Here is a 57,671-nt window from a genome sequence, read left to right as displayed (position 1 = left end):
GATCGCCGATGTTTTTTGCACCCGCGCGGGTAGCCTCCGGCCGGTGCTGCTGTCGGCCCGTGCTGTGTCATTTGGCGACGAGCCGAGCCTGTGGATTACGGCGATCGCCCAACCCACTGAACCTGTCGAATCTTCTCAGCCCGCACCTCCGCACCTTGCCAGCCAGATTCTCGATCATGCTGCGGCATCAATCGGGCAGATTCGCCTGTATCCCGATCGCCATTGGCAGTATGACTATTGCTCCGCAGGCTGCGAGCAGGTGTTTGGCTTCACAAATGCAGAATTGATTGGCGGTGCATGGTTGGAGCGATTGCTGCCGGAGGATCGGGAGACGGTGCTTTCCACAGAAGTGGAGGCGGTTTTGGCAGGGCGATCGCACCGCACAGAGTACCGATTTCTGCATAAAAACGGCAGCCTGCGATGGATCGCCAGCTACCTGTCGCCCCGCTGGGATGCCACAGAAAACTGCTGGCGAGTGGTGTTTGTGGATACCGACATCACCGAGCAAAAGCGGCTAGAAGCCGAGCTGCAGACCACGAGCGTTGCCCTGCGCCAGAGCGAAGAACGGTTTCGCCAAATTGCCCAAAGCATCAAGCAATTTATCTTCATCCGGGATGCCCAGACGCAGCAGTGCCTCTACGCCAGCCCAGGCTACGAGACGATCTGGGGACTCAGTTGCAACAGCCTGTATCAAGATCCTATGTCTTGGCTGGAGTCGGTGCATCCAGCGGATCGTCCAAATGTGGAAGAGGTTGTAAAGCGCCAGTTTCAGGGCGATCGCATCTGGCATGAATATCGGATTTTTCGCCCCGACGGCACGCTCCGCTGGGTGCAGGCCGAGGTTTTTCCTGTCTTGGACGAAACAGGTGCATTTACCCGCTGCGCGGGCATTATCGAAGACATCACCGAGCGCAAACAGCTAGAAGCGGAGCGGCGGGCTGCTGAGGAGTCTTTGCGACAGAGCGAAGAGAGATTCCAGCAAATCGCCAGCCATGTCAACCAGCTTTTTCTGGTGTGCGATGCCAAAACGGGTGAATACCTCTACGTTAGCCCGGCCTACGAGCGAATCTGGGGCCGCAGTTGCGAAAGCTTGTATCGCGATCCCCAGTCCTGGCTGGAGGCGGTGCATCCGGGCGATCGCCCTGCGGTGCTTGCTTCTATGGCCCACCAGCGCCAGGGCGAAGCCACGCATCGCGAATATCGCATTGTTCGCCCTGACGGAGCCATTCGCTGGGTGCGAGCAGATATCTTCCCTGTGCTGGACGAGGCAGGCACGGTAACTCGCTTTGTAGGCTTTGCCGAAGACTTTACCGAACGCAAACACGCAGAGCTAGCCCGCGACCTGGCCGAAGCCGCCCTGCGAGACTCAGAACAACGATATGCCTCTTTCTTTCGCTGTAGCCCAGCGGCGATCGCCGTCTCATGTCCCTCTACGGGGCAATATATCGAGGTCAATCCCGCATTTGAGCAATGCACAGGCTACACCCGTGATGAAGTCATCGGACGCACCGCCGCCGAACTTGACCTGTGGGTGGATCTGACCCAGCGAGAACATCTGCTGCAACAGGTACAAGCCCAGGGCGGCACAACAGATATTGAGTTTCAACTCCGCCGCAAGGATGGCGAGATTCGCACGGTCTTGATGACAGCCGAGTGCTACGAAATCGACGGCTACGACTATTTAATGACCGTCGGTGTAGATATTACCGACCGCAAGCAAGCCGAAGCCGCCCTGCAAGCCAGCGAAGCCCGCTATCGAAAGCTGGTAGACCACGTGCCCAATACCGCTGTAAGCACGATAGACCGCAACCTGAGGGTCACCTTCGCCAGCGGGCAGGCGCTTCAGGACATTGGGTTTATATCAGGCTTTTTGGTGGATAAGTCTGTGTTCGAGGTTGCACCTCGCGAAGCGTATCCGCAGCTAGACCAGATGCTCCAGCGAGCGTTGGCAGGCGAGTCTGGCCGAGTCGAGATGACCTATGCGGAGAAGGATTGGCTGGTAAGCGTTACGCCACTGTCTGGCGCGACAGATCAGGTAGAAGAGTTGCTAATCGTCAGCCATAACATTTCTGACCTCAAGGCGCTGGAGAGTGAACTCAAACGCCAGCGCGATTTTCGGGAGCTACTGTTTAACGAGTCTAGCGATGCGCTGTTTTTGGTGGATCTGGAAACACTGCACACGGTCGATTGCAACCAGCGGGCAGTTGAACTGTTTGAAGCCGACCATAAGGCTGACCTGATTGGCTTTGAAGGTCACCTGCTGCAAAAGCAGCCCTTTACGCCAGAAGAACTGGAGGCAATCACCCAACAAATTGCCCAACAGGGCTGCTGGAGCATGGAGTTGGAGTATGTGACGTGCAAGGGGCGAGTGTTTTGGGGAGATCTGTCAGCCAGGCAGATTACCTTTGGCGACCAGCGGTTTAACCTGGCACGGGTAACTGATATTAGCGATCGCAAAGCCGCAGAATTTGCCCTCCGTCACCGAATGCAGCGAGAACAGGCGCTGAACCAGGTTATTCGAGCCATTCGACAGTCTCTAGATCTGGATGCCATTTTTAGCACTGCAACCCAGGAAATTGCCCAACTGCTGGGGGCAGACCAGGCAAACGTGGTGCAATTTTTCCCGGATCGCGGCCATTGGCAGGTTGTAGCCAGCCACCACACCCGTCGCGACTTGCCAGCCGTGAGGGGGATGCAAATTCCGGATGCTGACAACCCCCTTGCGGCTCAGCTTCGGCGCATGGAAATCGTCAAAATCGACGATGCGAGCCTGCTCGAAGATGACATCAATCGACAGATTGCGGCCCTAGTTCCTGGCTCTTGGCTGATGGCGCCGATGGAGATAGACGGGAGCGTTTGGGGCTGTTTTGCGGTCATCAAAAACCCAAAAATTGCATGGACTGATGAGCAGGTGAGCCTGATTCAGGCGCTTGTCGATCAACTAGCGATCGCCATTCAGCAGGCTGCCCTCTACAAACGGCTGCAAGAGTCTGAGTCAAGCCTGAGGGACGTGCTAAACAATGCGATCGCCGCTGTGTGTAGCTTCCGCGTCTTTGGCAATCACGACTGGATGTACGACTACTATTCCACAGGCAGCCGAGCCGTCTATGGCTATGAACCCGAAGAACTGATGGCCGACAAGCATCTGTGGATGTCGCGAGTGCATCCCGAAGACATAGAGCCGGTTATTATGCCGCTCTACGACGTGATTTTTCAAGAAGGCACCTGCACCTACGAATATCGGTTCTATTGCAAAGGCGGGGCGCTGCGCTGGCACCTGGCCACGCTCACGGCCCGTCGAGATGCGATCGCCGACTGCTGGATTGCCACCGTCATCACCGTCGATATCACCGAGCGCAAACAAGCCGAAGAAAAACTGGCCGCAAGTCAGGCATTGTATAAGTCTTTGACCGACGTGCTGCCGCTGTCTCTCTATCGCAAGGATCGGGGCGATCGCATCACCTTTGCCAATCGCACCTACCTGGATATTCTGGGCATCACCCTGGAGGAGTGCCTGGGCAAGACGACCTGCGACATCGTGCCGCCCGATTTGGCTCCCCATTGCCTTGCGGCAGATGAACAGATTTGGCGAACTGGGGAACCCGTCAGTCGTGTCGAAATGTCGGAAGCCAGGGGCGATCGCCAATACTTCCAAACCATGAAAAGCCCGGTGTACGACGCTGATGGACAAATCGTAGAAATTCAGGGCATCTGTTGGGAGATCACCGACCGCATCAAGACTGAGAAATCTCTGGAACTGCACAGCCTGATCGTGCAAAACATGGCCGAGGGCGTGTGCCTGGTGCGGGCGAGCGATGGCATCATCGTCTACGCCAACCCCAAGTTCGAGGCCATGTTTGGCTATGAGAGCGGCGGACTCAACGGCAAACACGCCTCCGCCGTGAACTATGAAGACGACACGCTCGACGCGCAGGAAGTGCATCGCAACATCGCTCACCATCTCGACACCTACGGTGAATACACTTACACGATTTGCAACCGCAAAAAAGACGGCACGCCCTTTTGGTGTCGAGCCACCACTGTTCGGTTCGACCATCCCGACTACGGCATCGTCTATGTCGCTGTCCACGAAGACATCACCGAGCGGCGGCAGGCAGAATTGGCGCTTCAGGAAATGAGCGCCGCCATGAGCAACGCTATCGAGGGCATTGCGCGGCTTGACCCACAGGGACGATATCTGTCTGTCAACCGAGCCTACGCTCGGATCATGGGCTATGAGCCAGCAGAAATGATCGGGATGAACTGGCAGCAAACCGTTCACCCTGAAGAACTTGCGACGGCGATCGCAGGCTATGAGTCCATGCTGCAACACGGCAAGGCTGAGCTAGAACTGCGGGGCCTCCGCAAGGATGGCTCCGTCTTTTACAAACAGGTCATCATAGTGGCGGCCTACAACCCAAAACAGCAGTTCACTGGCCATCACTGTTTCATGCGAGATATTAGCGATCGCAAACAGGCAGAAGCCGCCCTTGCCAGGGAATTGGCCCGCAGTAAAGCCCTATTCGAGGCATCTATAGACGGCATCGTGGTGATGTCTGAGGGTAAGGTGATCGAAGCCAATCCCAGCTTTGCCCAAATGCTGGGTTATTCACTAGAAGAAGTCCAGTCCTTGACGGTTGCCGATTGGGAGGCGCAGTGGACGCAAGAGGAATTGGTACAGGTCAAAGCTGAGTTCAAAGGCCGAAGCCACCGGTTTGAAACGCGCCACCGCCGCAAAGATGGCTCAATTTATGAAGTGGAAATTAGCGCCAATCCGGTCAATTGGGATGGGCAAACGGTGCAGCTTTGTATTTGTCGGGATGTGAGCGATCGCAAGCGCACCGAGCTAGAGCTAAAACAGGCCAAAGAAACCGCCGAAGCCGCCAATTCTGCCAAGAGTACATTCCTGGCCAACATGAGCCACGAACTGAGAACTCCGCTCAACGCCATCCTTGGATTTAGCCAGCTTCTGGCCTACGATCCCCTGCTCAACGACAGCCAGCGAGAGCAATTAGAAATTATTAACCACAGCGGCGAACATTTGCTGAGTTTGATCAACGACATTTTGGAAGTCTCGAAGATCGAAGCGGGTCGAATTAAGCTCAACACCAGTAGCTTTGACTTGTATCAACTGCTGGATGGACTGATACAACTGCTGCGCTTCAAGGCATCCGAGAAAAGTATTTCACTGGTGCTAGATCGCGCCCCAAACCTACCGCAGTATGTAGTCACCGATGAAGGTAAGCTTCGACAAATCTTACTCAACTTACTCAGCAACGCCATCAAGTTTACCGAAGCGGGTAGCGTTACCCTGCGGGCCAGGGCTGCCGAAACGCCTGATTGCTTGCCCGACGATTCTTCGCAGTCGGACACGCCTCAAACCCAGCGACTCCAATTTGAAGTCATCGACACGGGCTGTGGCATTGCAGCGGAGGAAATCGAGGATTTGTTCGATGCCTTTGTGCAAACAAAGCACAGTCACCGAGCTAATGAAGGAACGGGCTTGGGGCTGACGATTAGCCGCCACTTTGTGAATTTAATGGGTGGCGACATCCGCGTTCAAAGCGCCTTGGGGGAGGGCAGCACCTTTGCCTTCGAGATTCAGGTAGAGGGACAAACTGAGGCAGTGGTGCTGTCGCCTGTTGAGACTCGCCGTGTGTTGACGCTGGCCCAAGACCAGTCCCCTTGCCGGATTTTGATTGTGGAAGACCAGTGGCAGAATCGCCAGTTCTTGGTGGAGTTGTTGTCGTCTATTGGGTTTGAGCTTGAAGAAGCCATCAATGGTTATGAGGCGATCGCCCGTTGGTCTACCTGGCATCCCGATTTGATTCTGATGGATTTGCGAATGCCGGGAATGAACGGGTTCGACGCGGTTCAACAAATCCGCCAGGATGAACAGGCGCTCAGGTCTCAAAGTCAAACGCAAAGCAACATAGATTATTCCCCATTTAAGGCAACTAAGATTATTGCGCTGACGGCAGATGCGTTTGAAGAAACCAGAGCAACAGCGCTAGAAGCGGGCTGCGACGACTTTATTCGCAAGCCCGTTCAAGAGAGCTTGTTGCTCACCAAAATTGCAGAACATTTGGGCGTTCAATACATCTATGAAATGACTGAGAAGCGATCGCCGGAAGCTAATGTTGCGGCAGAAAATTTAGACTGCGATCTGTCGCTTATGCCTGTTGAATGGATTGCCGAACTGCATCAGGCCGCCACGGAAGGATTTGACGATCGCATCCTGCAACTGGTGCGGCAAATTCCCCGGGACTATTCCTGCCTGTCAAGTTCTTTGACCCATTGGGCAACAAACTATCAGTTTGAGGCGATTACTCAACTGACGCAGCCGCTCATCGAATACGAGACAGACTCAGCACCCTAGAGCCAGAGATTTAGCCCCGGAAAGGCTATGACGTGGCGTGCAGTGAATTGAGAACTGCGCCGATGCAGAATTTTTCGCAGGCTGTGCTTGCAAGAAATCGTTCGATCGGGGCTGGATCGTGGCGTGACCCGGCAGCCTCCAGATTTGCCCATCGGAAAACTCTGATTAGAATCTTGAGTGTAGGGATCGGGGGCGATCGCCCCAAAAACTCCCAAACACTTATTAGGCACGGATTAAATTTTGCGGAACATTCCCCATGAATAGGACAGAATCATGGAAACGAAACATGATATTCAGGCACCTTGCAGGGGGACAGAGTGCGGTTGTTTAAGACCATTGCAGGACTTCGCTCCTATCTTGCGTCGTGCCTTCAGGAGACAGACAGTGCAGTGACGGCGCAGACCAGGCGATCGCTTGGTCTGGTGCCCACGATGGGCGCACTGCACGAGGGACACCTCAGCCTGATTCGCCGCGCCCGCCAGGAAAACGCCGTGGTCACTGTCAGCATTTTCGTCAACCCGCTGCAATTTGGCCCGCAAGAGGATTTTCACAAGTATCCCAAAACCCTGGCGCAAGACAGCGAGCTTTGTGAAGCCGCGGGCGTGGACGTAATTTTTGCCCCCAGCGCCGAGGAACTGTATGGCGGACGCAGCGGCTCCAGAAAGGATATACTGACGCAGGTGATTCCGCCGCGGGCAATGATGGCGGTGCTGTGCGGGCCGCATCGGCCGGGGCACTTTGAAGGCGTGGCAACGGTGGTGGCAAAGCTGCTCAACATCGTGCAGCCCGATCGCGCCTATTTTGGGCAAAAAGACGCTCAGCAGCTGGCCATTTTGCGGCGGGTTGTGGCGGATTTGAATCTGCCTGTTGAGCTGATTGCTTGCCCTACAGTGCGCGAAGCCAGTGGGCTGGCCCTGAGTTCGCGCAACCAATACCTTTCGCCAGAGGAGCGCTCGCACGCTGCTGCCCTTTATCGCAGCCTGCATCGGGCTGAGCAAGCGTTTCACCAGGGTATTCGCAAGAGTCAGGAGCTAATTTCAATTGTGAAGGAAGAGTTATCAACCGTCGCGGCGATGCGGCCGCAGTATGTGGAACTGGTGCATCCAGAAACGATGGTGCCGCTGGCCGAAGTGGAGGAGCGCGGGCTGGTGGCGATCGCCGCTCATTTGGGCAACACGCGCCTGATCGACAACATCGTGCTGAGCGCCCGCAAGCCGATTATCGCCATCGACGGCCCCGCCGGAGCCGGAAAATCTACCGTTGCCCGTCGCGTCGCGGCCGAACTGGGTCTGCTGTATCTCGACACGGGAGCCATGTATCGCGCGGTGACCTGGCTGGTGCAGCAGTCAGGCATAGAGATTTCGGATGAAGCGGCGATCGCCGAACTGGTGAGCCAGAGCAAAATTGAGCTAGTCCAGCACTTAGAGATGCAGGAGCCAGAGGCAGGTGATGCTTCACTGAGTTTGGCAAATCCGCTGACAGTTTTGATCAACGGGCAGGACGTGACCCGCGAGATTCGCACGCCAGCCGTGACAGCCCAGGTATCGGCGATCGCCGCCCAGGGCGAAGTCCGCAGGGCGCTGGTGAAGCAGCAGAAGGAATACGGTCGGCGCGGCGGCGTGGTGATGGACGGGCGAGACATTGGCACGCAGGTCTTTCCCGATGCTGAACTCAAGATTTTTCTGATGGCTTCGGTGCAGGAGCGGGCCCGCCGTCGCCAGCTTGACCTTAGGGAGCAAGGTCAGCCAGAGGTGTCTCTGGAAACCCTGGAACGAGCCATCTTTGAACGCGACCAAAAGGACAGCAGCCGCAAGATTTCGCCGCTCCGCAAAGCCGACGATGCCATCGAACTGGTGACGGATGACCTGACGATCGAGGCGGTCGTGGAAAAAATTGTTTGCCTGTACCGCGATCGCCTATTGTCCGGCGCGTGAGCCTGAGTTGGGTGTTTGCGTGGAACCTCGGCAGAGCAACGGTAGACTAGGAGCATGACGCAACCCACCGTCATCACAAAAGCCATCACCAACCTGAATGAAGCTCAGGAGCGCTTTAATCTGCAACTGGCTGAGCGTGCGGATTTCTTCAGCGAGTGGTTAACAGAATTGCCAGGGCTGACCCATGCCGAAACAGCAACTCTAGACCGTTTGAAGCAGCGCTACCAGTACTACGCAGCAGATGGCTCGATCACCGAAGGAACAATCGACATCATTCTAGTGTCACCGCTGCTGGAATTGCTAGGTCTGTGCGATCCGCCCTACAAAATTCGGGCAGAAAAATATGTGCAGATTGAAATTGAAGAGGGCGATCGGCGGCTTCAGGGGCTAATTGATGTGTTAGTGGTTCAAGACCAGCTTTGGCTAGTGCTGATTGAAAGCAAGCGGTTTGGGTTTAGCGTCCTGCAGGCGCTCCCGCAGACCCTTGCTTGCCTATCAGCGGCTCCTCAACGCGATCGCCCCGTCTATGGGCTAATCACCACAGGCGAGGACTATCTGTTTGTCAAGCTGGATGGGCGATCGCGCCAGTATGACTTGTCAGACAAGTTCACTCTGACGACTCGACGAAACAATCAGCTTTACACCGTTGCTCAGGTGATCAAACGCCTGATGCAAGCAAGCAGAGCATCCGACACCAAATCTAACGGCTACTCCAAAGGCTAATTAAAGGCTGATCATCATCAAAGGCTAATCAATCGAGATGGACTGCGGCCCGCTGCCATTGCTGCTGCTGGGCGGCGCATCGCTAGCGGAAACACCGCTGCCTGCTTGCTGATCTAGCCAGCTTTTCACGGGGTCGTCGTTGAGATTTAGCCGGAATAATCCTGAGAAAAAGCCCCCCAAAAAGGCGACCGGGTGGCTGGTGATTTCTCGAACAACAGGCGTTAGCTCATCCAAAAACATGGGTTTCTCCACTGCGGATTCTAGTCTAGGCAGAATTTTAGCCTGAGTCAGCAATCTGATGGCGATCGCCCTCGGCAAATCCGGGGCAGATCCCCGCTTGCCCCCCGATCCTAGCGCGAATTTCTGGGCTTCTCAGCGGACAGACAGGCTCCCAGTAGCGCCTTTCTGCCACTCATCAGGCTATCCCGGTTCTACAGCGAGAAATCCTCGGCAATATCTGCCCGCGAGGTGGGCTGGTTGACCAGAATTCCCTCGCCGCCCAGTACCTCTAGCGGCTTACCTTCGATGGTGATCCACACCTTTGCGTTGGGGTCTAGGGTGGTTGCAGTGTAAACCACCTGCGCCAGCCGTCCAGTCATGGAGGTGCTGCCGCCGCCCTGGGTAAAGCTGTTGGACAAATCGACATGCACGCCATCGTCTTCCACCTTGACGCTGCGGAGGGTCGTGTCGCGGGGAATCGTAGATCCCACCGTGTTGTCGCTGGGGCCGAGCAGCAGCGCCTCGAAGGTGGCTTTGAGGATTTCTTCAGGGCGATCGCCCGACTCCACAGACACCGAAGCCGGGGCTAGCGTCGTCTTTTGTCCATCATCCTTCAGCCAGTAGACCTGCACCGTCCGCTGCTGCACGACGGCGATCGGCTCACCCGTTGGCTCTGCGTTGGAGGGCGCGTCCACTGCGGGTTCCTGCGCGATGGGCGGATTTTCGATGGGGGCTGCGAGGGGCGAGGGCGACACGGCGACAGTTGGCTCCGGCTGAGGCGCTCTGGAGGTGACCGTTTGCCAAGTGAACCAGGCCGTAGCACTGCCCGCCGCCAGCACGACCCCTGCCAATGCCGCAACCACGCCTACCGGCAGCCGGGAGGAGGAAGGAGCAGATTCCGGGAGTCCGGGCTGTTCGGTAGTGTCGGACGGTAGGGGCTGGTCTTGAAACGAGTGATTATCCATAGAAGCGTCCCCACGCTACAGGGGTAAGGGGTTGGGTTTGAAAAAAGTTTGGAAAACCAGTGGAGGGGAATGTCAATCTTCCTCAGAAGGGCTGCGAATAGAGTTGCTGAAGGCCCCGCAAAGGCTGATTGGGCAACCCAAAATCGCAAATCCAAAATCGAGAATCGACATCAGTCCAAGGGCGGGGCGATCGCCTCATCTGCTGCGATCGCGACCTTGATGCAAATACCCAGTCTAATAACGCAACGCAATTCTGGCCTAAATTTTCAGACGGACAGACTGGATTTTTGTTCCGCTGCTGGCAGCCTAGAGCAGCCTGGAATAGTTCCAGCACAACACCCGATCTCTTCTATTCTAGAAATCTTGCTCTGATCCGGGATGATTCGCTGAAAACTGCGCCGTGCTGCGATTCCGTCGGCGTGCTTCTGCGCGAATCAGGCTTCGCGAGGGCGCTGAAACTGGGCCATCAGCTGCGCCACCACCTGGCTATTTTCTACCTGCTTGGACTGCTCCAGCGCGGCTTGCAGCACCGACAGTTCCAGCCCTGGCAAAACCTGGGAAACCAGGATGCGGCGGCTGCCCTGGTTGGCAATTTGAAAGGCAATGATCTGGCTCTGGGACACATCCACGACCCAATATTCCGCTACCTCCAGTTCTTCATACAGCAGTCGCTTGGTGCCCAGGTCGTCTGCCAGCGAGGAGTCGGCAATTTCGATCGCCAAATCCGGGGGAGTAACCTCGTCCAGGTTGGCGATCGCTCGCCCCTGAGGCGCTAGCGCAGCGCGGCTGCCCACGTAATAAGAAATATCCGGCTGAGCCTCGCGCACACCTACCTTTCGATAGCTGCAATTGACCAAGCCAACCATTGCGACTTCCTTGGCACAGCACCAAAGCGCCAGAGTAAGTATCAGGATGGAATAGGCAGAAGCATGAGCGGCACTGCCTTCCATCGCTTCCAGTCGCATTTGGCTATTGAAGTAATAGCCTTTGGTTTTGGCACAAGACGGATGGCTGCTCAGACGTAAAAAATCATCCCAAGCAGCCGGAACCCATTGACTTGCTGGCTCTGTAGCCGTCACCGAAGCCGAAGTTCCATTCATCCCTCATCCTTCATCCCTAACTACCCGATCGCCTCCTGCACCCACTGCTTGAGCGTGGGCACGACCTGATCCAGCGCGATTTCCTGCGATTCCTTGGTGGCGCGTTTCACGACTTCAACCTTGCCCTGCTGGAGCGATCGCCCGGTCACTACGCGAAAGGGAATGCCGACGAGTTCAGAGTCTTTGAACTTGACACCAGCCCGCTCGTCGCGGTCGTCTAGCAGCGTTTCCACGCCAGCAGCGTTGAGGTCGGCGTAGAGCTTCTCGGCGGCCTCGACCTGAGCCGCATCGGTGATGTTGGGGATGACGACGATGGCGTGATAAGGGGCGATCGCCACGGGCCAGATAATGCCGTCTTTGTCGTGGTTTTGCTCCACTGCCGCCTGCGCCAGCCGAGACACGCCCACGCCATAGCAGCCCATCACCAGCGGCAGTTCTTCGCCCGTTTCGCTGGTGTAGGTCGCGCCCATTGCTTTGGAATATTTCGTACCCAATTGGAAAATGTGCCCCACCTCGATGCCGCGGGCGGTTTGCAGGATTTGGCTGGGGTCATGCATTGCGCGATCGCCCGGCCGGGCCTTGCGAATGTCCACCACGTCCGCAGGCAGCGGATACTGCTTGCCCCAGTTTGCGCCGACGACGTGATAGCCAGACTCATTCGACCCGGTGACGAAGTTCTGCAAGTCCACGGCCGTTTTGTCCACCAGCCGCAGGAATTTGGGATGCAGCTTTTCCTGCTTGCCGATGTAGCTGTCTTCTAGCCCAGGGGAAATGTAGCCCAGGGGCAGGGGCTTGGCAGCCCACTTCGCCTGTGCCTCGGCATCGGGCACGGTCAGCGCCAGCAGCGTCTTGCCCCCAAAGCGATCGCCCAGCTTCACTAGCTCATTCGTCAGCTTTACCTCGTTCACGTCCTGGTCGCCGCGAATGCTGGCCAGCACCAGCACCGTCACGCCGTTGTCGTAAACGGCCTGATACAGCACGTTTTTGACGATTTGCGTGGGGGAGCATTTGAGAAACTGGGCGAGTGTTTCGATGGTGGGTGTGTTGGGCGTGTCCAGCTTTTCAAATTTCGTAAAGGTGGAGGGTACGGCATCGGGCGGCAGCGACACGGCTTTCTCAGTATTGGCAGAATATTTGCCGTCTTCGGTGTAGAGGATTTCGTCCTCCCCAGCGTCTGCCAGCACCATGAATTCCTGCGATCCCGACCCGCCGATCGCCCCGGAGTCTGCCTCCACCGGGCGGAACTTCAGCCCCGTGCGGGTGAACATATTGCGGTAGGCGCGATCCATGTCGGCGTAGGTCTGCTTCAGGCTTTCTTCACTCGTATGGAAGGAATAGCCGTCCTTCATGATGAACTCGCGCCCGCGCATCAGCCCAAAGCGGGGACGAATCTCGTCGCGAAATTTCGTCTGAATTTGATACAGGTGCAGCGGGAGTTGGCGGTAGGAGCGGATCATGTCGCGAGCGATCGCCGTAATCACTTCTTCATGGGTCGGGCCCAGCGCCACCTCGCGGTTTTGCCGATCCGTCAGGGTAAACATGATGCCTTCCGCCTGGGTGTAGGTGTCCCAGCGACCCGACTCTTTCCACAGTTCCGACGGCTGCATCGCGGGCAGCAGCACTTCCTGCGCCCCGGTCGCATTCATCTCCTCGCGCACAATCTGCGACACCTTTTGCAGCACCCGCCACATCAGCGGTAGATACGCATAGACCCCGCTGCCGATGCGCCGAATATAGCCCGCCCGCAGCAGCAGCTTGTGGCTGGGAATCTCTGCCTCTGCCGGGTCTTCGCGCAGGGTGACAAATAGCATCTGAGACAGGCGCATCGCTGGGTCGTCCTTCCTACTAACGTTTGCGTTGGTTCTCTCAGTCTACCGAACCCACTGCCCCCTGACTGCCGCAATTTCGTTCCCACTTCCACCAGTGGCTATAATCTTGCATAGTTGAGACTTGGCTAAGATTTTGCAGGGCGATCGCCCAACCCTAAAATCCTGATGCACCAGCAGCCTAGTCATCCCTATCGGTCATCCCTATGTGGTGCAGGATTGGTTTACAGATCTGTTTTTGTCTAGTTTTGTCTAGCCCTATTCACCTGTAGTTATGTCAATTACTCAAAACCGTTTTCGCCAGGACGGGCTGTATTTTCTGCAAGGCATTGCAGGAACCTGTGTGGTCATGGGAGGGCTGGCGATCGCCCTCACTTCGTTCACGCTGCTGTTGTCTGCGTTTGCGCCGGGGCGCTTTCGGGAGATGATTCGCGACAATTTGCCCCCCGATTTGCCCCTGGTGCTGGTGGCGCTGCTGGTGGGGTTGGCGGCATTTTTGACCTTGCTGGTGTGGGCGCGGTTTACCTCGCGGCGGCTGGCGCTGTGGACAGGGGGCGTTTTGGGGGCGATCGCGCTGCTGTCGATGGTGGCGGCGGCGATCGCCAGTCCCTAGCGAAAAACCAGTGAGGTCGGCACTCAAGGGCGATCGCATCGCAGGCGACGTGAGAGGGCGATCGCCCAAAAACTGAGCAATACTCCTGTCAGGTTGCTTTTAGAATTGTGCTAACCTAGTAAAGCTTGAGAATTTCCCAATGCCTTTGCCTCACACCTTTGACGAGGGCCGTTACGGGAATGCTCGCGGGCATAGTTTAGTGGTAAAACTACAGTCTTCCAAACTGTTGATGCGGGTTCGATTCCCGCTGCCCGCTTCGGAAGGATCTAAACAATCTGGCAGGCTGTTTATCAAAACGGTTTGCTAAACGGCTTGCTAGATGGCTTTCCAAGCAGTTTACAAGTCTTGGTCTTCGTCCTGTTCCTTCACTTCGGGCGAAGGAGAAACCAGCGTAAAAGGTGCGAAAGAGGGCGTGGTGGCTGTGCGGCTCATGGCGGGCGGGCGCACGGGGGCCGTGTTGCTGGGGTTGGCGCTATGGAGCGGACTGGTGGCCGAGTGGCAGAGCAGCGTTAGCGCACAGGAGCAAACCGCCAGCGATAGGAAATCCAGACCCTTCGTGGTCAGCACTTCTGGCTGGGGCGCAACAGCAGCAGCCACCCTGACCCGCGACCCGGTGTAGGCATGGGGCGATCGGGCGGCGCGGCGCAGCATTGCTCTCTGGTTCCATTCACTGGACTTTTCAATCATGATAACGGTTTGGTAAGAGGGAAGAACAAGGAAGGAAGAACGAAGAGGGAAGAACGAAAAGGGAAACCCTAGCGTAGACTACCCAGATTGGGCCTATTTCCAACGTGGGTAGACACAAGCATAAACTTGCAGACGATGGAATTGGGCAAATTGTTCGCGGGTAAGCGAGAGCCGGGTTAGACCATTGCGGGGGCAAATAGGGCTATCGCGCTCGCCTGGTGTTTGAGCAGGGTCGCTTTGGGCAGTGGCCCATGCAGGTGCTCCCAGGGCAGCAGGTCATCCGCCTGCCAGGGGTCGAAAACGTAAGCCTCTAGCGGTGGCAGGGTTCCCCGCAGTTCCTTGAAGGCGCGGCGGTAGCTGCCCAGCGTGTCGCCATAGTGACGGACCCTTTCCAGTAAATGGGACAAACGGCGATCGCCCCGTGAAATTAACGCCTGGATTACCGACCAATTATAGCTTTCAGGACGAAACTCGACTCCCAACGCCCCCAGTCGCTTTTGCAAAAACTTTAATCGCTTTTCCGCTTCCGGGTTCACGCCAAACCACTGAAACGGCGTATGCGCTTTGGGCACAAAGGTGCTGCACCCCAGCGTCAGGCGCAGACCGGGCGCGGCTTTTTTCAAGGTTTTCAGCATTTCAACAGTTGCTTCTAGGTCGTCGGGCTGTTCGCCCGGAATGCCAACCATGCCGTAGAGCTTGAGGCTGCTGAGGCCGCCCGCTTTGGCGTGGATGGCAGCCTGAACAATTTCTTCAGTGTCCAGCTTTTTGTTGATGATTTGCCGCAGGCGATCGCTCCCACTTTCAACCGCAATGGTAATGGAGCGGGTGTCGTGCCGCACGAGCGATCGCGCCAGCTTCTCGGTCACGGTGCCCGTCCGCACTGAGGCCAGGCTGAGCCGCACATCGTCGAACCGCGGCTGGTTCAGATAATCCAGCAACTCGTCAAACTCTGGATGCTGCGTCACCGATGCGCCCAATAGCCCCAGCCGATTGGTCACCGCCAGCCCCCGCTCGATAGCAGGCATCAGCGATTGCTCCAAACTTGCCGGGCGAAAGGGCAGCGTCAGGTAGCTGGCCAGGCAAAAGCGGCACATTTCAGGACAACTCCGCACCACCTCCACCATGTAAATGTTTTCCCAGGCGGCCCGCTCGGTAACGACGGTCGAAGCCGACAGCACATTGCCGCGATAGGTCTGCTTTTCAATGACCGCAGGTGCGCCTTCCAGCGGGGCGATCGCCCGGATTTTTCCATCTGGTGCAGTGTAGGTCACGTCATATAGCGACGGAACATAGACTCCCGGAACCTGCGCCAGCTGTCGAAGCTGCTGCGATCGCCCCTCCTGCCGCACTGCTTTGTAAGCCGTGATGAACGCATCCAGAAGCAGTTCACCGTCGCCCAGTAGCACCACGTCAAAAAAGTCGGCAAAGGGTTCGGGATTGGCCGTCAGCACAGGGCCGCCCCCGAAAATGAGCGGGTGGGCATCGGTGCGGTCGGGCGATCGCAGGGGAACCTCCAGTGACTCCAGCAGCCCCAAAATATTCACATAGTCCAGTTCCCAGGATACGGAGAACCCCAGCAATTCGGGGCAGGCTGGCAGCGGTTCATGCAGATCGGTAAACAGGCGGCTGACCTGCACATCGGCCCGCGTCGCCAGCGTCGCCCAGACCACCTGATAGCCCAGGCTAGTGATGCCAACGGTATAGTCATTGGGAAACGCAAAAATTACCGGAACCGCGTCGGCATCCGGCGTTGCAGGCGTAAACAGCAGCCGCTCATCGGCGAAAACAGCAGTCACAAAGGCAGAAGCAAGAGAGGAGACATTCTCCTTCAGCCTATAGCAAAAGCCTAGAAGATGTGGGCAATGTGGCGATCGCCGCCAGCAATGGACTCCAGGCATGTATATTTAGCTACCAAAAAATATGGGGATGTACGCAGATGCGGCGGGAGCAATTGAGGAATTGGAACGCTATAGGCGGCATTTTTCAGGGCATCTACCGTAGGAGTTTGCACAATCTTCATGGCAAGCTGAAGATAACGAAAAGCTCAGCCCTCATACATTGACAATTTTGTGACGAATTTTGCTGCCCTCAAGAGCAGCTATTAAACCCTGGTTGAACCCTAGTTGAACCCTAGTTAAACCCCAGTTGAACCCTAGTTAAACCCCAGTTAAATCCTTAGTTAAACGCTAATCAAACTCTAGTTAAAGTCCGATGGGTTGAAGGCCGAGTTACACACAAACTTGTTGAACGCTGATTGATTTCCAAGCTCAATTGAGAGAGTGGAACGGGTAGATAAGCTGGTTAAAAAGCCAGAGATAATTCATTAGGTCTGCGGCTAGATTTTGATCTACGAGGTGATCGAGTCACTAGTAATTTGCAGCTAGGACTACAGATATGTTTCATTGAAGAAGATTCCATCTGGATGGACGTTTGCATCTGCAATGATCCGACGGATTGGAAGATGGACTGAATCGGGAGGCGATCGCAGTCATGGCTGATTTTTTTGATTCCTATCGGGGAACCTTTGTCCCAGAAACCGAGCGAACCACGGACGTTCGCAATTCAAAAGCAGCGAGCTTCGGCACTCGAAAAGCTGAGCTAGATCAACTGCTGGAAAAAGCGATTGAGCAATATCAAATTCGGGACTATCCATCAGCCCTGAAGACGTTTCGACATGTCCTCTTTGGCTATCGAGAAGTGCATGATTTGCAGGGTGAAGGCATGACCCTCAGCGGCATGGGTCTGGCCTTTTATGCGCTGGGTCAATACCAAGAGGCGATCGCCCATTCCTATCAAGCGTTGGCGATGGCTCGTCAGACAATGGATCGGCGCACCGAGCGTCAGGCCTTGGGAAATTTGGGCAATGCCTATCGCCATTTGAACAACTTTGAAAAGGCCATTGAATATAAAGGGCAAACGCTGGTTGTAGCCCGTGAAATTCAGGATCGACGGGGCGAAATGGCGGCGCTCAACAACCTCGGCATGGTGTATAAGGCAATGGGGGATTGTGAACAGGCGATCGCCTATTACGAACAAAGCCTGCGTCTGGCGAAAGAACTGCATGATTTGCAGGTAGAAGGGCAGGTTTTGCGAAACTTGGGCAATGCCTACCACGCACTAGAAAACGGTCAGAAAACGGTGGAGTGCTACGAGCAACTTTTGGAAATTGCTCGACAGCAGGCTGACCTGTCTACCGAAGGGCAAATCCTCAAAAACTTGGCGAGCGCCTGCTATTCTCTGGGGGATTACAACAAAGCCATTACCTATCATCAACTGCGGCTGGCGATCGCCCGCACCCTGCGCGACAGACGAAATGAAGACCAAGCGCTCGAAAGCCTCAGCGTGATTTACGACGCGATGGGAGACTATGCCAAAGCCATCGAGTGCTATGAACAACGACTGGCGATCGCCCAATCTACTCAAGACAAACACCTAGAGCAACAGCTATTAAAGAGCCTGCGAAATGTTTGCTACGCTGTAGGTGATTACGCCAGAGCCAATTCGTATATGTGAGTCCTTTTCTGTCCTTTTCTAAGGAGTCACTTGATCTAGAAATTGAATAACAAATCAAAATTTGAAAGCCCCTGAGTCTAGTAAACTCAGGGGACATTTCAGCGAAGGTACACTGTAAACTTAGGTAGCCAGGTTGCGTTAACGGTTTTGTGTTACCTTTTCCAGGGCACGCTCAGCTTTTTCTTGAATCGTTACCGCCTGACGGGAGTTAGACGGACGACTCATCTTGTCTACGTCAGCATTTTCCTGAACTTCATTGATTCCCTTACGGGCCCGATCCTGCACTTCTTCCATGCTTTGCAGACCCGAATTCAGCGCTTCCTCTGCTTTTTCGTAGATTCCATCCAGCTTTTCTACGCCTTCGTTGGGTGCGCTAGACCGATTGCCAAAGCCAAACGCAAGAGCAGGCGAGGCGGTAAACAGCATTAGCACGACAAACGAAAAGGCGATCGCCACTTTATAGATCGACTGCTTTAGTTGGTTCCAAGTTTTCATGGGAGTTCCTCCAAGAATTACAATTCGTCAAGCCTGACTCAATCGAACTGCGCTAATTGAATTAGATAGTTGGACTCAGAAATCCGCTCAATTCATAAGCACCGCTTGACTCATTTGAATCATTTTTGAATCATTGAGTGACTCATTTATCCTGCACTTAGTTATACGCTGAATACCCCCTGCTTCAAATCAATCTCTAGAGCGAAAGCGGTTAGGTTTTCACAGTTTTTTCTCAGCAGAGCGGAGGATTAAATCTTGCCAAATAAGATTTGAAATTCTCCCTAAAGGAGGAGACAATAGAAGCGACTAAAAAGCGACTGATTCCTGAAACCTAGAGGCATTCATGCTTTCTCGCCTTCTCTCAACGGTTAGACCGAAAATAAAAGTGAGTGTGCTTTGCCAGACAACAATGCTGGGAACAGCCGCCTGCTTCAGCCTAGGAGTTTTGCAATCTTCTGCTGAGGCAGCACCGATTCGCTTTGCCTCGTTCAACGCCTATCTCAACCGCGAAGCAGAGGGACAACTGCTGGCGGATCTGGCAACACCCAACAATCCGCAGGTGCAGGCCGTCGCCGAAATCATCCAGCGGGTGAACCCTGATGTGCTGCTGCTGTTGGAGTTTGACTATGACACGACGGGCGAAGCAGTGCGCCGCTTTCAGGAAAACTATCTCGCCGTGGGGCACAACGGCGCTGCGCCCATCCGCTTTCCCTACGTCTATCTCGCACCCAGCAATACAGGCATTCCGTCCGGCTTTGACCTAGATAACGACGGGCAGGTCAGCACTACACCGGGGACTCGCGCCTACGGAGGCGATGCGTTTGGATTTGGGCTGTTTCCAGGGCAATACGGCATGGTGCTGCTGTCGAAATATCCCATCGTGCTAGATCAGGTGCGGACGTTCCAAATGTTTTTGTGGAAAGATATGCCCGGTGCGCTGCTGCCCAGCGATCCGGCGACCCCCGACGCGGGCAACTGGTATTCTCCAGAAGAATTGGCGGTGTTTCGGCTGTCATCCAAAAATCACTGGGATGTGCCCATTCGTGTGGGAAATCGCACGATTCATGTCCTTGCCAGCCATCCCACGCCGCCCGTATTCGACGGGCCCGAAGACCGCAACGGCCGCCGCAACCATGACGAATTGCGCCTGTGGGCAGATTACATCACGCCCGGCCGCGCCGACTATCTCTATGACGACCGGAGACAGCGGGGCGGTCTGAGCGACACAGCTTCGTTTGTGATTATGGGCGACCTGAACGCCGACCCCATCGATGGCGACGGAATGCCGGGGGCGATCGCCCAACTGCTCGACCATCCCCGCGTCAATGCCGACCTCGCGCCCAGTAGCGCAGGGGGACAGGCGATCGCCGCCGCCAGCACCGCCACTGGCCCCACCCGCTTCCACACCGCCAGCTTCGGTCGTCAGAGCCTCCGCCTCGACTATGTGCTGCCCTCGACGGATCTCCGGGTCGTCGGCGCGGGTGTTTTCTGGCCCGCTCCGGGTGATCCACTGTTCCGATTGGTGGGCGATGGCGATCCGATTATCAGTTCCGACCATCGCCTGGTATGGGTGGATGTGGAGGTTGAGTAGCGCGTTAGCAGTGGATGGGTCGGGCCGCTTGACCGCTCGCTAGTCCGTCGGCGGGTGCGTGGAAAACACATAAATTCGCTGGGTTGCCAGACTAGTGCAGACTTCCGAGGGGCGCACCTGATTAGCGCTGTCGTCCCGCTTCAGTCGAAAGATTTGGCGATCCAGTTGCACCTGTAAATTGGTCATCGGGTCGCCCCCCGAAGACACCAGAAACTCTAGCTGCTGCACGGTTGGCCAGGCGGCAACTTGGTCGAGAATTTGGGCGATCGCCCGTTTCGCGGGATGCTCTGGCTGCTGAAACCAGTCGGGGCTAGCGGTCTGCGATTGTCCAAAGCCCAGATGCACGATCAGCGACGACTGGTTAAAGAGGGCGATCGCCACCGGCCGCGCCTCTTCCTGCACCAGCAGATCGTGGACCTTGGCCAGATAACGCAGCTTCTCCAGTCGGTCGTAGCGCTCCGTCACCGAGGGGTCGTCTTCCCAGCGAATCGCCAGCGTCAGCAGGTAGGTTTGCAGCAGCAGATGTCCCAGTTTTTCTGCTTTCGTTGCCAGATAATCAGCATTAAACGGAGTCGCCTCGATTAGCAGCGGCACCCGGCTCACCATCTCCAGCCCATACCCCTTGAGTCCGGCAATCTTGCGCGGATTGTTGGTAATCAGGCAAAACTGGCGCACACCAATGTCGTTGAGAATCTGTGCGCCCATGCCATAGTTTCGCTGGTCAGCCGGGAAACCCAACCGCTGGTTTGCCTCCACCGTGTCCAACCCCAAATCTTGCAGCGAGTAAGCCTTTAGCTTGTTAATCAGCCCAATGCCGCGCCCCTCCTGCCGCAGATAGACCACCACGCCCGCACCTGCGTTCTCAATCATCTTCAGTGCCGCCTGAAGCTGCATTCGGCAATCGCACCGCAGCGACCCCAGGGCATCTCCTGTAAGGCACTCAGAATGCACACGCACCAACACAGAGCGATCCTCAAACGTCTCCGGATCGCCCTTCACAATAGCCACATGCTCGGAGTTATCCAGCAAATTTCGATAGGCATAGATTTTGAAGTGCCCAAACTGGGTCGGCAGATCCGCCACTGCCTCGCGATGCACGAACCGCTCATGCTGGAGCCGATAGCTGATCAGGTCGGCAATGCTGATTAGCTTCAGCCCATGCCGCTGAGCATATTCCACCAGCTCTGGCAGCCGCGCCATTGAGCCATCGGGATTTTGAATCTCGCAGATTACGCCTGCTGGGTATAGACCTGCCAGTCGCGCTAGGTCTACGCCGGCCTCGGTGTGGCCGGCCCGCTTTAGCACGCCACCTTCTTTTGCCCGCAGGGGAAAGATATGGCCGGGTCGGCGCAGGTCGCTGGGTTTGGTCAGCGGGTTCAGGGCAATTTGAATCGTGCGGGCGCGGTCTTCGGCCGAGATGCCTGTGGTCACGCCGAGGTGGGTTGCGCCGTCGATGCTGACGGTGAAGGCGGTCTGCTCGCTTTCGTCAGTGTAGCTGCTGACCATCAGCGGCAGGTCAAGCTGGTCGAGCCGTTCGCCGGTCATGGCCAGACAGATCAGCCCCCGCGCTTCCACGGCCATAAAGTTGATCATGTCGGGCGTGGCGAACTGGGCAGCGCAGACGAGATCGCCTTCGTTTTCGCGGTTTTCATCATCGACCACGACGATCATTCGACCCGCCTTGAGATCGGCCAGGGCAGACTCGATCGAGTCGAATTGGAATGCAGGAGCGGGTTGAGCGGGTGTAGCGGCAGGCGTAAGCGGTTCCACGAGAAAATTCCTGATTGAAGAGAGAAAAATAGAGTTTGGTAAATAGGGCCGTCTCAGCAGTGGAGTCGGGCTGAAATTAGGCTCAAATGTAAAGTTCTCTGAAGCGATCGGCTAAATCGATTGTATCTCTTTCGGCTAAACCATTGACAAGCACGGCGCTATGATGGGGACGGTTCGCATTGCAGACGGGTTTATTCGCACAATTTGGTAGCTAGGCGCTTTGGTAGCTAGGCGCTAGCAGCACGAATTCAGCACGGTTGAGGCTGGCTCTGCGGGGCGGCTCGATTTCCCAAAAATCTTTTGATTTCCTGGATAGCGCAAAATAGCAGGGTGTTTTATTGTTAACCTACTGATTTATGAACTTTTGAACTGATTAAACGATTCTCGTTTTTTTAGGTTAGGGCTGGGCATCACCTGATCAGGCGATGCAGGGTATCGAGGCTGATCTCTTCAGATGCATCCGTTCAGATGCATCCGTTCAGATGCATCCGTAATGTGCACCCGTCGATGAATGATGGAATGCTAAACCTGATTTTTGAAGCCGTTGAGGCTGAACCTGTTGGAGTGAAAATTGCTGAGGCTAGCGTTGTATAAGGGCAATCATCATGGGTGATTTAGAACGTATTCCCGTCGGCATTGTGGGCGCGTCGGGCTATGGGGGCATTCAACTGGTCCGGCTGTTGCTAGAGCATCCCAAGCTGGAGTTGGCGTATCTGGGTGGTGAAAGCACGGCGGGTAAGCCGTTTGCAGAACTCTACCCCCACTTGGGGCACCGGGTGAATCTATCGGTGGAGTCGGTGGATGTGGAAGCCATTGGCGATCGCTGTCAGGTTGTTTTCCTTTCTCTACCGAATGGTCTCGCCTACAAGATGGCTCCGCGCCTGCTGGAAAAGGGCTGCAAGGTGCTGGACTTGTCCGCCGACTATCGGTTCAGCGATTTGCAGACCTATAAGACCTGGTATGGGGGCGATCGCGACGATTTTGCGGTTGCGACCAGGGCGGTGTACGGGCTACCGGAGCTATACCGCGATCGCATTGCCGAAGCCCAACTGATCGGCTGTCCTGGCTGCTATCCCACCGCTAGCCTGCTGGGTCTTGCGCCGCTGCTCAAGCAAGGGCTGATCATTCCCGAAACTGCCATCATCGATGCAAAGTCGGGCACCTCCGGCGGCGGTCGCCAGCCCCCTAAGGTGGATATGCTGCTGGCCGAAGCTGATAGTTCCTTCCGCGCCTACAACGTCGGCGGTCGCCATCGCCACACGCCCGAAATCGAGCAGGTCTGTAGTGACCTGGCTGGGCATGAGGTACTGGTGCAGTTTACGCCGCATTTAGTGCCGATGGTGCGCGGTATTTTGGCAACAATTTACGCCACCATGCGCGATCCGGGGCTGGTGCGCGACGATTTGCACACCATCTATTCTGCGTTCTACCGCAATGCGCCGTGGGTGCGCGTGTTGCCCAGCGGCACCTATCCCCAAACCAAGTGGGCCTGCGGCACGAACCTGTGCTACATCGGCATCGAGCTAGATTCGCGCACAGGCCGCGTGATCGTCATGTCTGCCATCGACAACTTGCTGAAAGGACAGGCGGGTCAGGCGCTCCAGTGCCTCAACCTGATGATGGGCTGGGAAGAAACGCTGGGGCTGCCGCAGTTGACGTTTTATCCATAGTCGCTATCTTTAACTTGTCGAGTCTTGTGGTCAATAAGCTGTTGGGCGATCGCCAGCGCATGCCGGCCAATTTCTGCTGGAGTGCGCGAAAAAAATGACTTTTTTCTTTACAATGACTCATTTAAGATGAGGGCACCTCGAAAAATTCAATCCTTATTGAAAATAGCAACGAGATTTCAACGGTTTAAGTCCTAAAAATCCGCAATCAGGCAATTAATCGAGGTGCCTATGAGGGATTTTGTGGTGTCGTAATCAGGGTTAGGCGATCGCCCCAATTTCATCAATCGTATCTGCCATTACGCCGAACTGGAAGTGCAAAATTCTGAGTTTACAAACTCAGCCTCCTCATCCGTTAACCAGGAACCGCTAGAAAATACAAGCCCAAATTTGGGGAGGGCGGATAGAAATTTGAACACCCTACAAAATTGGGCTTTGCAACAAAATAGTTATCAAAGTAGTCATTTCTGAGCAACATAACTTGATTCAACACTTAATTCAAAGACGGGTCAACGATTCCAGCCGACGACTCTGTGGGAATTTTGGACTGAATCTTCTGAGTTTTCTCAAGGTTGTGTTAGGGTAATTCAAACTCACGGCACAGAAACCATTTTCTAAGCGCCTTAACTGTCTTAACTGTCCTATCTGCTGGATGGATATTTGGACAGATACGTGGTGTTGTGAAAAATATTGTGAAATCTGTCAGGGCGATCGCCCCGTAAGATCACCCCGTAAATTTTTAAGTCTTTAAATTCGCTCCTATTTCTGACTTGATAGCAAACGCTCCCCCCTGATGACTATCCTGCACCAAAACGAAACGTCCCAACAGCAAACAAACTCCTCCGTTTCAATTGCGCCCCACAGCACCAAACTGCTCAGCTTCAACACATCACGGCAATCGGCTGATGCCCTCCTGCGAGGCCCAAAACCGACAGTCAACGCTTTTGAAGTCACTCTAGAGCGGCTCAGTTCAGCCGTAAAGATGGGGCTGTATGAACCCGGCGACCAACTGCCGAGCGAACGGGAAATTGCCGATATTATGGGCGTGAGTCGGGCTACCGTCCGAGAGGCAATTCGCCTGATGACCGAGCAGGGCATTTTGGTAGCGCGTCGGGGGCGCACGGGAGGCACCTTTGTCTCCAAGCACCCGGTGCCCGAAACATTACAAAATCTGCGAACCCGCCTCAGTGCTAGAGGAACCTCCATTGCGGGCATTTTGGATCATCGACTGGTGGTGGAGTCGGGCGTGGTAGAGCTAGCCGCTCAACGGGCGACCGACGAGCAAAAGTGGGAACTGCAAGCGCTGGTTAACGCAATGGAGCAAGCAGACAATCATGCAGAATATCGCAAGCTAGATACGCGATTTCATCTGCTGATTGCCGCAGCAACCCAGACCAATCGGCTGTCGTCGGTTGTTGCAGATATTCATGCTGAACTGTCGGATTTGCTGACGGCCGCGCCCTACAGTAAGTCCCAATGTCTCCATGCCAATGATCAGCACCAGCTGATCGTAGATGCCATATGCCTGGGACGACCCGACCTCGCCCGTCTCAAGATTCAGGAGCATATTTTGGCTACTAACAGTTACTTAAATGCCCTGCTATGAAAGTTGGTTTGAGATAATTTTTAGAGTAGCTTTTGCGCCTGGAAGCTTTTGCTTTTGATGTCTTGAGCAAACTAGGATAAATCTTAAACACGAGCCATCGGTATAGCAGTGGGGTTCGTTGCTCACTGGGTCGTTTCAATACTTTTGGCGATCGTCACAAATCGCTCTCACTTTTAAGTTGTATCACCGGAATCCAGACTTTGTAACACTAGCTACGGAAGCATACTCAATAACCGCATACCTTTAGCTCTGAGGTTGAATGGAATAGATTCATACCTTTGGGTGAATGTTGCATCTTTTGCTTTTGCATCCACATTCAATTCACTCAGAGCATTCAATCTATATAAATCGTTCAATCTATACATCATAAATCGTTCAATCTATATATCTTTCATTGTTCACGTTGGCATGGTTTGCATTATTGGTTCACACCATTGATTTGCGCCGTTGCAATCTTCTTGAACAATGGCTTGAAAGTGACTCGACAATAGACTTGATGTGGACTTGATCTTGATATAAATGGTGATAGTGTGACGCAAGGTTTTGGGACGCAAGATTTATTGATTGGGGGCGATCGCCTCCCCGCCGAGTCAGGGCAATACACCGAACTCATTGATCCCGCCACGGGGGATGCCTGGATTAAAGTCGCCGCAGCCACAGCCGATGATGTCGATCGGGCTGTGCAGGTCGCCGATCAAGTGCGATCGCCCTGGCGTAAGGTTAATAGTCGCGATCGCACCCAACTGTTGCTGAAGTTGGCGACCCTCATCCGCGAAAATTTGGAACCGCTGGCCCAACTGGAAAGCCGCAACGTCGGCAAACCCATCCGCGATGCCCGCGACGAGGTGAACCTGGCCGCAGACTGCTTCGAGTATTACGCTGGAGCCGTGAATAAGATCAGCGGACAGACGACCCCCGTGGCAGCAGCAGGCACCCATCTGACGTTTCGGGAACCCATCGGCGTGTGTGGGCTGATTGCGCCGTGGAATTTTCCCATTGCCATCACTGCCTGGAAGGTTGCGCCTGCCCTGGCAATGGGCAATCCAGTGGTGCTAAAGCCTGCCACCCAAACGCCGCTCACAGCGCTGCGGCTAGGTGAACTGGCCCTAGAAGCAGGCATTCCGCCCGGTGTGTTTAACGTGGTTCCGGGCGCAGGATCGGTGGCGGGCGAGGCACTGCTGCGGCATCCGCTGGTGCGAAAGATCTCCTTCACTGGCTCGACTGAAATCGGGATGCACGTTATGCGGACGGCGGCAGACGACCTCAAGCGCGTGACGCTGGAACTGGGCGGCAAGTCGGCGAATTTGGTGTTTGCCGATGCAGATCTGGATCTGGCGGTTCCCAAGGCGATGTGGAGCGTGCTGGGCAACGCTGGGCAGGACTGCTGTGCGCGATCGCGCCTGTTGATTCAGCGCCCGATTTATGACGAGTTTTTGCATCGCCTGGCGCAGCAATTCCAGGCGCTCCGAATTGGCCCACCGCTCGACGAATCGACGGAAATTGGTACGCTGATTTCCACCCAGCAGCGCGATCGCGTGTTGGACTATATCATGCTGGGGCAGCAGGAAGGCGCAACCCTGCTCTGCGGCGGCACAGTGCCCACCGAATCCCCGCTCGACCAGGGCGCGTACCTCACGCCTGCCCTCTTCGCCCACGCCACGCCCAATATGCGAATTGCCCAGGACGAAATCTTTGGCCCGGTTCTCTGTGCTATGCCATTTGACACAGAAGAAGAAGCGGTGGCGATCGCCAACACCAGTCTCTACGGACTCTCTGGCTCTATCTGGACCCGCGACATCGGCCGCGCCCTCCGTGTTGCCCGCGCCATTGAAACGGGCGTTCTCTCTATCAACACAGGTCACAGTGTCCATCTGGAAGCCCCCTTCGGTGGCGTGAAGCACAGCGGCATCGGTCGCGAACTGGGACTCGCCGTGTTAGATCATTACAGTGAGTGGAAGAGTGTCTTCATTGCAGAGTAGCGGAGCGTCCGTCTCTTTGTTACTTCTCTAGCCAATACTCCCCATTCTTTAATCCTTCTATTTCGTATTCCTTTATGCATTCTTCTTCTCGTGGCCGATTGACTGTCGAAACGCTGACGCAGCTTGTTCAGGATGAACAGATTGAAACCATCCTTACCGTGTTCCCAGACCTCTACGGACGGCTGATCGGCAAGCGGATTACGGGCGATTTTTTTGTGAACGACGTACTGCAAGATGGCGTTCACGCCTGCGATTATTTGCTGGCCTGCGACATGGAAATGGACCCGGTTCCGGGATACCACTTCACCAGTTGGGCCAGTGGCTATGGCGACTTTCGCATGATTCCTGACCTGAGTACGCTACGAGTTGCGTCTTGGCTAGAGAAAACGGCGATCGTGCTGTGCGATATCTACAACGAAGAAGAGGATGTGCGGGTTGAGATTGCGCCGCGCAGCCTGCTGAAGACGCAGGTAGAACGGGCTAAGTCGCTGGGCTATGTTGCCAAAGGGGCATCGGAACTGGAGCTATACGTCTTTGCCGATTCCTACGAAACCGCGCGGCAGAAGAACTATCATGACCTCCAGCCCATCGGCAGCTACATTGAGGATTATCATATCTTCCAGGGCACCAAGGAAGAGTTTCTCATTGGCGCAATCCGTAAGCATTTGGAGCGATCGGGAATTCCTGTCGAGTTCTCCAAGGGCGAATGGGGGCCGGGGCAGCAGGAGATTAACTTGCGCTATGCAGATTTTCTAGAAATGTGCGATCGCCACATTCTCTACAAGCACGCTGCCAAGGAAATCGCCTGGCAAAACAACGTCGCCGTCACGTTCATGTCCAAGTGGGACGAGCGCTACGCTGGGTCGAGTATGCACCTGCACGCTAGCCTGTGGGATCAGGAAGGTAAGATCGCGCTGTTCCCCGGTGAGGAAGCCTTTGGCCCGGTGCATAGTTCGCCGCTGTTTCGCTGGTTCCTCGGCGGCTGGATGGCGCATGTCCGCGAAATCTTCCCGTTCTACGCGCCCTATCCCACATCCTACAAGCGCTACGTAGCAGGTTCCTTTGCGCCAACGGGCATTGCCTGGTCCTATGACAACCGCACAGCGGGCTTTCGCATTTTGGGACACGGCCCCTCGCTGCGGCTAGAGTGTCGCGCACCGGGAGCCGATGCCAATCCTTATCTTGCCTTTGCTGCCACCCTCGCGGCTGGACTCGACGGCATCAAAAACCAAATCGAGCCACCGCCCATGTTTGAGGGCGATGTGTATGAGGCGCGGGATTTGCCGCAGGTGCCCCACAGCCTGAATGAGGCGATCTATGAGCTAGAGAAGAGCCAGTGGGCGCGGGACACCTTTGGCGAAGCCACGATTGACCACTATTTGCATTTCTTCAAGACCGAGCAGCGCAAATTCGATGAAGTGGTGACGAGTTGGGAACGGGCCCGCTATTTTGAACGGGCCTGATCCCCTTCTAATCCCCCGTCGATCAGCGAACGCCTAGCACCTGCTTTGCCCGGTTCAGGTATTTTTGGCGATCGGCCAGACCGTTGCGGCCGCCATTCACCACGCGGGTTACAGCAATCAGGTCGTCGCGGTCAGCGTGTTGGTTGATGTTGCGGGTTTGCCAGAACCACCCGGCGGCCGTAACGGCATACTGCGGCGACGCAACCAAATCGGGATTTGCTACAAAATCAACCCCCATTGCCCTGGAAAACTGAGCATAGTTGGAGCGACCCGTTAGCTGAATTACGCCGCGCCCCATATAGCGTGCGCCATCGCCCGGTTGCGTATTGCCCAGATTTCGCGCCAGACTCGACGGCGGCTCGTAGCGGCGCTGGGCATCCGTCGGGCCCCAGATTTCGCGCAGATAGCGGAAGCCACCGCTTTCGTGCAACACCTGCCCAAAGAAATGGGCTATTCGCAGGGGCGTGTTGATTTCAAACCGCTCGAAGGTGGCGTTGATGCCGGGAGTCATGGCAATTACGCGATCGCGCAATTGGCTAGAGCCAATAATCTGCAAAATCTGATCCGTCGTCACGAACTGCCGTTTTGCGGGGGGATAGTTGGCCTGGGTATTGGGTGGTGCGGGCTGGGGCGGTGCGTCCTCAGGTAAGATAAATAGCCGCACGTAAGGTAAGCTTCCAGCGGGGCGGGCAGGCAGATCTGAGAGCAACCGGATAAACGTGTCGATTTCGCTATCCAGCGGGTGTAGTTCTGGCTGTTTCATCAGCAAATCCCGCAGGCGATCGCTCCCCCCATCTCGATAATGGGCCATGGTGAACGTTGTGCCGTAGATGCCGTGATAGGGATGGGCACTGGCAGGCGCAGGCGGCAACCCCGTGAGCTGACGAATCGCCCGATCTAGGAACCGATCGGCATCGTGGGGCTGGGGTGGCAATTGCAGCAGAAGCTGCTCAAAGCGACTAATTCCGTAATCTCGATACGTCCTAAGTTTTGCGCTATCAAGCGTAGGCGCAGGACTAGCAGTGCTGCTGGGCGCGGAATTGGCCGCGTGATTAACCGAAGCATTAGTCATGGCGATTTTCCCTGATTCCGAAGTGGTTATGAAGCAGTGTGCGATCGCGCCTACGGGGGGAAGGCTAAACGAGCGATCGCGGCGGCGCGTTTTTGATTAGCAGATGCGTGCTGAATGACTTAGTTTAGAATGCCCAAACTCACGTCCGCGGCACAACGACCCGTTATGAAATCAGTCTTCACACGGCAATCTTGTGTTTAAGCGGTCAAGTCAATCTGGAAAATCCTACAGCCAACAGCAATCTGCGTGGTCAGTCCTGAATCGCAAACTCGAACCTGTGAAACGGCACTTTGAAATGGTGTCCGGAGCGTGTTGTGCCGTCTTGCCAGATACTTCACGCTCTGGCCGTAGAATTCCAGACAAAGACTTGACCAGTTTCCAAACTGGCTAGAAATCGGCTAAAAAACTTGGCTACAAACCAGATGCAAGAAGGCCGATTCCAGCCAGTGGACGCAGACTCAATGGACACAACTGGACTCGAACCAGTGACCCCCACGATGTCAACGTGGTGCTCTAACCAACTGAGCTATGCGTCCTGAACAGTCTACTACTATAGCAGCCCTGGGCGATCGCATCAAGCTTTTTGTCCCCAATTTTACAAAGCGCTGGCTGCAATGCTTTTTCTGCCTGGGGTTCACGCTTTGCCGTCCCACTGCTGCTTCATCCGCTCGATGCGCTCTAGCAGGCTCTCGTTCGACAGGCGCGAGTTGAGCCGCTCCACCAGCAGCGGAAAAGCAAAGGGCGATGGTCGTTTAGTGGTTTGCCACACCAGAGAGAGCGATCGCACTCTATCCAGCGTTTTGGCCAGCCGATGCACCTCTAGCTGATCTGTGAGGACTTCTTGCTCTGCTTGCTTCAGCAGCAAGTTATCCGGTTCATATTTGGAAAACACTTCGTAAATCAGCGACGAACTGACCTGGAGTTGCCCTGCCGTCTTTTTGGCAGAGGGATAGCCCTTGAACACCAGCCCAGCAATCTGGGCAATGCCGCGAAACTTGCGGGCGGTGAGTTCCGATAGGTTAAGGCTGGCGCGAATGTCGGCTTCCAGATTCTCTAGACTAAAGAAGTCATCGGAAAACAACTCCTGAAAAGGATAGTCTTTGGGTGCGAGGATTTCAAATCCATAGTCATTTACCGAAATCGTAAACGTCGCCTGCTTTTGTCGCGCAAACCGATAGCCCCACAAAAAGCCCAGCCCCTCATGCACAAAGCGCCCTTCAAAGGGATAGACATAGAGATGCTGTCCTTCACGGGTCTTGCAGGTTTCAATCAGCAGTTCGTTTACAGCGGGCAGGTGGGAAATGCGCTGCTGAGCAGACAGAATGGGTTTCAAGCAGGTGAGTTCTAGATTTGTGTTTGCATCCTGGCTCTGTTCAATTTCACGTCTCAGGTGCGTACTTAATGTGTCGGATATTGCGAGATTTCCGCCGCCCCAGGTCGGGGTTACAGTAGACTTCTTGCTTGTGCCCTTGACGTAAACCACCATGTCTTTCATTTGAAAAAACTCAAGCTGCCGCCCTGCAAAAAAGAACACATCGCCCTTTTGTAGTTTGGATGCAAAGCTTTCCTCAATCGTGCCAATCTTGCGGCGATTGGTGTACTGGATCTGTACCGATTGGTTAGACGTAATCGTTCCGATACCCATCCGATGCATCCGGGAAATTTGCGGATCGATAACCCGATAGTGGTCATCCTCCAGCGTGATTTTTCTGTACCTTGGGTAGGCGCTGAGCGACTTCCCACCCTTTTCCAAAAAGTCGAGTATCCAGGTAAATTCGGCATCCGTTAAGCGTTCGTAGGATACTGTTTTGCGAATGGCGGAGAGCGTGTCGGCAGGCGTGAAACCATCCCCACAGGCCAGGGTGACTAGGTGCTGAATTAGCACGTCGTAGGGCTTATGAAGCGGGCGGCGTACTTCGATATCGCCCTGGGCCAGCCCATTGCGAAAGGCAGAAATTTCCAATAGCTCCAGCGAGTTGGTAGGCAGGAAGAAAATCTCGGACGTGCCTGCGGGGACGTGGGCCGATCGCCCAGCTCTTTGCAATAATCGGGCCAGGTTTTTGGCGCTGCCAATTTGCACGACGCGCTCCACGGGCTGAAAGTCTACACCCAAATCCAGCGATGAGGTGCAAACCACCCACTTGATGGCTCCAGTTTTCACGGCTGCTTCGATCGCCTCTCGCTCTTGCACGTCGATGGAGCCGTGGTGGAGTGCAATGCGGTCTGCGTGGTCGGGCAGGGCAAAGGTGAGCGCCTGATACCACTTTTCTGCCTGGGCGCGGGTGTTGGTAAAAATTAGCGTGGAGGTTTCGATATCCAGAGCATCTACAAGTTCCTGAAACATTCGCAGGCCCAAATGCCCCGCCCAGGGAAAGGTGTCTACCGAGTCGGGCAGGATGCTGCGAATGATCGTTTGCCGCTGGAGGTTGGTTTGAATCACCACGGGTTCGATATCTAGCCCCACGGCGACCTGGGCAGCTTCCTGAATATTACCCAGCGTGGCCGATAGGGCCCAGGTTTGCAGCGACGGGCGCAATTGACGCAGTGCCGAAAGGCAGAGTTCGGTCTGGGTGCCCCGTTTGGAACTGAGCAACTCATGCCACTCGTCCAGAATCACCGCTCGCAGGCTGCCAAAGAGCGTCTCTGCCCCAGCGTAGGACAGCATCAGAGAAAGCGATTCTGGTGTGGTAATCAGAATCTGCGGCATATTTTTGAGCTGGCGGGCTTTGCGGCTGGCACTGGTGTCGCCCGTGCGCGACTCGACCCGCAGATCCCAGCCCATGTCTTCGATAGGGCGGCGGATGGATTGCTCGATGTCACGGGAGAGCGATCGCAGCGGGGTCAGGTACAGCAGTTGCAGCCCTGGCTTGGGGTCGTGCAGCATGGCGGCGATCGCCCCCATTACCGCTGCGTAGGTTTTGCCAGACCCAGTGGGCACCTGCACCAGCCCACTGCGCCCCGCCAAAAACGCCTCCCAGGTTTCCTGCTGAAACGACAATGGCTCCCAGCCTTGGTGCTGAAACCACGCGGCAATAGGCGCAAGACTGGGAGTGTTAAGTTGAGTCGTGCGGGGGGGCGATCGCCTCTTCATAGGGCACAAAACGGGGCATAAAACAGGGCGTATCCTAGTTCTGCAACTTTGCCCTCATCCCCCAGCCCCTTCTCCCAAAAAAGGGAGAGGGGAGCCGGACTGGAAGTCCCTCTCCCGCCTTGGGAGAGGAATTTAGGGTGAGGGTTACAAAAGTGGGGTACACCCACAAGACGGGGCATAAACAGCATACTTTTTGCCCCACAACGGGGCGCTTCTGTCCATCAAGAATTGCCTCAAACAGTTTGCCGGCCTAGGATGCCTAACCCTAGATCGCCTTTGAACGGATCATAAATCACAGGCAATCTTAAGCTTTACACCGTTTGGCAAATCGCTGTGTAGCCGTTCCATGCAGTGATTTTCACGCTCTGTTGGTGTTTGGGGAGCATCCTTTGCCAACCATAACAGGCAACCGTTAGATTCTATTCCTTGCGTCTTCAGTAATTACACGCGAATTCTCGCTGTAATTTTTCTATGAAGCACATAATTAACCGTGAGTCTCAGGACGCTATGCCTCTATCGAAAGATAGATAGTCAAAATATGAGTTTAGGAGCGGTTTATACAAAATTGTCTTGTTTGTTTCTCGAAGGGTTCTATTGCAGCAAGTGCCTTCTGTAGCGTGTCTCGCTCTCTCTAAGGCTGAGTGGCTAAGTTAAAAATCTACTAACCGCTAGCCTTGCCGTAATTTTGTCTGGTTCGCTTCCTTAGAGCAGTTCCCATCACATCGAAGCGAGCAAGCCAAGCCGGTTTCCGATCAAAATACGCGCCTGCATCCCCGCCGCCGCCTTGTTTCTCTGTCAATAGGGTGCATCGTCGAGACAGTTGGCGCATTCTACAGCACACTTTCCCGTCGCCTGTTCTTGGCGCTGATTTTTGCACAGTTTGCATCTGTGTACCATACGTCTCTGCGGTTGCAGAGCGGCAGATCGCGCTGCCTCAAACTTGCCCTGCTTTAGAGTCCAGTCTGTTGATTGGGGCTATTCATTTACCTACTGTTTCATCCTTGCTTAGGAGCGATCTTAGCTATGTCCGCAGTTTGTCTTCCCTCCCTGGTTTCTAGATTGTCCTCATCTGCCTTAACCGATTCAACTCAACAAGTCCTGTCGGTTCCCAAAAGCGCCTGCACACTCGTCGTGTTTGATCGAGGCATTGCGGATCTGGGAACGCTGGTGGCGGGTGTGTCGGACGCTGCGGGCGTGCTGGTGCTGGATGCTCAGCAAGATGCGATCGCGCAAATTACGGCCGTTCTGACCCAATATCCACAGGTTAACCAGGTTCACCTCGTATCTCACGGCAGCGAGGGCTGTTTGCGGTTGGGCGATCGCCTCCTCTCGCTGGAAACCCTCGACCGCTACGCCTGGGAGCTACAGTCCTGGTTTTCCGCCGCCGCAAACGCGTCGAACCAGCCCATGCTAATCCTCTACGGCTGCCGTGTCGCAGCAGGCGAAGCCGGGGCAGAGTTTTTGCAAAAGCTGCACCAACTGACTGGAGCCACTATCGTCGCCTCCACCACCGACACGGGCAGCGCATCTCTGGGCGGCAATTGGGAACTGGAAGTCAGCTTTCCTCAAGGAACTGGAACCCTATCCCAGCCAGCCATTTCTGAAACTGCCAGACACCTCTATTCAGGAATTCTCAGTCCAGGCAACGACAACTTTGCTAATCGATTTGTCCTGAGCGGCACTAACGTCAGCACTACAGGTTCCAACGTTGGCGCAACAGCAGAGATGGGTGAGCCAGCGCAAAGCGGCATCGTCAACTCTGCGTGGTGGTCTTGGACGGCTCCCACGACCGGGCAGTATGTTATCGACACCATCGGCAGTAGCTTTGACACATTTCTCTTTGTCTACACCGGATCGACGCTCGCCACACTCAATCTAGTGGCTTCTGACGACGACTCAGGGGGAAGCCTGGCAAGTCGCATCACCCTCAATACAACTGCTGGAACAACCTACCAAATTTCGGTTGATGGCTTTAATTCAAACACGGGGGCGATCGCGCTCAACATCAACCAAGTTGTGAACAATGCCCCAACGAATGTCAACCTCAGCAGCACCAGTGTTAACGAGAATGTTATCGCTGGTTTCACAGTGGGTGGACTTAGCACCGTTGACCCCGACGCAGGCAATACTCACACCTACAGCCTCGTAGCAGGGGCGGGAGACACCGATAACGCTACTTTCAGCATTGTCGGCAACCAGCTTCGGATTAACACCTCACCCGACTTTGAAACCAAGAACAGCTACAGCATCCGCGTCCGCACGACCGATCAAGGTGGGCTGTTCTTTGAGCGCGTCTTCACTATCAACGTGAACGACGTGAACGAAGCGCCGACCAACCTAACGCTGAGCAACACCACACGAGATGAAAATATTCCTGCCAATTCTCTAATTGGCAACTTCGGTACCGTTGACCCCGACACTGGCAACACCCACACCTACAGCCTGGTGGCGGGTGCGGGAGATGCAGACAACGCCGCCTTCACGATTGTCGGCAACGAACTGCGGATCAATGCCTCCCCCGACTTTGAAACCAAGAGCAGCTACAGCATTCGGGTTCGCACGACGGATCAGGGCGGATTATTCACCGAGCGCATGTTCACGGTCAACATCAACAACCTGGAAGAAGCGCCAACCAATCTGCAACTCAGCAGCAATGAACTGTTGGAAAACGTCCCTGCCGATACCGTCGTCGGCACGCTAAGTACGATTGATCCCGACATGGGAGACACCCACACCTACAGCCTAGTCAGCGGCACAGGCGATGACGACAATGGTGCGTTCACGATTGTTGGCGACGAGCTGCGAATTAACACGTCACCCGATTTTGAAGCCAAGAACAGCTACAGCCTCCGGGTTCGCACGACCGACCAGACTGGGCGCTTCTTTGACCGCGTCCTGACGGTTTACGTCAACAGCGTAAATGAGGCTCCGACGGATATTATCCTGAGCAGCACCAGCGTTGAAGAAAATGTGGTGCCGGATACGGTGGTGGCCACGCTCAGCGCCGTAGACCCAGATGCAGAGGACGAGCATACCTATTTGCTGGTGGCAGGTGCGGGCGACGACGACAATGCCGCCTTTACCCTGGAGGGCAACGAGCTGCGAATCAACGATATGCCAGACTTTGAAGCTAAGTCGGTGTATCGGGTTCGGATTCGCGCCGTCGATCGCGATGGGCTGTTCTATGAAAAAGCCGTTCAGATCAACATCACGGATGTAGACGAGTCGGGCAATGCGCCGCCGACCAGCATTAGCCTCAGCACCGCCAGCATTGATGAAAACGTTTCTGCCAATACCGTCGTGGGCACGTTTTCGACGGTCGATCCCAACCCTGGCGATGTGCATACCTATAGCCTGGTGAATGGGGTCGGCTCGACGGATAACGCAGCGTTTACGATTGTCGGCAATCAGCTCCGAATTAACGTATCGCCTAACTTTGAGGTGAAGCCCAGCTACAACATCCGCGTGCGATCGCGCGACCAGAGTGGCGGCATTTTTGAGCGGCAGATGGTGATCACGGTTAACAACGTGAACGAAACCCCGACCGCCATCAATCTCAGCACCACGAACGTCAATGAGAACGTTCCTGCGAACAGCGCTGTTGCAATTCTCAGCACAGTCGATCCCGACACAGGCAACACGCATACCTATACGCTAGTGAGCGGCGAAGGTGACACTGACAATGCTGAATTTAGCATTGTAGGAAACCAGCTTCGGATCAATACTTCACCTGACTTTGAGACCAAGAATAGCTACAGCATTCGTCTTCGTTCGACCGATCAGGGTGGATTGTTCACCGAACGCACGGTCAACATCGGCATCAACAACGTCAACGAAGCGCCGACTCAACTGGAGTTCAGCGCTACGAACGTGAATGAGAACGTGCCCGCGAATAGTGTGATCGGCACGTTCACCACCACCGATCCCGATGCAGGCAATACCCACACCTACACGCTGGTATCGGGCGCTGGCTCGGCTGACAATACTGCCTTCACCATCGTTGGCAACCAGCTCCGCATCCGCAACGCTCCCGATTTTGAAACCAAGCCGAACTACACGATTCGCGTCCGCACGACGGATCAGGGCGGGCAGTTCTTTGAGCGGCAGTTTAGCATTACCGTCAACGACCTGAACGACGCACCCACCAGCATCACCCTCAGCAACAACGCTGTGCGAGAAAACGATGCTGGCGTGGTGATTGGCCGCCTGACGGTTGCTGATCAAGATCGCAACCAAACTCATAGCTTTACGGTTAGCGATCAGCGCTTTGAAGTAGTGAATGGGCAACTGAAGCTGAAGTTTGGCCAAAGCATCGACTTTGAACAGGAAAAGCAGGTCAATCTCAGCATCACGGCCTTTGACAACGGGTCGCCCAGCCTCAGCCGCACCCAGAGCTTCACGATCAACGTGCAGGATGTGCCAGAAATTGACGTGGAGAAGTTCCGCTCTGGCGTGACGGGGGCGCTGACCCAGCTAGCCGTAGTGCTGGACAACGACCTGGCGCGGAGTTCTCTGCCGATTCTGGGAACGCTGAGCGATCGCTATGTCCCTGCTTTCCTGAGGAACCTGACCAGCACCCTCGTCGGCGGCATGGCTAATGGGGAGCAACTGACCGTTAGCGAATTCCAAAACCGACTGAGCCGCAATCTGCCTGGTGTGCGAGTGCTGACTGATTTCAGTCAGGCGAAGCAGTTTGAAGTGACGCTAGACATGACCCAGACCTACAACCTGGGTTCCGTCGGGCTGAACAGCAACATGGGGCTGCCGATGCTGAGCATGAGAACCACGGGTTCTGCCAATGCCAGCGTCCTCGGCGGCATGAAGCTGACCTTTGGGTTCCATGATGACTTCGGCTTCTATTTCAACACCAACGCCAGCAAGACTTTCTTTGGGGCAGAACTGACGGCTGCGTTGTCGAACAACTTTAGCGCCCAGGCCACGCTGGGCTTCTTGCAGGCAAACCTGACCAATGATCTGTCCAATCCTACGCGGGTGACGGGCGGCTTTAAGGCGCTGTTGAAAGACATCGACAATATTCCGGGTGCGCCCAATGATGGCGATCGCCTCACCCTGACCGAACTGCGGCGACGCAACGCCAATTCCAGCTTCCGTGAACTATTTGGCACCGAATTTGCCATCACGCCAAACCTGGGCATGAAAGCCCGCACAGGCATCGCCAACTTCGAGGGAATGCCCTCCATCAACTTTGACTTGGCGCTCAAGTGGAACGCCTTTACCTATCGCGACGGACGCAGCTCATCGGGCAACCCCCAGCTTGAGTTCAACAACGTCACGCTAGATCTGGGTTCCTTTATCTCTGGCTTTGCCCGACCCGTCCTCACTCGCATTGACAATACCATCAGCCCCTTCCGCCCGGTCATCAACTTCCTGAACGCTGACACTCGCATCCTCAGCAGCCTGGGCTTGACCGGCCCCTTTGACCAAAACCGCGACGGCCGGGCCACAGTCGTAGAAGTTGTTAGCACCCTCAGCCGCTGGCGCTTTGGCCGCGGCATCGACACTCGGTTCATCGATGCCATTAGCGCCCTGGATGCAGCCATCACTGCCCTCAACCAGCTCACCGCCAGCGACGGCAACCTGGCCATCAACTTTGGCTCCTACAGCATCGGCACTGTAGACACCAATGCTGCACCGGGCAGCCTGTCCCAGAGCAGCCCCCGCACCACCAGAGGGCAAAGCACAAACTCCCTGACCCAGGCTTCGAGCAATTCGCGCGTGCGAAACTTTATCAATGCGCTGAACCGGGTCGAAGGGCTGGGCTTCCCTATCTTGTCTGATCCCAACCAGGCGATTAACCTGCTGCTGGGCCGCACGGCGACACTGTTCCGCTACGACATGCCCGACCTGGACTTCAACCTTCGCCTGGAGCAGAAGTTCCCCGTGATTTGGCCGCTCGAAGGCAGGTTGTTCGGCGATCTCCGCGTGCGAAGCAATCTCGACTTTGGCTACGACACCTTTGGCTTCCAAGAGTGGCAGCGAGCGGGCTATTCCAGTTCTGCCGCCTCCAGGCTGATTGATGGTTTCTATGTCACCGACTTCCCTGGCGACGAAATTACCGTCGATGCGACGATTGGCGCAGGTTTTGGGGTGAATGTGGGTGTGGCCGAAGGGCGCATTGACGGAGGTCTGCGAGGCAAGGCAGGCATCGACCTGATCGACGTAGGCGAAAATACTCGAAATCCAGTTTGGGATTCGGAGTATAGCCGAGTCTGGAACGAGATCAATCGGCAGATTGGCCATATCTCTTTTCTCCGTCCACTTGTTGGCCCACAAACGATTGCAACGCTCAATTCGCGGGGCATTCGCGAGTTTGTCAACCTCAGTGACGGCCGCATCCGCACCACTGAGATTACGTCTCGCCTGAGCAATCCGCTGAGCCTGTTCCAGATTCAGGGCGTGGTGAACGTGTTCCTGGATGCCTATGCGCGGGTTGGGGTGCGGATTTTGGGCAAGCTGATTGGCAAGGAATGGCGGAAGAACCTGGCGACGTTCAAGATTATGGAGTTCAGCGTGGGGGGCGGCGCTTCTGTAGGACGGATCAGCCAGAAATATATTTCAGGGGCCACGATCTTCCTGGATGCCAACAACAACGGCGTGCTGGACGAGAACGAGCCTTACACCATCAGCAGCTTCGACGGCTCCTACGAGCTGAAGTTTGCTACCGAACTGTTTGACAAGAATGAAAACGGCGTGATTGACCCCGATGAGGGGCAAATTCTGGCGGTAGGTGGCTACGACACGTTTACCAACGAGAAGATGGATGTGCCGCTGTCGGCTCCGGTGGGCTATAGCATGGTCACGCCAATCACCACCATGATTAACGCGCTGGTGCGGATGGGTGATGTGGATGTGGCGACGGCCGCCGCCCAGGTAAAGCAAGCGCTAGGACTGCCTGCGGCTCTCGATCTGGGAACCTTTGATCCGATTATTGCTATGCGCGACGGCGACCCGAACGGGGCGAAAGTGATGGCGGCCCATGTGGCGATTTACACGTTAATGGATCAGGCGGCGACGCTGCTGCGGGGGGCAACGGGGCTATCGGGCGAGATGCTGGCGATGCTGGTAACAGGGGCGATCGCCGATGCGATTGAACCGGGTAAGCCGCTGGATTTGAGCAATGCCTCGGTGGTGGCGAATATCCTGAAGACGACCGTTGGCGCACTGGAAATGGTCAGCCCCGCGCCAGAGCTAGCCAAGGTGACGGAGATCGCCGATCAGGTCGCTACCATCATGGCGGAAGGCGTGCAGCGGCTCCAGGCGGTGTTGGCAAAACCGGGCAATGCGGCGGCGCTGCTGCGGGAAGTTAGCGAACTCCAGGGCTTCCTGGTCAACAACACCTCGAAGGATCTGGCGGCTGCGATCTTGGGTACGAAGACCATCGATCAGGTGCTAGATGCCAATACCGGCGACGGGCTGCTGGCCGGGCTGAAGCGCCGCGAAGCTATGAAGAACCGCGCGACCCTTCCGGGCACCAACGAAATGGACTTCCTCAAGGGCACCAACCAGAGCGAAATTTTGGTGGGTCTGAAGAAGGGCGATCGCATCCGGGCACTGGGCGGCGACGACATGGTGGCAGGCGACCTGGGCAATGACTGGCTGCACGGTGGCACCGGCAACGACACGCTGAACGGTGGGCAGGATGACGATACCCTGATCGGCGGCGCGGGCGACGACGTGCTGATTGGTCGCAGCGGCAAGGATATGCTGATCGGCGGCAGAGGTCGCGACACCTTCCAGATCGCTGCCAACAAGAAGGGCAGCAACTTCCTCCGCGACTTCAAAGCAGCAGAAGACCGCATCGAAATCACGCTGGGTCGAGAGTTTGCAGAACTGCCCACTGGCAAGGGCATCAGCGCCGAGCAGTTCCGCCTGGGCAGCAGGGCAGCGACCGAAACCGAGCGGTTTATCTACAACCAAAGCAAGGGAGCGCTGTTCTTTGACCTCGACGGCAGCGGCGCGGGTCAGCAGGTGAAGATTGCTCAACTCAACGCTGGCACGGCTCTGACCCATACTCAGATCTCGATTGCTTGAGAAAGCGTAATGGGGGACAGCGCAATGAAACGCTAGTGTAAGCCACACGGCTTCGTTTAGACTCATCGAGGGTGTTTCCTGGGGAATGCCCTCGATTTTTTTCGCGTTAAACCATGCTGCTAGACTTGCCAAATTCGATTCGCTTGATTGCCACCGATATGGACGGCACGCTGACCCGCCAGGGCAAATTTACGCCGCTGCTGCTACAAGCACTGGAGGCTCTGAAAGCGGCTGGCATTCCGGTGGTGATTGTGACGGGGCGATCGGCGGGGTGGGTGCAGGGCGTGGTGTCGTATCTGCCCGTGGCGGGGGCGATCGCCGAAAATGGCGGCGTGTTCTTTCCCGGAGACACTGAGCCGGAGTTTCTGGTTCATGTGCCCAATCTGGCGGCCCATCGGCGATCGCTGGCCGATCTTTTTCACGACCTTCAAAGCACGTTTCCCAAAATCCAGGAAGCCCCCGACAACCGCTTCCGGCTGACTGATTGGACGTTTGATGTGCGGGGCTTGTCGGCGGCGGATTTGCAAACGATGGGCGATCGCTGCCAGGACGCGGGCTGGGGCTTTACCTACAGCACCGTGCAGTGCCACATCAAGCCCGCTGCTCAGGACAAAGCCAGCGCCTTAGAACAAGTTTTGCAGCGGCACTTTCCCCGCATCTCACCCGCGCAACTGGTGACCGTAGGCGACAGCCCGAATGACGAGAGCCTGTTCGACAAAAGCCGCTTTCCCTATTCCGTCGGCGTGGGCAATGTGCGCCATTATCTCGATCGGCTGAGCTACAGGCCCAACGCGATGACGGAGGCTGAAGAAGTGGCTGGTTTTTGGGAACTCAGTCAGCAAATCCTGGGTCTGCTGTTGTCAAGTGATGCATAACCGAGTTTGCGATCGCCCACTGCTTTTGCGGTAAACTGTCGTACCAAGGCAAAGAGTGTTGTACCAAGGTACAAACTGTCGTACCAAGGCAACCTGTAGGCAAACTGCGAGTTCATCCCATTCTTGCTTATGAACCCAACTCAAAAACGCTTGCTAACTTGGCTGGGCTGCTCTGGTGCAGTGGCGCTGGGGTTGGTTCTGCCAAAGCCGCTGCTGGCGCAAACGGTGCCCATTCGAGAACTGATTTTCTCCAGCACACAGACGGGCGAAATGGTTCCGCCGGACGACTTGGACTGTGGCTGCACGGGATTGGGCGATGGGCTGGCGGTGCTGACTGGCTCAGACGCAGAGGGCGACATGGCGATCGCCCTGCGCGGTTGCGACTGTGCGGGATGCCGCTTTATTGCCCGTCAAGAGATGCAGCGCCAGTTGCAGGCGAGTCTCTCGATTCCAGTACAGTTGCCAGAATAGCTCTGGGGAGTTGTTCCTGGCTTTACAAGCTTCACAAAGTGTCGCGAAGCCTGGGTTGAGTGCTAGGCTCGTTGCAAGCCAGCCCTGCTGCAAACTAGCCTTGCTGCAAGATATTGGCGATCGCCGCCTTTACCTCTGGATATTGGTAGGCAAAACCGCTTTCCTGCGTGCGTTTGGGGAGAACCTGCTGACCTTCTAGCACGACCTGTGCCGCATCGCCCAGCAGCGCCTCCAGCGCAAAAGCAGGCACGGGCAGCCACGACGGACGACCCATCACCTGCCCCAGCGTTTGGCAAAACTCTGCCATCCGCACTGGATTTGGCGCGGTGGCGTTGTAGGTTCCCGACAGGCTGGCATCGGTCAGCGCTTTGAGAATCAGGTTCACCAAATCGTCGCGGTGAATCCAGGAAAACCACTGGCGACCCGTGCCCAGCGGCCCGCCCGCAAACAGACGAAAGGGCGTGAGCATTTTGCCCAGTGCGCCGCCCATGCCGAGGACGATTCCAGTTCGCAGAATCACAACGCGAGTGCCGTTAGACTGGGCCGACTCGGCGGCGGCTTCCCACGCCTGACAGACCTGCGCCAAAAAGTCGTCGCCGGGGGCGCTGCTTTCGTCGAAGGTAGCGGTTTCGCTGGTGCCATAATAGCCGATGGCGGAAGAGTTCACCAGAACCGACGGCTTGGGGTTTGCCTGGGCGATCGCCTCTACAATCTTCTCCGTCCCCACCTTGCGGCTATCCAAAATTTCCTGCTTGCGCTCTGGGGTCCAGCGCTCGTCGGCGATGCCCGCGCCCGCCAGATTGACCACGCCGTCGCAGCCAGAGAGCGCCTGCTGCCACTCGCCCGACTCTAGCGGCGAATATTCCACCACGTCTACGTTGGGAAACGCCGATTTGGGAAAGACGCGATCGCCGTGCGTCTTGCTGCGAGTCAGCGCGACGACGCTGTGCCCCTCTTCGACCAGCCGCTCCACCAGTCGCGTTCCTACAAATCCGGTTGCCCCGGTCACTGCAATTTTCACGATGCCTCCTCTGCAAGCGGCGCGGGGGAAGTGTGCGGTTCTCCGCTGCCGTTCGGTTCTCAATCTTGTCTTACTGGTCTTAAGTCTTGTCTTCAGTATATCGGTTGGGTTCGAGCGGAAATGAGCTGCCGTCGATCAGCGCGGTAAAGGCATGATGCTCGTCGGCATTGCCCACCACCAGCAGGCGATCGCCCGCCTCTAGCAGCGTGTCGCCCAGGGGGTAGGCGTGGAGCTGTTTTTGACGCTCGATCGCCATGATCGTTGCGCCAGTGGTGCGGCGCACGTTTGCCTGGGCTAGGCTCAGCCCCACCAGCGGCGACTCTGGCTCTAGCAAATACCAGTGCTTGGGAAAACCTTCGGTGGCCGCGTCTAGATCCGATCGCCCCCAATATTCTGCCCGCTCTGGCAAGATGTCGCGATAGCGCCCGCTGCGATAGCGATGCACCACCTGCTGCACCGCAGACACCGAATCGCCCAGTTTCAGCAGCAGATGGGCCCCCATTTCCAGCGAGGCCTCAAACTCTGGCTGGACGACTTCCTGCGCCCCCAGTTGATAAAGCGCGTCGATTTCATCGGTGGCGTGGGCCCGCACGGTGATATCCAGATCGGGGGCAAGGCTGAGGGCGCGTTGCAGCGCGAGGCGGGTGGCGAAGGGATCAGGCAGGGCGATCGCCATCGCTTTGGCGCTAGATAAGTTTGCCTTTTCCAACAACACTAGACTAGACGCATCCCCCAGCAGGTAAGGAATTTGCCGATCTCGCAGGTTGCCCAGCACTGCCTCGTTGTTATCAATGACCAGCAAACGATAGCCCTGAAAGTACAGCATTCGCACCAGAGTTTGCCCAACTCGCCCATAGCCTGCTACGACAACGTGGTTGCTTAGCCCATCGGCAGGGCCGGTGTATTGGGGCGATCGCTGCGGTTCTAGCCAGGCTTTTAGGCGGGGAACCTGTTCTAGCCAGATCAGGATTGTTGGCGTGCCTCGCAGGATAAAGGGCGTAATCAGCAGCGTTGCGGCCGCCGTGCCCACTGTTAGACCATAGACATGTTGGGGAAACAGGTCGGCACTGCGGGCCACCCCTGCCAGCACAAAGGAAAATTCGCCGATTTGGTTAATTCCCAGCCCTACCAGGAGCGCCGTCCTGAGGGAATAGCCAAAGGCGCGGACAAGGCCAGTGGCGATCGCCGCTTTGCCCAACATCACCGTCGCCACCAAACCCGCCAAAACCCAGGCATTCTCCCACAAAAACACTGGATCGATCAGCAGCCCAATCGAGGCGAAAAACAGCGTGGCAAACACATCCCGCATCGGCAGCACCCGATCCAGCGCGTGGTCGGCATATTCCACATTCGACACCAGCAGCCCCGCCACAAACGCCCCCATCTCGATGCCTAGCCCAATCGCTGAGGTGAGCAGCGCCACGCCAAGACACAGCACCAAAATTCCCAGCAAAAACAGTTCCGGTGAGCCGCTCCGCGCCAGCCGTTGAATCATTCTGGGAATCAGCCAGATGCCCGCCAAAGCTGCCCCGCCCATAAACAAGAGCGCTTTTAGCAGAGCAGCAAGAAGGGCCATGCCGATCTCATCGGGCGATCGCGTTAGAGCGGGCAGCACCGCCAGCATGATGCCCACCGCCAGATCCTGCACGATCAAAATCGTGAGCATAATCTGCCCGTGCAGGCTATTCATCTCGTTGCGGTCGAGCAGGCTTTTCAGCACGACTGCGGTGGATGATAGCGACAGCACCGCGCCCAAAAACACCGCTTTGGGAATCGTGGCGACCCAGCCTAGCCCGTAGGCTAGTCCACCGCCCAGCAAAATTGTCAGCAAAATTTGTAGCGTGCCGCCGCCCAGCGCAATCTGCCGCATCCGCATCAGGTCTTTGAGCGACAGTTCTACACCCAGCGCAAACAGCAGCAGCGCGATGCCGACCGTTGCCAGCACCTCGATGTCGCCTTCCAGTGCTACCAGACCCAGCCCCGCCGGGCCGACCACGATGCCTCCCAGCAGATAGCCCAGCAGCACGGGCTGTCGCAGTCGGTTTGACAAATAACCGCCCGCCGTTGCCGCCCCCAGCACCGTCACCATCTCGACGATTAGCTTGACTTCGCTGGCCATGCTCCACTCCCGGTTTTCCTTTCAGCCTACCGGGTTCCAGAAGTTGTGAGTACAGCAGCAGGTCAGAATGATACAAAAGGCAGAATTGCCTTGCGAGATAGCGCAAAATTCAGCACCGCAGCGGCGATCGCCAGCATCAACAGGCTCTCACCACCCAAGATTAATAGCAGCGTCGGGTTGCCGTGCAGCGTCCAGCCCGTCTCAAGCTGCGCCAGACCGCGCACCAGCGCAAACGCCAGCACCGCGCCGGAACTGAGGTGGGGATTTTCGCCCTGGCGCACCACGTAGCGATAGGTCACGCCAAAGAGAAAACCCGCCAGAACCGCGTTGGCAAGATGCAAAAAGATCGCCCAGTTGAGCGAGAGAACGGTTAGCACACTCCAGCGAGAAGCAAGCAGCGTGTTGGCGATCGCCCCCACCAGCACCACCGTCCCGCAAACCAGGGCACTCAGTCCTCCGGCCTTAATCGACTCGATCCGCTCTGCCTGAAGCCGTTCCACCGTCTGCTCAATATCCCGAACAAATACCCGAACAAATACACAAAATAAATGCACAAAAAGACCCGGAGACCACGCCTACTACAAGCATCCCGTATTGCTGCTACCTTCCGGTCCTGACAAGGTTTGGGCGTTGTAGTCGCGTGGATCCAGGTCTTCTCCACAATAACACGGCGCTGGCGGACAGGGATCAGGACCAGGCTTCAAGTCGCTAGAACGGTCAGGCAGCCAGATGACACATCAGCGGCCAGCTTCCAGCCTTCACTCGCAGCCGCAAACCTTTCCCTCACAGGATCTGCGACAGAAACTTCTGCGTCCGCTCCTCTTTGGGATTGTTGAAAAAGGTTTCGGGCGTGCCTTCTTCGACTAGCAGCCCGTCCGCCATCAGCACCACGCGATCGGCCACCTCGCGGGCAAAGCCGACTTCGTGGGTCACGCAGACCATCGTCATCCCTGATCGGGCCAGCGTCCGCATCACGTCCAGCACCTCGCGCACCATTTCTGGGTCGAGGGCGCTGGTGGGTTCGTCAAACAGCATGATCTTCGGCTCCATCGCCAGCGCGCGGGCGATCGCCACCCGCTGCTGCTGCCCCCCCGAAAGCTGCCCCGGAAATTTCTTTGCCTGCTCCAAAATGCCCACCCGCTCTAGCAGTTGCAGCGCCTTCTCTTCCGCACGGGCCTTGGGCCAGCGGCGCACCCAAATGGGAGCCAGCATCACGTTTTGCAGCACCGACAGATGGGGGAACAGATTGAACTGCTGAAACACCATCCCCACCTCGCGGCGAATGGCATCGATATTCTTCAGATCGTGGGACAGGTGAATCCCATCAATAACAATCTTGCCCTTTTGATAGCTTTCTAGCGCGTTGAACGTGCGGATAAAGGTGGACTTGCCCGAACCGGAGGGCCCCATCACCACCACCACCTCGCCCTTTTGCACCGTCAGGCTAACGCCGCGCAGCACATGGAAATTGTTGTCGTACCATTTCTCCACATTTTCAGCCAGGATCACCGGCTCTGAGCCAACATGACCGTTGCCGTTGGTGATTGCGTCCGTGTGATACTGCGTCATTGGGAAACGTCCTAATCAAAATCAAGATTCATAGACTGCAATACAGCACTTTCCTGCGGGATAGGGTACACCCCGTCCTAAAGACTCAAGGCTTATAGCCTCCTGCATACCTCACTGGCTTCAGAAACGCTGTAGCTTGAATTGTACTGGTACAGCCAGGCGTTTGTGCAGTGTGATTCGCTACGACACGAAGCAAACCGATGGGCAATCTAAAGCAATCCCTGCCAGCAATCGCTGCAAACAATCGCTGCAAGCAATTCCTGCAAGTAATTCCTGCATCTGAACTCAGGGCGATCGCAGGCGACTCGTCCCTTGCCCCGATCTCCGCCACTGGTCGGAATTCGGCAAAGCGAACAGAAAGCGCTACTATGGTTAAAATTAGCTGTTTCCAAATTAACCATTTCTTATCCCAAATTTCTGTCAAGGATCGTCAAACGCTTGACTACACTTCTTTCGACCCAGACGGCCCAGTTTCTTGCCCAGCGCTACACCCTGGAAAATGGGCTAACGATTATTCATCAACAGGTTCCCACGCCCGTTGTCACGGTAGACGTGTGGGTGCAGGCGGGGGCGATCGCCGAACCAGAGCCTTGGGCTGGCGTGGCCCATTTCCTGGAACACATGATCTTCAAGGGAACCGAGAAACTGCCGCCGGGATACTTCGATTACGTGATCGAAAACTATGGCGGCGTGACCAACGCGGCAACAAGCCACGACTACGCCCACTTCTTCATCAACACCACAGCCGAATCCCTGCCCGACACGCTGCCCTGTCTGGCAGAACTGCTGCTGCGGGCGGCGATTCCCGATGAAGAGTTTGAGCGGGAGCGGGATGTGGTGCTGGAGGAACTGCGCCAGTCTGAGGACGATCCGGACTGGCTGGGGTTTCAAGCGCTGTCGGAAACGGTCTACCAGACCCATCCCTACGGGCGATCGGTGCTGGGCGATGTGGAACGGCTGATGGCGCTGCGGCCAGAGGAAATGCGATCGTTTCATCGCGCTCATTACCAGCCAGAGCGGATGACTGTAGTGATAGTGGGCAATGTCGATGCGGCCTATGCCATTGATCTGGCGCGTCAGGCTTTTTCAGACTTTGCCCCAGCGGTGGAGTTTCCCACCATTCCGATCGAGGCAGAACCACCGCTGACAGGTATCCGACGGCAACACCTGCGGCTGCCCCGGCTGGAAACGGCGCGGCTGATGATGGCCTGGGTGGGCCCTGGGGTGGATCAACTCCAGAGCGCCTACGGGCTGGATGTGCTGTCGGTGCTGCTGGCGGGTGGGCGCACGTCGCGCCTGGTGCGAGAACTGCGGGAAGAGCGGCAGTTGGTTCATGACATTGGCAGCAGCTTTTCGCTCCAGCGAGATTCCAGCCTGTTTACGATCACGGCCTGGTTGGAGCCGGAGTATTTGGACGTGGTGGAAGCAATTGTGGGCGATCGCCTCTCGGCCCTCAGCGCTGCGCCCATTCCCGACGCAGAGCTAAACCGAGTGAAGCGGCTCTTGTGCAACGACTACGCCTTTTCCACCGAAACCTCCAGCCAGCTTGCCGGCCTCTACGGCTACTACAACACCATCGCCCAGGCCGAGCTATCCGTCACCTATCCCGATCGCATCCAGAGTCTCCAGGTCGAAGACCTGCACCGCCTTGCCAGTCAGCATCTCTCGCCCTGCCACTATGCCGTGACGACGCTGCGGCCCATTGAGGCTTGATTCAGAGGTTGTGTCAGAGGTCGTATCAGAATGACCAAATCCTGGAGTCGCAGAGGAGTAGCGTGACGGAACCGTTTGAGCATCTGTCCGAGCATTTGTCTGAACATTTATCCGAGCATTTGTCCGAACGTTTGTCCGAACCTTCGTCCAAGCATCCGTTCTCGCCCCTGCGTTCTTGCCCCTTCTTCTCTGTCATCCCTCAACCCTCCATCACTGCCGCACCCCTATGTCCAACTCCACCCTCCAACCCGCAGCGCTCCCCCTCCATCGGACGGTTCTCAGTAACGGTCTGGTCGTGCTGACGACGGAGAATTCGGCGGCTGATATTGTGGCGGCGCGGCTGTTTGTGCGGGTGGGCAGCCGCTACGAAGTGCCAGAGCAGTCGGGCATTTCGCACCTGCTGACTTCGGTTCTGACGAAGGGCACCACGCACAAGTCTTCGATGCAGATTGCGGAACAAATCGAGTCGGTGGGTGCAAGCCTGGGCACGGATTCATCGCCAGATTATTGCCTGCTGAGCCTGAAAACGGTGTCGCGGGATTTTGCCGACATGCTGATGCTGGCGGCAGAATTGCTGCGATCGCCCTCCTTTCCCGAATCCGAAGTAGAGCTAGAGCAACGGCTGACGCTCCAAGGCATCCGCTCTATGCAGGAACAGCCCTTTGCGGTGGCGCAAAAGCAACTCCGGCAGGCGATGTATGGCGACCATCCCTATGCCCTGCCGGGGCTGGGCACGGAGGAAACCGTGTCGCAACTCAGCCGCACCGACCTGCTGCGCTATCACCAAACCCACTTTCGCCCCGATAATTTGGTGATTAGCATTACGGGACGAATCACTCCCGATGAGGCGATCGCCCTAGTGTCCGAAGCCTTTGGCGACTGGCAGCCACCGACGGATGACACTGGCGCACCCCTGCCGCTGCTGTATCCACCCACGCCGCCCGTCCTATCCAACCCACACCGCGTGGCGACGGTGCAAGAGACACAGCAGGCAATCGTCATGCTGGGCTACCTGGCTCCAGCCGTTCATGCAGAAGACTATATGGCGCTGAAGTTGATCAGCACCTATTTGGGCAACGGGCTGTCGAGCCGCCTGTTTGTAGAACTGCGCGAAAAGCAGGGCCTCGCCTACGAAGTGTCAGCCTACTATCCCACCCGGCTGGATACGTCCCAGTTCATCGCCTACATGGGCACGGCTCCGGCTAACGTGGCGATCGCCCTCGATGGACTGCACCGCGAAGTGCATCGCCTCGCCGCCGAACCCCTCAGCGAAGACGAACTGCAATCTGCCAAAAACAAGCTGCTGGGCCAATACGCCCTCGGCAAACAGACCAACGCCCAGATTGCCCAAATCTACGGCTGGTACGAAACGCTGGGGCTGGGCATTGACTTTGACACCCAGTTTCAAGCGGCGATCGCCCAAATTACGCCAGACCAGGCCCAAGCTGCTGCCCAGCGCTACTTTATAGAGCCGTATGTGTCACTAGTGGGCCCAGCAAGTGCGGTGAGGTGAGAGAAGAACGAAGAGAGAAGAACGAAGAGGAAAGAAGTTTTGTTTTTCCTTTTTCGTTTTTCGTTTTTCCTTTTTCCTTCTTCCTTCTTTCCTCCGTCTCTCCCATCACTCCAACTACTCCAGCCCCCTCACGCGGCCACTCGCCAATCTTGCCCAAACCGCACACAGGTCAGCGCCAGCGCAATTTGCTGAGCTGCCAGATACAGGCGCAGCAGTTCGTCCTCTTGGAGCGAGAAGGGCTTGCCCCAGCAGAGAGACAGCACAGCGATGCTGGCACTTTGGAACAGCACGGGCATCACCAGATGCGCCAACACGCCTTCCTCAGCGCTTTCGTTGACTTTGACCTGGGGCTTTTGGGTGGCGATCGCCTCTTGCACCACCGGGTCATCGCCCAAGGACGGCAACGCAGTGCCATAGTTGCCTTGCAGCGTGCCGGGTTTGCCCGCTTCCACCAGATGCAGCGTGCAGCCATCGGCCTCATAGGTTTCCCCAAAGGTCTTGGCGATCGCCTCCAGCGCTTGCTCCAGCCCGGTCGCCTCCTGAGTCACTTTGACCAGCGTTCCCAGCAGGATAGTCTGCGACTGGGCGCGGCGCAGTTCTTCCGTGCGATGTTTTTGCACGTCATAGGTTTCCACTGCCCGCTGCACCACGGCTTTTAGCTCATTAGGGTCCCAGGGCTTAGTGATGTACTTATAAACCTGTCCAGAGTTGATCGCGTCCACTAGGTCTTCCACGTCGGTAAACCCGGTCAGGATGATCCGCATCGTGTCGGGAAACTGGGGGACAGTCTTGCTGAGGAACTCAGTGCCCTTCATTTCGGGCATCCGCTGGTCGGAAATGATGACCGCAACTTCACCCTCGGCCGCCAGCATCTCCAGCGCCATCACGCCGCTTTCTGCACGCAGCACGTTAAAGTCGCGCCGGAACGTGCGATAGAGCAAATCCAAATTGTCTGGCTCGTCATCGACCACCAGCATTTTGGGCTTCTTGGGCCGCTCCAGGCTGGCCAACTGGCGATTAATGTGTTCTAATTCCGGCAGTGCAATGTCCATAACCATCCTTGGCTGCTGTTTGAGTGGCTGTGTTGCTGGGTAGTGGATTGAAAAATGCTGCTTCTGAGCAGTGGCGAGGCCGAGTCGGGGTTCATTAGGCGTTTACAACAAATCGACAACACACCCCTTTGATAAAAAGAATCTCCAGGAACCACTCGCCTGCTGTTCTCGTGATTCAGCAATATAACTGGATAACGTTTGGCTATTGAATGCAACATTTTCTGGCGTAGTCAGGTAAGCACTGACCCAAAGAGACAGGGGGTTTCTGGGCCACCCGCGTCCCTCACTCGCTTCGAGAATGCTGTAACTGTGCTTTTAGTTTGGGCACATTTGCCGCAGTTATAACGCTACAGAAAAATAAAATTCCAAAACGGCGGGGTGGATTGCCCAAAACCAAGAAAAATCGGGCGCTGTATAGTGGAAGATGTGCCTTGGTCAATTGCCTCGAATTGCCCCGAGTCGCTCCGAATCGCCCTATCGACTGACTGGCTTCCTATCACACCCTGCTCAACGTCATGGTATCGCTTCCTCGCATTATTCTTCGAGATCATAAAGCCGATGCCGTGCGGCGCTTCCATCCCTGGATTTTTTCGGGGGCAATTAAGCGCATCGAGCCAGACGCGCAGGAGGGGGATTGGGTCGAGGTGTACAGCGATCGCGGCGAGTTTTTGGCGGCGGGCTTTTTCGGCGCAGGCAGCATTGCGGTCAAAGTCGTTTCGTTTCAGCCCGTCGAGTCGCTCGACGCACTGTTTCTGCAACGGTTTCAGCAGGCCTACGCGCTGCGAAAACAGTTGGGACTGGCAATTAGTGATCAGACAAACTGCTACCGCCTGATTAATTCCGAAGGCGACGGGCTGCCGGGGCTGATTGTGGACTGGTATCACGGCGTGGCGGTGGTGCTGACCTATTCTCTGGGCATGGTACAGCAGCGCGATCGCATTGTGGAGTGCCTGAAAACGCTCTACGGCTCCGACCTGCGGGCAGTGTATGACAAAAGCGCGGCCGTCCTGCACGCGGGCAAGTCTCAGCCCACCAATCAATACCTGTTTGGTGAAGCAAATCTGGGCGAAAAGCGGCTAGGCGAGGTGCTGGAAAACGGGCATCGATTTGCGGTGGACTGGGAAGAAGGGCAGAAAACAGGTTTTTTTCTGGATCAGCGCGACAATCGCCAACTCGTGGCGCAGCACGTCGCCGGAAAGAAGGTGCTGAATACGTTTTGCTATTCTGGCGGCTTTTCAATCTATGCCCTGCAAGCAGGTGCGGCGGTGGTGCATTCGGTGGATAGTTCCGCAAAGGCGATCGCCTGGACAGAGCAAAATGTCTCGTTGAACGCGGCAACCCCAGGCACTCACCAGTCTTACGCTGCCGACGTGTTCAACTTTTTGAAAGACTGCGACGATGACTACGACGTAATCATCCTCGACCCGCCCGCCTTTGCCAAGTCTCTCTCCGCCCGTCATCAGGCGACCCTCGCCTACCGCCGCCTCAACTATCTCGCCCTGCTCAAAATTCGCCCCGGCGGTCTGATTTTTACCTTTTCTTGCTCCCAGGTCGTCTCACTCGACAACTTCAAAGGAGCCGTCACCGCCGGGGCAATCGACGCGGGCCGCCCCGTGCGACTGCTCGGCCACCTCAGCCAACCCGCTGACCACCCCACCAGCCTCTACCACCCGGAAGGGCAATATTTGAAAGGGCTAGTTTTGGAAGCGGGATAGAGGCGCGGTTTGCCACCGGGCAGGATTCACATTCCAAACGCAGGGCAGCCGAAAGGATGGTGTTGCACAGTCTCAACCAAATCAATGCTGATTTACCCGAATCGACGGTTACAGTTACCCTTGTCCGCAACACCGAAGCTGAGGTTTGCACCAGTCAGCAGCGGGTTACTTCCAGCACGCCGGTGCAGACTCTTTATCAAGCAATCGATGCCTGCGTCGAAGAGTTTGTGACCCTTCCCCCTTACAGCCTGAATTATTACTGGGTTCCGGGGAAGCTTGGCGGGCCCGATTCTGAGGTAGAAGTCGTGATTCGGGTGGAGTGCGCTGGAAATCCCTATGAAGCCACAGCCAGCAACCCCAGCATTATTCGGGCTTTTGGAGATGCCTATGTTCAAGCCATCAACCAAATCTTGAGTACGGTTTCTTAAGAGATTGAAAAACCTTCGGAACTAAGCTTGATCGACCACAACGATGGGAATCTCGGCCGTCTCTAGGACGGATTGAGAAACGGAGCCGACCAGTCCCACTTCCCAGAGGCGATCGCCCCGTTTGCCCATAACAATCTCATCCACCCGGAATTCCTGAGCAACGCGCACAATCTCCTCCGGCGCGGGGCCAATTGTGGTGAGGAAGCGGTGGCGAATGTCGGCTAGCAGCGTTGCGGTTTTGTCTTGCAGGTTTTGAATACTAGCGGGGTCGTTGACCTGGACAACGTGCAGCACAATGACGCTGGCATCGGCGCGGCGGGCCAGTTCGGCGGCTTTGCGGAGGACGGCGGGGGCGAGGGGCGAGGTATCGACGGCGGCCAGGAGGGTGATAGGACGGGCGATCGCCACTTTGGTCGGGTCTACATCGCCTCTTTCCAGCAGCCGGGGTGCAAACGTGGGGATGGCCCAGGCTCCTAGGGGCGCAGTGACCAGGATGGAAAGAGCGGCGATCGCCAGAATCGCTTCTCCACCTGCAATGCCCTGAGACAGCGGAATTGCGCCGATCGCCGCCTGCACCGTCGCCTTGGCCGAGTTTGCAGGCAGCAGAAACAGCCGCTCCTTCCAGTTCCAATTGCTGCCCAGCGTAGACAGATACCAGCCCACCATCCGCCCGATCAGCGTACCGATTGCCAGAATCGCCAGCCCCACGCCCAGCGTGTTGCCCAACACGTTGAGATGAATGCTAGCCCCCAGCAGCACAAACAGAAAAATCTCCGCCACGCCCCACAGCGCATCAAACCCACCCCGCAGCCGCCGCGCCAGGGGAGCATCCAGTTCGATCAGGAAAAACCCCAGCGACATCACCGCCAGATAGCCCGAAAACAGCGGATATTCCTCTGCCAGCACCACCAACAGCAGCGCAAACCCTGCCGCCACCAGCGCATCCTGTACAGCGTTTTGCGTCCAGTTTTGCTTTGCCAGCAAAAAGACGAGCAATTGCGCCGTCAGCCAGCCCAGCAGCACCCCCAGCGCAATTTGCAAAATCAGTTGCAGCGGCAGCAGTTGCAGAGGGGTAAGCGTGAGTCCGCCGGGGAGGGTCAGCCCCGCCGCCGCGCCTTGGGAGAGAAACGCCAGCAGCAGGCTAAATACCAGCAGCAGCAGCACGTCCGACAGGGCACTCCCCGTCAAAATGGCATCGGGAATTCCTTTCTGTACGCCCCAGCCGAGACTTTTTAACCGCAGCATTCCGGGTACGATGACGGCGGGCGACTCTGCGCCGATGATGCAGCCTAGAAGCAGCCCCGTCGCGAAATCGAACCCCAGCAGCCAGATCGCGCCCAGAGCAACGGCGATCGCCTCAAACGTCGCAGGCAAAAAGCCCAGCCGCAGCGCCACGGTTCCCTGCTGCGCTAGTTTCTCGCGATCTAGCCCCAATCCCGCCTTCATCAGGATCACCATGACGGCGATTGTTCGCAAGATGCCCGCCGATGCCAGTAGCTCTGGCGCGAGGGCCTGCGTCACTTGCGGCCCCAGCACGATGCCCGCCAGCACCATGCCCACCAAAGCGGGCAGTTTCAGCCGTCGGGCTAGTTGTCCGGCGAAGAAGCCGATTAGAAGGGTTAGAAGGAGGCTGGGGAGCATTTTAGGTTTCGGGTTTTAGAGTTTGGTTCTGGTTTCTAGATTTTGGATCAGTGTTGCAAATCGGTGTTGCAAAATTCAAACTGGGCTGAGTCTGCTGCGTTTACTACCTAAACTCTGCTGTCTTGAACTAGGCATTGCAGCCCAACATCCAAAATCTAAAATTTTTGACAAACTGCGCTATTCTCTACTCCGCGTGATTTCTACCGCGACCTGTCCTGTAAAGTCGGGAATCGGTGGATTGACCTTGGTCAGGCGCACGGTGACTTGTTCGACCTGACCGCTTGAGAGCATGATTTGGGCGATCGCCCCGGCCAGTCGCTCAATCAGTCGAAACCGTTCGGTGCGAATAAGTTGGAGGACAGTGGCCACATTGTTGCGGTAGTCGTAGGTGTCTTCCAGGCGATCGCTCTCTGCTGCTTTGGACAAATCAACCCACAGGGTCAAGTCCACCTGAAACCATTGCCCCAAGACCTGCTCTGCCTCCAGATAGCCTGAATAGCCAAAGGCCCGCAGCCCGGTTAAATAAATGCAATCTGCCATTAATCCGCAATTCATTTAATTCGACAAAGCCTGACCCGCCCAACAGGCCCAGCACGCAGTAATGTCCATTCTTCTGGGGGTACGAAGAAGGGAGTTGCTGGACGCTCAGCAGGCGCTGATCTGGCAATCCAAAATCGCAAACCCGCAATCGAGAAAGAACCTAAGCACTTGCGATAAGTTTGCTGGGTTTTGGACGATTTCTCGCGGGCACAGCCTGCGAGAAATCGTCCAGATGCGTAAAGTCCTACGAGAATTAACAAAATTAACAATAAGCCACAATAAGCCAACTGTACGCCAAATCGCATCATCCAAGCGGCGGGAGCGTATCAGGAATTCTGTCATCTCCTATCAGGTCGGCTTTCTGTTCTGCTGCCCGCTGTTTGGGCAGAGCGAAGCCGCTGCTCTGCCCGTTGTCAATCCGCTGGCTCAGATTGGCTTGGGATTTCTGGCAAAGCCTCAAACGGCTATCTTCGACTCCCATCCAAAACTTCCATCAAGTCTTGAATGGAGCAGCCCAGCACCCGCGCCAAGGGCACCAGCATCGACCCATCAATATCGCCCATCGACAGCGCTTCGAGCTTTTCTTTGGGGAGTCGGTAAGAGTCGCAAAACCGTTCAAATTCGGCATCGGTTACGCCTAGCTCGGTCTGGCGCTGCTTTAGCCAGCGGGCGATCGCCCCCACGCCCGACCGAGGCTGCGTCGCCCTTGCCAGATACTTGTTCACCAGTTCCTCAATCTCGCTGTTGCCGCCGCCCGCACGACTCACCAGGTCATAGCACGCCAGCCGCAGCGCCCTGCGAGCGCGATATTCTTCGTTCAAGATATCGGCAATGCGGATCGCGATATCGGGCTTCAGAAAGCCCACCAGTTCGTCGTCATAGTGCAGCGGCACCAGGGCATCGTTGGGACGAATTTCCCAGGCGGGCGTGTCGTCAGGTAGAGGCATAGGGACGGGTTCCGAAAGGGCGAGTTCCGCAAGGGGGGTGCTGAAGATTTCTGAACGGGGAAGGGGGCGATCGCCCACCCTATAACTTGGATCTTAGACTTGGATCTTAATGCAATCCGAGCAGTCCATCTAACACGGGTCTGCGGCTCGCTCCCAGTAGCCCTTGATCCACCCTTCATGCGTTTCCCTAATTTGCCCAGATTGATTCCTAAAATTTGTCCTGATCCCCCTGCCACTTTCCGTATAAGTCATTGGTAGATGCACCCTGATTCAATAACCTCCGGTTTCGCGGCCGGAGGTTTTTTTTACCCTGTAATTTTTTGCCTGGGGCAATGTTGCAGGAAAGCCACCGTGGGACAATAGAACCGCTGCGTTTGGAATCCTCCATGCTAAAGCGATGGATTGTCATGGTGCTGGTCGCGATTGGTCTGACGATGCAGGGCTGCACGTCCGTCACTGCGGCGCTCGATCGCTATGTAGACAGCACCGAGGGCTATGAGTTTCTCTATCTCAACAGTTGGGTGCCCGTCACAGTGAAGGACGGCCCCCAGCTCGTGCTACATGACCTGATCGAAAGCACCGAAAATGTCAGCGTGATCATCAGCCCCGTGCCTGATGGCAAAACGCTGGAAGAACTGGGTAGCCCCAGCGAGGTGGGCTATAAGCTGTGGAAAAATGCGCTGCAACCCAATCCGGCGGGACGACGCGCCGAGCTAATCAGCGCCGAATCCCACGAGGTCGATGGGCAAACCTATTACTTGCTGGAATTTGCCGTAGACGCGCCCGATCTCCAGCGTCACAACCTGGCAAGCGTTGCTGTGAAGCGAGGCAAATTATACACCTTCAACCTATCCACTACAGGGCGGCGCTGGGCCCAGGCTGAAAAGACGTTTCGGACGATTGTGGAGTCGTTCTCAGTGAGCTAGTGGTGAGCTACTTCGATCCGCTAACCTGCCCCTCAGCCCCAAAAACCGGAGCTAACCAGTTCGCCATTGTTCCAGGCTTGTCCCTGTTGGCGCTGCTGGAGGCGCGATCGCCACTGGCGGATCTGCTGAGCGGTCTGGGCAAAGGGCGAAAACCGGGGCGCAGGCTCAACGACCGCTTCCGCAGCACCCGAAGCCGACAGGCGGCGGTTGACGTTCATGCAGTCGGCCAGGTTGTCTAGGTATGGCTCTAGGTCAAGCGCTCGCTGCACCTGCTCGACCGACGTATAGCGATCGCGCAGCGACACCCGCAGCAGCTTAGCCAGAATTTTGCCAAAGTGGTCGCTGACGTGAACGTAGTCTTCCCAGAGCATTTCGCCTGTGTAAGCGTCATACTCA

Annotated in this window: 37 protein-coding genes, 2 tRNA genes and 1 other RNA gene (2 of these 40 cut by a window edge); 19 read left to right on the top strand and 21 right to left on the bottom strand. The window is 56.2% G+C overall.

Features of this window, described 5'->3' with window-relative positions; translation table 11 throughout:
* The 3 genes from IGS16_RS08265 to IGS16_RS08255 form a co-directional block, all read left to right on the top strand.
* Positions 1–6,379: the 3' portion of a PAS domain S-box protein gene (locus IGS16_RS08265; RefSeq protein ID WP_297084923.1), read on the top strand. Its footprint begins 281 nt before the window's first position; only the last 6,379 of its 6,660 coding nucleotides appear in the window; its start codon lies off the left edge, out of view; its stop codon occupies positions 6,377–6,379.
* 317 nt (positions 6,380–6,696) lie between these two features.
* Positions 6,697–8,313, top strand: a complete 1,617-nt coding sequence (locus IGS16_RS08260; RefSeq protein WP_297084922.1) for a bifunctional pantoate--beta-alanine ligase/(d)CMP kinase — start codon at positions 6,697–6,699, stop codon at positions 8,311–8,313.
* 54 nt (positions 8,314–8,367) lie between these two features.
* Positions 8,368–9,036, top strand: coding sequence for a type I restriction endonuclease subunit R (locus IGS16_RS08255; protein WP_297084921.1), 669 nt, complete (start codon positions 8,368–8,370; stop codon positions 9,034–9,036).
* Positions 9,037–9,060: 24 nt separating this feature from the next.
* Here IGS16_RS08255 and IGS16_RS08250 read toward each other — a convergent pair whose 3' ends face one another.
* The 4 genes from IGS16_RS08250 to IGS16_RS08235 all read right to left on the bottom strand — a co-directional run bounded on the left by IGS16_RS08250 (position 9,061) and on the right by IGS16_RS08235 (position 13,146).
* On the bottom strand, positions 9,061–9,276 hold the full coding sequence (locus IGS16_RS08250) for a hypothetical protein (protein WP_297084920.1): 216 nt from the start codon (positions 9,274–9,276) through the stop codon (positions 9,061–9,063).
* Positions 9,277–9,467: 191 nt separating this feature from the next.
* Positions 9,468–10,220, bottom strand: coding sequence for a GerMN domain-containing protein (locus IGS16_RS08245; RefSeq protein WP_068511664.1), 753 nt, complete (start codon positions 10,218–10,220; stop codon positions 9,468–9,470).
* Positions 10,221–10,654: 434 nt separating this feature from the next.
* A complete protein-coding gene (locus IGS16_RS08240; RefSeq protein WP_297084919.1) occupies positions 10,655–11,320 on the bottom strand; it encodes a Uma2 family endonuclease in 666 nt (221 codons plus the stop codon).
* Between the two features lie 20 nt (positions 11,321–11,340).
* The gene (locus IGS16_RS08235) at positions 11,341–13,146 is read right to left on the bottom strand and encodes a proline--tRNA ligase (RefSeq protein ID WP_297084917.1); all 1,806 of its coding nucleotides are present in this window, start codon (positions 13,144–13,146) and stop codon (positions 11,341–11,343) included.
* A 274-nt stretch (positions 13,147–13,420) separates the two neighbouring features.
* Here IGS16_RS08235 and IGS16_RS08230 point away from each other — a divergent pair, with 274 nt between their 5' ends.
* Positions 13,421–13,759 carry a hypothetical protein gene (locus IGS16_RS08230; RefSeq protein ID WP_297084915.1) on the top strand — a complete coding sequence of 113 codons (339 nt, stop codon included), beginning with the start codon at positions 13,421–13,423 and terminating at the stop codon, positions 13,757–13,759.
* 185 nt (positions 13,760–13,944) lie between these two features.
* Positions 13,945–14,015, top strand: a tRNA-Gly gene (locus IGS16_RS08225).
* 80 nt (positions 14,016–14,095) lie between these two features.
* Here IGS16_RS08225 and IGS16_RS08220 read toward each other — a convergent pair.
* Both IGS16_RS08220 and IGS16_RS08215 read right to left on the bottom strand, forming a co-directional pair.
* A complete protein-coding gene (locus IGS16_RS08220; RefSeq protein ID WP_297084914.1) occupies positions 14,096–14,446 on the bottom strand; it encodes a hypothetical protein in 351 nt (116 codons plus the stop codon).
* 176 nt (positions 14,447–14,622) lie between these two features.
* Entirely contained in the window at positions 14,623–16,242 is a 1,620-nt protein-coding gene (locus IGS16_RS08215) for a radical SAM protein (protein ID WP_297084912.1), read from the bottom strand.
* A gap of 694 nt (positions 16,243–16,936) precedes the next feature.
* Between IGS16_RS08215 and IGS16_RS08210 the strand changes: the two genes are divergently transcribed.
* Entirely contained in the window at positions 16,937–17,959 is a 1,023-nt protein-coding gene (locus IGS16_RS08210) for a tetratricopeptide repeat protein (RefSeq protein ID WP_297084910.1), read from the top strand.
* Between the two features lie 138 nt (positions 17,960–18,097).
* On the opposite strand, the gene IGS16_RS08205 is transcribed toward IGS16_RS08210, so the two are convergent.
* Positions 18,098–18,454: a hypothetical protein gene (locus IGS16_RS08205; RefSeq protein WP_297084908.1), complete on the bottom strand. Its 357-nt coding sequence runs from the start codon at positions 18,452–18,454 to the stop codon at positions 18,098–18,100.
* 445 nt (positions 18,455–18,899) lie between these two features.
* Between IGS16_RS08205 and IGS16_RS08200 the strand changes: the two genes are divergently transcribed.
* Positions 18,900–20,045, top strand: a complete 1,146-nt coding sequence (locus IGS16_RS08200; protein WP_297084907.1) for an endonuclease/exonuclease/phosphatase family protein — start codon at positions 18,900–18,902, stop codon at positions 20,043–20,045.
* A 39-nt stretch (positions 20,046–20,084) separates the two neighbouring features.
* Here the strand turns inward: IGS16_RS08200 and ribBA are convergent, their stop codons facing one another.
* A complete protein-coding gene (ribBA, locus tag IGS16_RS08195; protein ID WP_297084905.1) occupies positions 20,085–21,815 on the bottom strand; it encodes a bifunctional 3,4-dihydroxy-2-butanone-4-phosphate synthase/GTP cyclohydrolase II in 1,731 nt (576 codons plus the stop codon).
* A 605-nt stretch (positions 21,816–22,420) separates the two neighbouring features.
* Between ribBA and argC the strand changes: the two genes are divergently transcribed.
* From argC to IGS16_RS08175, 4 genes are all read left to right on the top strand, one after another.
* The gene (gene argC, locus IGS16_RS08190; RefSeq protein ID WP_068511699.1) at positions 22,421–23,485 is read left to right on the top strand and encodes an N-acetyl-gamma-glutamyl-phosphate reductase; all 1,065 of its coding nucleotides are present in this window, start codon (positions 22,421–22,423) and stop codon (positions 23,483–23,485) included.
* 790 nt (positions 23,486–24,275) lie between these two features.
* Entirely contained in the window at positions 24,276–25,088 is an 813-nt protein-coding gene (locus tag IGS16_RS08185; RefSeq protein ID WP_297084903.1) for a FadR/GntR family transcriptional regulator, read from the top strand.
* Between the two features lie 530 nt (positions 25,089–25,618).
* Positions 25,619–27,067 (top strand): aldehyde dehydrogenase family protein, encoded by a 1,449-nt coding sequence (locus IGS16_RS08180; protein ID WP_297084902.1) that lies wholly within the window; start codon positions 25,619–25,621, stop codon positions 27,065–27,067.
* A 74-nt stretch (positions 27,068–27,141) separates the two neighbouring features.
* A complete protein-coding gene (locus IGS16_RS08175; RefSeq protein WP_297084900.1) occupies positions 27,142–28,530 on the top strand; it encodes a glutamine synthetase family protein in 1,389 nt (462 codons plus the stop codon).
* A 22-nt stretch (positions 28,531–28,552) separates the two neighbouring features.
* Here IGS16_RS08175 and IGS16_RS08170 read toward each other — a convergent pair whose 3' ends face one another.
* The 3 genes from IGS16_RS08170 to IGS16_RS08160 all read right to left on the bottom strand — a co-directional run bounded on the left by IGS16_RS08170 (position 28,553) and on the right by IGS16_RS08160 (position 32,693).
* Positions 28,553–29,602: a glycoside hydrolase family 19 protein gene (locus IGS16_RS08170; RefSeq protein ID WP_297084899.1), complete on the bottom strand. Its 1,050-nt coding sequence runs from the start codon at positions 29,600–29,602 to the stop codon at positions 28,553–28,555.
* Positions 29,603–30,064: 462 nt separating this feature from the next.
* Positions 30,065–30,138: transfer RNA gene (locus tag IGS16_RS08165), tRNA-Val, on the bottom strand.
* A gap of 98 nt (positions 30,139–30,236) precedes the next feature.
* Positions 30,237–32,693 carry a ligase-associated DNA damage response DEXH box helicase gene (locus IGS16_RS08160; protein WP_297084898.1) on the bottom strand — a complete coding sequence of 819 codons (2,457 nt, stop codon included), beginning with the start codon at positions 32,691–32,693 and terminating at the stop codon, positions 30,237–30,239.
* Positions 32,694–33,752: 1,059 nt separating this feature from the next.
* On the opposite strand from IGS16_RS08160, the gene IGS16_RS08155 reads away from it, so the two are divergent.
* The 3 genes from IGS16_RS08155 (at position 33,753) to IGS16_RS08145 (ending at position 42,091) form a co-directional block, all read left to right on the top strand.
* On the top strand, positions 33,753–40,745 hold the full coding sequence (locus IGS16_RS08155) for a DUF4347 domain-containing protein (RefSeq protein ID WP_297084896.1): 6,993 nt from the start codon (positions 33,753–33,755) through the stop codon (positions 40,743–40,745).
* 113 nt (positions 40,746–40,858) lie between these two features.
* Positions 40,859–41,620, top strand: coding sequence for an HAD family hydrolase (locus IGS16_RS08150; protein ID WP_297084894.1), 762 nt, complete (start codon positions 40,859–40,861; stop codon positions 41,618–41,620).
* A 129-nt stretch (positions 41,621–41,749) separates the two neighbouring features.
* Positions 41,750–42,091 carry a hypothetical protein gene (locus tag IGS16_RS08145; RefSeq protein ID WP_297084892.1) on the top strand — a complete coding sequence of 114 codons (342 nt, stop codon included), beginning with the start codon at positions 41,750–41,752 and terminating at the stop codon, positions 42,089–42,091.
* 94 nt (positions 42,092–42,185) lie between these two features.
* On the opposite strand, the gene IGS16_RS08140 is transcribed toward IGS16_RS08145, so the two are convergent.
* The 5 genes from IGS16_RS08140 to IGS16_RS08120 form a co-directional block, all read right to left on the bottom strand.
* Positions 42,186–43,112 carry a TIGR01777 family oxidoreductase gene (locus IGS16_RS08140; RefSeq protein WP_297084890.1) on the bottom strand — a complete coding sequence of 309 codons (927 nt, stop codon included), beginning with the start codon at positions 43,110–43,112 and terminating at the stop codon, positions 42,186–42,188.
* A 79-nt stretch (positions 43,113–43,191) separates the two neighbouring features.
* The gene (locus IGS16_RS08135; protein ID WP_297084889.1) at positions 43,192–45,231 is read right to left on the bottom strand and encodes a cation:proton antiporter; all 2,040 of its coding nucleotides are present in this window, start codon (positions 45,229–45,231) and stop codon (positions 43,192–43,194) included.
* 62 nt (positions 45,232–45,293) lie between these two features.
* Positions 45,294–45,785 (bottom strand): hypothetical protein, encoded by a 492-nt coding sequence (locus tag IGS16_RS08130; RefSeq protein ID WP_297084887.1) that lies wholly within the window; start codon positions 45,783–45,785, stop codon positions 45,294–45,296.
* Positions 45,786–45,787: 2 nt separating this feature from the next.
* Positions 45,788–45,884, bottom strand: an RNA gene (ffs, locus tag IGS16_RS08125) — signal recognition particle sRNA small type.
* Between the two features lie 130 nt (positions 45,885–46,014).
* Positions 46,015–46,800, bottom strand: coding sequence for an amino acid ABC transporter ATP-binding protein (locus IGS16_RS08120; protein WP_068512250.1), 786 nt, complete (start codon positions 46,798–46,800; stop codon positions 46,015–46,017).
* A gap of 438 nt (positions 46,801–47,238) precedes the next feature.
* Between IGS16_RS08120 and IGS16_RS08115 the strand changes: the two genes are divergently transcribed.
* Positions 47,239–48,513, top strand: coding sequence for a pitrilysin family protein (locus tag IGS16_RS08115; RefSeq protein ID WP_297084885.1), 1,275 nt, complete (start codon positions 47,239–47,241; stop codon positions 48,511–48,513).
* A 226-nt stretch (positions 48,514–48,739) separates the two neighbouring features.
* The gene (locus IGS16_RS08110; protein ID WP_297084884.1) at positions 48,740–50,026 is read left to right on the top strand and encodes a pitrilysin family protein; all 1,287 of its coding nucleotides are present in this window, start codon (positions 48,740–48,742) and stop codon (positions 50,024–50,026) included.
* A 128-nt stretch (positions 50,027–50,154) separates the two neighbouring features.
* Here the strand turns inward: IGS16_RS08110 and IGS16_RS08105 are convergent, their stop codons facing one another.
* Positions 50,155–51,078, bottom strand: coding sequence for a response regulator (locus tag IGS16_RS08105; RefSeq protein WP_297084926.1), 924 nt, complete (start codon positions 51,076–51,078; stop codon positions 50,155–50,157).
* 515 nt (positions 51,079–51,593) lie between these two features.
* On the opposite strand from IGS16_RS08105, the gene IGS16_RS08100 reads away from it, so the two are divergent.
* A complete protein-coding gene (locus IGS16_RS08100; RefSeq protein ID WP_297084883.1) occupies positions 51,594–52,793 on the top strand; it encodes a class I SAM-dependent rRNA methyltransferase in 1,200 nt (399 codons plus the stop codon).
* Between the two features lie 56 nt (positions 52,794–52,849).
* A complete protein-coding gene (locus tag IGS16_RS08095) occupies positions 52,850–53,221 on the top strand; it encodes an alpha-isopropylmalate synthase regulatory domain-containing protein (protein WP_297084882.1) in 372 nt (123 codons plus the stop codon).
* Between the two features lie 21 nt (positions 53,222–53,242).
* Here the strand turns inward: IGS16_RS08095 and IGS16_RS08090 are convergent, their stop codons facing one another.
* From IGS16_RS08090 to IGS16_RS08080, 3 genes are all read right to left on the bottom strand, one after another.
* Positions 53,243–54,862, bottom strand: coding sequence for a cation:proton antiporter (locus IGS16_RS08090; protein ID WP_297084880.1), 1,620 nt, complete (start codon positions 54,860–54,862; stop codon positions 53,243–53,245).
* Between the two features lie 177 nt (positions 54,863–55,039).
* Entirely contained in the window at positions 55,040–55,402 is a 363-nt protein-coding gene (gene folB / locus IGS16_RS08085; RefSeq protein ID WP_297084878.1) for a dihydroneopterin aldolase, read from the bottom strand.
* A 464-nt stretch (positions 55,403–55,866) separates the two neighbouring features.
* Positions 55,867–56,349: a hypothetical protein gene (locus IGS16_RS08080; RefSeq protein ID WP_297084877.1), complete on the bottom strand. Its 483-nt coding sequence runs from the start codon at positions 56,347–56,349 to the stop codon at positions 55,867–55,869.
* A 386-nt stretch (positions 56,350–56,735) separates the two neighbouring features.
* Here IGS16_RS08080 and psbP point away from each other — a divergent pair, with 386 nt between their 5' ends.
* Positions 56,736–57,275 carry a photosystem II reaction center PsbP gene (gene psbP, locus IGS16_RS08075; RefSeq protein WP_297084875.1) on the top strand — a complete coding sequence of 180 codons (540 nt, stop codon included), beginning with the start codon at positions 56,736–56,738 and terminating at the stop codon, positions 57,273–57,275.
* A 32-nt stretch (positions 57,276–57,307) separates the two neighbouring features.
* On the opposite strand, the gene IGS16_RS08070 is transcribed toward psbP, so the two are convergent.
* Positions 57,308–57,671, bottom strand: the final stretch of a protein-coding gene (locus IGS16_RS08070; RefSeq protein ID WP_297084873.1) for a serine/threonine-protein kinase. It continues 740 nt past the right edge of the window; 364 of the gene's 1,104 nt are visible here — the last part of the coding sequence; the start codon falls outside the window, past its right edge — the gene reads right to left on this strand; its stop codon occupies positions 57,308–57,310.

The sequence above is a fragment of the Thermoleptolyngbya sp. C42_A2020_037 genome, from assembly GCF_015272455.1.
GTDB lineage: Bacteria > Cyanobacteriota > Cyanobacteriia > Elainellales > Elainellaceae > Thermoleptolyngbya.
Note: the sequence above shows the minus strand (reverse complement) of the source record. Positions and strands in the feature narration are given on the sequence as shown.

Excerpts from the sequence above, each read along its gene's own strand:
- IGS16_RS08255 (WP_297084921.1), top strand. The coding sequence starts at position 8,368 with ATGACGCAACCCACCGTCATCACAAAAGCCATCACCAACCTGAATGAA.
- IGS16_RS08250 (WP_297084920.1), bottom strand. The coding sequence starts at position 9,276 with ATGTTTTTGGATGAGCTAACGCCTGTTGTTCGAGAAATCACCAGCCAC.
- IGS16_RS08245 (WP_068511664.1), bottom strand. The coding sequence starts at position 10,220 with ATGGATAATCACTCGTTTCAAGACCAGCCCCTACCGTCCGACACTACC.
- IGS16_RS08240 (WP_297084919.1), bottom strand. The coding sequence starts at position 11,320 with ATGAATGGAACTTCGGCTTCGGTGACGGCTACAGAGCCAGCAAGTCAA.
- IGS16_RS08235 (WP_297084917.1), bottom strand. The coding sequence starts at position 13,146 with ATGCGCCTGTCTCAGATGCTATTTGTCACCCTGCGCGAAGACCCGGCA.
- IGS16_RS08230 (WP_297084915.1), top strand. The coding sequence starts at position 13,421 with ATGTCAATTACTCAAAACCGTTTTCGCCAGGACGGGCTGTATTTTCTG.
- IGS16_RS08220 (WP_297084914.1), bottom strand. The coding sequence starts at position 14,446 with ATGATTGAAAAGTCCAGTGAATGGAACCAGAGAGCAATGCTGCGCCGC.
- IGS16_RS08210 (WP_297084910.1), top strand. The coding sequence starts at position 16,937 with ATGGCTGATTTTTTTGATTCCTATCGGGGAACCTTTGTCCCAGAAACC.
- IGS16_RS08205 (WP_297084908.1), bottom strand. The coding sequence starts at position 18,454 with ATGAAAACTTGGAACCAACTAAAGCAGTCGATCTATAAAGTGGCGATC.
- argC (WP_068511699.1), top strand. The coding sequence starts at position 22,421 with ATGGGTGATTTAGAACGTATTCCCGTCGGCATTGTGGGCGCGTCGGGC.
- IGS16_RS08185 (WP_297084903.1), top strand. The coding sequence starts at position 24,276 with ATGACTATCCTGCACCAAAACGAAACGTCCCAACAGCAAACAAACTCC.
- IGS16_RS08175 (WP_297084900.1), top strand. The coding sequence starts at position 27,142 with ATGCATTCTTCTTCTCGTGGCCGATTGACTGTCGAAACGCTGACGCAG.
- IGS16_RS08170 (WP_297084899.1), bottom strand. The coding sequence starts at position 29,602 with ATGACTAATGCTTCGGTTAATCACGCGGCCAATTCCGCGCCCAGCAGC.
- IGS16_RS08160 (WP_297084898.1), bottom strand. The coding sequence starts at position 32,693 with ATGAAGAGGCGATCGCCCCCCCGCACGACTCAACTTAACACTCCCAGT.
- IGS16_RS08150 (WP_297084894.1), top strand. The coding sequence starts at position 40,859 with ATGCTGCTAGACTTGCCAAATTCGATTCGCTTGATTGCCACCGATATG.
- IGS16_RS08145 (WP_297084892.1), top strand. The coding sequence starts at position 41,750 with ATGAACCCAACTCAAAAACGCTTGCTAACTTGGCTGGGCTGCTCTGGT.
- IGS16_RS08135 (WP_297084889.1), bottom strand. The coding sequence starts at position 45,231 with ATGGCCAGCGAAGTCAAGCTAATCGTCGAGATGGTGACGGTGCTGGGG.
- IGS16_RS08120 (WP_068512250.1), bottom strand. The coding sequence starts at position 46,800 with ATGACGCAGTATCACACGGACGCAATCACCAACGGCAACGGTCATGTT.
- IGS16_RS08110 (WP_297084884.1), top strand. The coding sequence starts at position 48,740 with ATGTCCAACTCCACCCTCCAACCCGCAGCGCTCCCCCTCCATCGGACG.
- IGS16_RS08105 (WP_297084926.1), bottom strand. The coding sequence starts at position 51,078 with ATGGACATTGCACTGCCGGAATTAGAACACATTAATCGCCAGTTGGCC.
- IGS16_RS08100 (WP_297084883.1), top strand. The coding sequence starts at position 51,594 with ATGGTATCGCTTCCTCGCATTATTCTTCGAGATCATAAAGCCGATGCC.
- IGS16_RS08095 (WP_297084882.1), top strand. The coding sequence starts at position 52,850 with ATGGTGTTGCACAGTCTCAACCAAATCAATGCTGATTTACCCGAATCG.
- IGS16_RS08090 (WP_297084880.1), bottom strand. The coding sequence starts at position 54,862 with ATGCTCCCCAGCCTCCTTCTAACCCTTCTAATCGGCTTCTTCGCCGGA.
- folB (WP_297084878.1), bottom strand. The coding sequence starts at position 55,402 with ATGGCAGATTGCATTTATTTAACCGGGCTGCGGGCCTTTGGCTATTCA.
- IGS16_RS08080 (WP_297084877.1), bottom strand. The coding sequence starts at position 56,349 with ATGCCTCTACCTGACGACACGCCCGCCTGGGAAATTCGTCCCAACGAT.
- psbP (WP_297084875.1), top strand. The coding sequence starts at position 56,736 with ATGCTAAAGCGATGGATTGTCATGGTGCTGGTCGCGATTGGTCTGACG.